Source organism: Bacillus sp. 0909A (assembly GCF_036765115.1).
GTDB classification, from domain to species: Bacteria; Bacillota; Bacilli; order Bacillales; family Bacillaceae; genus Bacillus; species Bacillus mojavensis.
This window is the reverse complement of sequence record NZ_JBAIZU010000006.1, coordinates 1-57,671: the sequence shown is the minus strand read 5'-3', so window position 1 is coordinate 57,671 and position 57,671 is coordinate 1. Positions and strand designations below refer to the sequence as shown.

The window sequence follows — 57,671 nt, the reverse complement described above, 5'->3', positions numbered from 1 at the left end:
GGATGATTAATGATGAATAAACATGTAAATAAAGTAGCTTTAATCGGAGCGGGTTTTGTTGGAAGCAGTTATGCATTTGCGTTAATTAACCAAGGGATCACAGATGAACTTGTGGTCATTGATTTAAATAAAGAAAAAGCAATGGGCGATGTAATGGATTTAAACCACGGAAAGGCGTTTGCGCCGCATCCGGTCAAAACATCTTTCGGAACATATGAAGACTGCAAGGATGCTGATATTGTCTGCATTTGCGCCGGAGCAAACCAAAAGCCTGGTGAGACACGCCTTGAATTAGTAGAAAAGAACTTAAAGATCTTCAAAGGAATCGTCAGTGAAGTCATGGCGAGCGGATTTGACGGCATTTTCTTAATCGCGACAAATCCGGTTGATATTCTGACTTATGCAACATGGAAATTCAGCGGCCTGCCAAAAGAGAGAGTGATCGGAAGCGGCACAACACTTGATTCTGCGAGATTCCGTTACATGCTGAGCGAATACTTTGGCGCAGCGCCTCAAAACGTGCACGCGCATATTATCGGTGAACACGGCGATACTGAGCTTCCTGTCTGGAGCCACGCAAATGTCGGCGGTGTGCCTGTCGGTGAACTCGTTGAGAAAAACGATGCGTACAAACAAGAGGAGCTAGACCAAATTGTAGATGACGTGAAAAACGCCGCTTACCATATCATTGAGAAAAAAGGTGCGACTTATTATGGTGTTGCGATAAGCCTTGCCCGCATTACAAAAGCCATTCTTCATAATGAAAACAGCATTTTAACTGTCAGCACCTATTTGGAGGGACAATACGGCGCAGATGACGTATACATCGGCGTTCCGGCTGTCGTAAACCACGGAGGTATCGCAGGCATCACTGAGCTGAACTTAAATGAGAAAGAAAAAGAACAGTTCCTTCACAGCGCAGGCGTCCTTAAAAATATTTTAAAGCCTCATTTTGCAGAACAAAAGGTCAACTAATCGCAACTATAGAGTAAAGGGCTGATTGTCAATGTGGGAGCAGTTGTATGATCCGTTTGGAAACGAGTATGTGAGCGCACTTGTGGCGCTCACTCCGATTCTCTTTTTTCTCTTAGCTTTAACCGTTTTTAAGATGAAAGGCATTCTTGCGGCATTTCTTACCCTAGCCGTCAGCTTTTTGGTTTCCGTTGTGGCATTTCATATGCCGGTTGAAAAAGCTGTTTCTTCTGTTATATTAGGCATCGGAAGCGGTTTATGGCCGATCGGCTACATCGTCCTGATGGCAGTGTGGCTCTATAAAATCGCTGTGAAAACCGGGAAGTTTACCATTATTCGTTCCAGCATTGCCGGCATTTCGCCTGACCAAAGATTACAGCTATTATTAATCGGTTTTTGTTTTAACGCATTTTTGGAAGGTGCGGCCGGCTTTGGTGTTCCGATTGCAATCAGTGCGGCGCTGCTCGTCGAACTTGGCTTTAAACCGTTAAAGGCGGCGGCACTCTGCTTAATTGCGAACGCTGCCTCTGGAGCCTTCGGCGCGATCGGGATACCCGTCATTACAGGCGCACAAATAGGAGACTTGTCTGCACTTGAGTTGTCACGGGCATTGATCTGGACACTGCCGATCATTACATTTCTGATTCCGTTTTTACTCGTGTTCATATTAGACCGGATGAAGGGAATCAAACAAACCTGGCCTGCCTTGCTGGTTGTCAGCGGAATGTATACAGCGGTTCAGACGCTGACAATGGCTGTGCTCGGACCGGAATTAGCTAACATTTTGGCGGCGCTGTTCAGTATGGGCGGGCTTGCGCTCTTCCTGCGTAAGTGGCAGCCGAAACAGATTTACCGTGAGCAGGGAGCCGGAGAAGCTAGTGAGAAAAAAAGATACAGCGCGGCAGACATTGCCAAGGCGTGGTCACCTTTCTACATTTTAACCGCGGCGATCACCATCTGGAGCCTTCCTGCCTTCAAAGCGCTTTTCCAAGAAGGCGGACTGTTATATCAAACAACGCTTCTTTTGAAAATGCCTTTTCTGCATCAGCAAATTATGAAGATGCCGCCAATTGCCCCATCTGCCATGCCGTTAGATGCAGTCTTTAAAGTCGATCTGCTGTCAGCGACCGGTACAGCGATTTTAGCGGCGGTCATTGTTACGGGACTGTTCAGCAAAAATTTCTCTTATCGGGATGGTTTCAGTTGCTTGAAGGAGACGGGGAAGGAACTGTGGATGCCGATTGTCACGATCTGCTTTGTGATGGCGTTTGCCAATCTGGCCAACTTCGCGGGGCTTAGCTCTTCCATCGGGCTGGCACTGGCGAAAACAGGCGATTTGTTCCCGTTTGTCAGTCCTGTTCTCGGCTGGATCGGCGTGTTCATCACTGGCTCAGTTGTCAGCAATAATGCGCTGTTCGGTCACTTGCAGGTCGTCACCGGTGCGCAGATTGGGGCCGGTTCTGATTTGCTGTTAGCCGCAAATACGGCGGGCGGGGTAATGGCGAAGCTCGTTTCTCCGCAATCTATCGCCATTGCCGCTGCCGCGGTCGGCCAGACAGGGAAGGAATCAAAGCTGTTTAAACGGACAGTAGCGTACAGCCTGATTCTGCTATTGATCATCTGCATATGGACATTTATTCTAGCAAGATTAGGTGTTTAATAGAAAAAAGCAGTACACCCCGGGGTGTACTGCTTTTTCATTAATTTGCTTTCTTCGTCATTTCCTCAGTTGTTTTGACTCTTGTTTTTCCCATAAACAAAACGGTAATCGCCGCGAGAACAATTGGAATCAAAGCAAGTAAAAAGACATATGTGATGCTTGAGGACATGGCGTCGATGATCCGGTTCAGAATCGCAGCAGGGATCTGTGATCGTGTGCCGGCTTGGAAAATCGCCTGCGGATCACCGATATTTTGTGGCGCGCCTGAGCCGGCGGAGCCTTTCATCCCGCTGAAGGCGTCGCTTAGCTGGTTTGTGAACACGTTTGTCTGAACCGTGCCGAAAATCGTGACACCGAGCGTCATGCCGAATGATCGTAAAAATGAATTGGTGGAGTTGGCCGTTCCCCGAAAACGAGGTTCTAAATCATTCATGGACGCTGCTGGGAGCAACGAGAAGTTAAAGCCTACGCCGAAGCCTGAAATCATCATAAAGACAGTCAGCCATACGCGCGCTGTGTCCGGCGTCATATTGGAAAGCAGCAGCATGCCGATAAAGAAAGATGTGACGGAAATCAGCATGAGATTGCGGAAGCTTGCCTTCGTTTGGAAGATTCCGCCGATCATACTTCCGATCACTGATCCGATCATCATCGGTGTCAGAATAAAGCCTGCGCTTGTCGCTGAGCTGCCGTATACTGCCTGTACGAAAATTGGAATAAACACTGCTAAAATAATGAATGTTCCGCCATAAAGAAAAGCGAGAATCTGCGCTGTGGCAAACAAGCGGTTTTTAAACATCCAGAAGGAGATAATCGGTTCTTCCGCTTTTCTCTCCACAATAAAAAAGGCAATAAAGAAAACCGCGAAAATGATAAACAGGCCAATGATTTGTATCGAATTCCAGTCGTATGTTTTGCCGCCGAGCTCAAGTGCGAACATCAGGCACACAATGGATACGACTAAAGTTATCGCGCCGCCCCAATCAATTTTCTGCTTTTTATGCTCCAGCGATTCTTTGTAATAGCGAATGATGAAAAACAATGACAGTGCGCCGATAGGGACGTTGATGTAAAACACCCAGTGCCAGCTGATAGCGTCTGTGATAATAGCGCCTAACAGTGGGCCGAGAACACTTGATAATCCAAATACAGCGCCGAACATGCCCGACATTTTTCCGCGCTTTTCCGGCGGAAATAAATCAAAGATGATCGTAAAGGCAATCGGCAGGAGCGCTCCGCCGCCAATCCCCTGAATGGCCCGGTAGATGATTAGCTGGTTCATGGTTTGTGCAATTCCGCATAATGCCGAACCGATTAAGAAAAAAATAAGTCCAAACAGGAAAAAACGTTTTCGGCCGTACATATCGGAAAGCTTGCCGTAAATCGGCATCCCAGCCATAACTGCCACCATATAGGATGCAGTCACCCAAGCGAATTTATCAAAGCTTCCAAGATCCGCTACAATGCTGCCCATCGCGCTGGCAACAATTGTATTGTCCATCGCGGACATTAAAATGCCCAGCAAAAGACCAAGAACCACAAATTTAGTGGAAGGATTTTTTGCGGCTGTTGTATCCATTTATTCTACCTCCTCTACCTTTTCTCAGTAAGGTTTGATATCATGATAATAGTTTGATTGTTAATTATCTCGATTATCAAGATAAATTTGATTTTATAGGGAGGACTGTCAGTTGTCAACAAGAAATTCCAGAAGTGAGTTGGAAAAGACCGCTATTCAGATTTTTCGGAAATTGGGCACTAGAACCATTCTGTTTCATCAGGCGGCTGCTCAAGCTCTCGGTCTGTTTCCTACCGATTTGAAATCAGCTGACATATTAAATGAAGCAGGACCAATGACGGCCGGTGAACTGGGGAAAAAAACGGGACTCAGCACCGGTTCCGTTACGGCGCTTGTTGACCGGCTGGAAAAAGCGGGGTATGTGGCTCGTGAAAGGGACCCGAACGACCGCAGAAGAGTGATTATCGTGCCTCTTACCGCTTCTAAACAGCATGTGAAGGATTTGTTCCGTTCACTGTCAGAGTCCACGATGGATCTGTGCCGCGAGTATACGGAGGAGGAATTGGAACTGATTTTCGGTTTTATCGGCAAAGCCTCCGATATTATGGAGGAAGAGCTTGACCGGTTGAAACAATAGGTGATTTTTGTGCATAGCTTGGCCCGTTCCCGAATAAATTGTACAAGTTGAGTAAGAGAGGGGAGTACGGGCCGGTGAACACTTTTTTGAGTTATATTGTGCTGGGGCTGTCCTTGTCTGCGCCTGTGGGACCTGTCAATGCGGCGCAAATCGATAAAGGCATTAAAAATGGATTTTGGCATGCGTGGATTTTTGGTTTAGGCGCCATGACTGCTGACGGACTGTATATGATTTTCATCTATTTCGGACTGTCACAGTTTCTGACCGCTCCATTCGTAAAAACGTTTTTGTGGCTCTTCGGCTTTTTTGTACTGACCTATACCGGTATTGAAACGCTGAAGAATATCAGGGAAGCGATGGATGTACGCAGCTCGAAGGGGAAGCCTTCCTACAGAAAAACATTTGCATCGGGTTTTCTCATTTCACTGTCCAATCCACTGAGTATCCTGTTTTGGCTTGGAATTTACGGGAGCATTCTTGCGAAAACGGCTGAGACTTACAATATGAATCAGCTACTCATTTATAGTTCCGGCATTATGATCGGTATCTTAATCTGGGATTTTTGCATGGCCATTGCAGCCAGCACTTTCAGAAACCTGCTTAATGAAAAGCTGTTAAGGGGCTTGACCGCAATCGCGGGCATATCTCTTCTTGTATTCGGGTTTTACTTCGGTTATCAGGGCATCAAAGAGTTATTGGGCTGATTCATGAAAGGACAGTCACCTGCCGCCTTCCATCTTAATATAGTATCCAGATGATACTGGAGGTGGATCAATGGTGAAAGGGATTTACACCAAAAGTTTTCTGGAACGGAATCAAGCTGAGTTCCCGGAATGGCAAAGAATCGCTTTTGAGCTATTAGCAGAAACTGTGGCGGATGACGCGGATACGTTTCCTTGTATTCCCGGCCGTCAGGCATTTCTGACTGATCAGCTTCGCATTGCCTTTGCCGGGGATCCACGGGAAAACGGTACGGTGGAGGAACTGGCGCTGTTGCTTGCGGAGTATGGGAATATATCGCGAGACACGGGGAAGTACACCTCACTGGTTGTGTTATTTGATACACCGGAGGATTTGGCTGAGCATTATTCCATTGAGGCGTATGAAGAGCTGTTTTGGAGCTTTTTAAATAGACTGAGCGAACAAGATGAAAAAGAGTGGCCGGCAGATATGCCGGCCGATCCAGAGCATTATAAGTGGGAGTTTTGTTTTAACGGCGAGCCGTATTTTATTCTGTGTGCAACGCCGGCTCATGATGCGAGGAGAAGCCGAAGCTTCCCTTATTTTATGATCACGTTTCAGCCAAGATGGGTGTTTGAAAATCTAAATGATTCAACCGCATTTGGCCGAAACATGAGCAGGCTGATCCGATCCCGTTTACAGGCTTACGATCGAGCTCCGATTCATCCGCATTTAGGCTGGTACGGAGGAAAGGATAATCGGGAATGGAAACAGTATTTTCTCCGGGATGATGAAAAACAGGTATCAAAATGCCCGTTTTCATATTTAAAGAACATGTTTAACAAAATGAAATAGTTCACGAGCTGGCAGGGCGGTCTTTGTGTCCCTGCTTTTTTTGATAAATCAAGGTGACAACGGCAATGACGGCTAGAAATCCCAAGCTGACAAAAAATCCGGGTCGGCTTGATTTTTCAAACAGCGTGCCGGACACAGCCGCTGCGATCAGAATTGTCGCCAAATAAATTTGCGTTTTCGCCATGGCTGCCGGATCGGTCAGCTTTTTGCTGGAGAACAGGATAAACAACCAAGTGTATAAAAGCATCAGCCCGGCCGCTGTTGTCATGTGCTCGTAAATATTTTTAGGCAGCACTAGAGACAGTACGATAGACACGATAAGCCCCGCAAATGTTAATCCGAGCGCGGGCCAGCATATTTTTTTGCCTTCTTTTAGAGTAAAGCATTTCGGCGCGTCGCCGTCATCGGCCATCGTACAAAGCAATGTTGTCACAGCAAAGAGTGAAGCGACAAGGGTCGAGAAGCCCGCGATAATAAAAATGCCGTTGAAAATATCAAGAATCACTTCGAGATGAAATCCTTTTAAAGACGTAATAAATGGGCTGTCCTGTTCTGTAAACTTGTGTAAAGGAACTAATAGCAAAGCGAGCCCGATTGAAATGATATAAATAATCGCCAGCGTTGCCAGCATCAGCTTGCCTGACTTTGAGGCTTCCTCCGGCTTCTTTAAATGAACCGTCATGAGCCCCATAACTTCAATTCCGCCAAACGCGTAAAATGCATAAATAAGGCCTGTCCACAGCCCCATAGCTCCGAATGGGAAAAATTCTTTCGTCTCATTCGGAATCTGCACCTCCGGCTTTCCGCCTGACAATATGCCGCACAAAGCCAGAATGGCAATAACGATAAACATGAAGATAGCGGCAGTTTTGATAACAGCCAGCACGTTTTCTGTTTTTTCAAAAACAGAAAGTCCGGTAAAAATAATGAGAAGCCCAAGTACAGCATAGATGGAGGCAAATACCCACAGCGGCACTTGGGGAAACCAATGCTTCGTAAATAACGAAATGGCTGTCAGCTGGCTTCCGGTAATCAGCATTTCAGATGACCAGTACACCCAGCCGTTGCTGAAGCCGGCCCACCTTCCGAATGCTTTTCTCGCATATGAACAGAACGAGCCCTTTTCAGGGTGTTTTGCCGAAAGTTTGGCAAGCTGTTCGAATACAAAATATGTGCCGATGGCCGCTATGAGAAATGATAATAAAACGGAAAATCCGCTTTTTACAATTGCGATGCTGGAACCGAGAAAAAATCCTGTTCCGATTGTGCATCCAATCCCGATTAATGAAAGCTGCCACCAAGCCAGATTTCCTTTTTCTTGGTCTTTTTTTGTTTGACTCATTTACATTCAACCCCTTTTATCTAAGGTTAGATTGCAACCCGCGCAAGGCTTATATGCATCAGATTTTTGCCTCTTTTTACATGGAGGCGATGGTAAACGTTCATACTAATAGAAAAAAGGAGCGAAGCGGATGACACAGCAATATGTTGTTCAGCCGAAGAAAGGGCTCGGCCTGAAGCTGAAAAAGGGCCAGATTTTGAAGGTGGTTGATGTAGAGGGGCAGCAGGTTGCTGATTTTGTGGCGTACCACGCAAAGGATTTTTATGAGCATCTTGATCAGGGAGCGACCATTGATGCCAATCAATCCATTCATGTGAAGGTCAACGATCATATTTACTCTAATTTGTATAAACCGATGCTGACGCTCATTGAGGATACGGTCGGCAAGCATGACCTGCTTCTGCCCGCCTGCCGTCCTGATATGAACAGGCTGTTATACGGAAAACAAAAGGACGAGTTCCAAGATACGTGTTATGACAATATGAACCGGGCACTTGAGCAGTTCGGCGTGCCGAAGCCGCATATGCATTATCCGTTTGCGATTTTTATGAATACCGTTCTGGATGAGAAAGGGAACCTGTCTGTGGAAACGCCGCTGTCAAATGCCGGGGATTACGTCAGACTCAGGGCGGAGATGGATTTGATTGTCGCGTTTTCTTCCTGTCCGATTGAAAAAGGGAAGTGCAACGGCGACAGTGTGACGTCCATACGGGTTGAAGTCAGCTGATCTCTCTTATTCACTATGAAATAAGACCTGTGCTATAGTTAATATGAATACATAACAGTCATGATTCATTTTCATCGATTTAGGGAAATGATTCAGTAAATAAGCAATAATGTACAGGAGGAATGATTGGGATGAGCATGCAGGAAAAGATTATGCGTGAATTACATGTGAAGCCCTCAATTGATCCAAAGCAAGAAATTGAGGACAGAGTCAATTTTCTAAAACAATATGTAAAGAAAACCGGCGCCAAAGGACTTGTGCTTGGCATCAGCGGCGGCCAGGATTCAACACTTGCGGGAAGACTTGCTCAGCTTGCAGTGGAAAGCATTCGCGAGGAGGGCGGAGACGCTCAATTTATTGCGGTCCGTCTTCCGCACGGCACACAGCAGGATGAAGATGATGCCCAGCTCGCTCTGAAGTTTATCAAGCCGGATAAATCATGGAAATTTGACATTCAATCAACAGTCAGCGCTTTTGCAGATCAATATCAGCAAGAGACAGGCGATAAGCTGACAGACTTTAATAAAGGAAACGTAAAAGCGAGAACGAGAATGATTGCTCAATACGCGATCGGCGGCCAAGAAGGCCTTCTTGTGATCGGAACAGACCATGCGGCCGAAGCCGTGACTGGTTTCTTTACGAAGTACGGTGACGGAGGCGCAGATCTTCTGCCGCTGACAGGCTTAACAAAGCGTCAGGGAAGAAGCCTGCTGAAAGAGCTGGGTGCACCCGAACGCTTATACCTAAAAGAACCGACTGCTGATCTGCTGGATGAAAAGCCGCAGCAGTCCGATGAAACTGAGCTTGGCATTTCCTATGATGAAATTGACGATTATCTCGAAGGAAAAGAAGTATCGGCGAAAGCGTCAGAAGCGCTGGAGAAACGCTACAGCATGACGGAGCATAAGCGCCAGGTCCCAGCTTCTATGTTTGATGACTGGTGGAAATAACATGATAAAAAGCCCACTCTCGGAGGGGGCTTTTTATTTATTGATTCCTTTACATGTATCAGGGACATATTTTCAAAAACGTCTTTTATTTGATGCGGATATGGTTCAGCTTCACCATTAATCTGTCAGTGAACCTTCGCAGGCTGCCTCTCGAATCAGGATCGAGCGGCAGATTTGCTTGGGCAGCGATCGCTTCTGCGACCTGCTGAATAGACATTTGGTCTGTATGGAGGTGTTCTGTGAAGAGGCTATCAGACAGGCTGTTGATGCAGCGGTCGATTTGCTTTGCGGCCCAGGAGTTTTTTCCTTCCGCTCTGGTGCGCAGGCGTTTCAGCAATGTTTCCTTTGAAGCCAGCAGGGTAAAGTGATGAATTGTCCGGCCGTCCTGTCTCAGCCTGCCAATAATGTCATCGAAGTATTGATCGTTCGTAATGGTCATAGGCACAATGATAATGCCCTGATATGTATCTGACAAATAGGAAAGCATGCTGTAATTGAATTCCCGCCACAGCCGGTAGCTTTGAAAGTCGTCTTCAGCGATATCCGGCGGTATCATTGAACGCATCGCGAACCCCATCTTTTCAGGATCATATACGTAAGACGGTTTCAGCCTTCTATGCAGTTCAAACGCCGTTTGTGTTTTTCCGGAACCGAACGCCCCGTTTATCCACACGATCATCGTGATTTCCCCCTTTTTGTTTATGATACATAAAAAGACCCTTCGATCGAAGAGTCAGCGGGAAAAAACAGCCGTATATTCGCGGAGCGATTCTTTTATATGCGTGAAGGCAGTTCTCCAAAATACTCAAGAGAAACAAAACCATCATATTGTCTGTTTATCAGTTCTTTTAAAAATGCTTTTTGATCAAGATCTCCTTGAAAAATCGGAGTGGGTTCGCTTAGATACCAGTTCTCAAAATTCCAGCGATAGTTTTTCAAATGGATATGGCTGATCGTATGAAAGGTTTTTCCTAAAGCCGGCAGCTGGTCAATTCGGTTCACGTGCAGATTTGACCCGTCAAAAATCGTTCGGAGCCTCGGATGGGCGACATCCTTCAAAAATGTTAAAGCAGCTTCAGGTGTATCGGCATACGTATCGTAATGAATTTCCAGACCGATATTTACCTCATAGCCGTCTGCCATTTGCGCAGCCTGCTGAAATTGCTCAACCGCACGCAGCCATTTTTCTGGCGACGTTCTGTTTGACGCCTGATTCCCGGCAAATACGCGAATGAGCGGGCTGTGAAGCTGTCTTGCCGCCCGAAGCCCTTTTCTCACTGCTTCTTTTGTCTCTTCTTCTCCTTGTGTCACAAAATCGGTGTATAAGCTGACCGCGGGCACCTTCAAATTATGTTGCTGCAGCAGAGTATAAAGGTCGTCCAGCGGCCCGACGTCCTGTTCATACTGTTCGATGTGGCCGTACCACAAATCAATCCCGTCAAAGGACTGCTCCTTCGCAAAGGAAATGACGTCTATTATATTTTGCTTTTTACATCCGGTTGTACAAAAGCTTAATTTCATCTCAATCCCTCCCGTCATCTTTTTCCCTGATGAAAAACGGATAAACGCAGATAGAGGAAGGGTGTTTTTAATCATTTAATGCTTTTTTGCGTCGAAGTATTAAATTATGTCTGAAAATGTTGTACAATGAATTTCATCCGACCAAGAAGGTTGAACGCAAAAAAGATACGGAGCCGGCTGCTCAAAAACGACGTTTCGTCATTTTCATCTTTTATTCTGCATCACGGAGGCCATTGCGTTTTTTTATGTTTTATTGTAAGAAAGCTTGAATAGATGACGATGAAATAGAAAGCCCGAGCCGGTACCTATATAAATATTCGCAAAATCAGCATATAATGAAGATAAACTTTCATTCCTTAGGAGGATTTCGCCGAAGATGAACGCTAAACGAGCCATCCCAGTAAGAGAAAGAAATATCGTCCTGATTGGATTCATGGGTGTAGGAAAAACGACAATCGGCCAATTGGTCGCTAAGAAATTATATAGAGATTTTATCGATATTGACCAAGAAATCGAAAAGGATTTCAACATGTCGATCCCTGAGATGTTTGAAAAAAAAGGTGAGGACTTTTTTCGGAAAACAGAAAAAGAATATATCCTGAATCTGTGCCATCATACAAGATTTAAAATTGTCTCACTTGGCGGAGGCTCTTTTAAACAAGAGGAAATCAGAAAGTGCTGTCTCGAACATTGTCTGGTGCTTCACCTCGATCTGTCTTGGGAGAACTGGAAGCAGCGCGCAAATTTGCTGATCGAAAGCCGTCCGGTGCTGCATAATCGGTCAATGGACGAAATGGAGCAGCTGTTTAACGAGAGAAAAGTCATTTATGATAAGCACAATTCAAAAGTGGAAACAGACAACCTTGCTCCTGAAGAGATTGCCGATTACATTGTGGAGACGCTAAAAATCGGCTGGGATCTTTATCAGCCAATGTAAAAGCCGTGCGGGATGCACGGCTTTTTTTTATCGCTTTACGCCTTGGATCAATATCGCTTTTAAGCAAAAGGATTCAGGCTTTCCGTTTTGATTTAATTCGAGGCAAAAGGTGTCGCGGGCTTCATCAGTCGCGTTGTTCAAGTGGCTGATGATCTGCTGTTCCCGATCGGCGGGGGTTCCGCCTCGTTTGATCCAGCTGTTGTATTCAATCGGCAAATTCCACTTTTGGATTTCTTCATAGCCGAGCTGGTTCACCGTAAACATTGACTGCCATTCTGATAATGAACTTTCGCGTACGTGAGAAGGGTCTCTGAGCCGGTTCAAATGATTGACAAACTCATCAAGATCAGGAGTTTCAGGCGCATAGTGATCGACCAGCAAAAACCGCCCGTTCTTTTTCAGCACGCGTGCAATTTCACTGACGGCTTGTTGAATATCTGAAAAGTGGTGTGCCGCATATCGGCAGGTGATGATATCAAATGAATCGTCAGGGAAAGGAAGCGCCTCTGCCGTCCCTTTCAGAAAGTGTACATTGACAGCGGCTTTTTCTTCCGCAAAAGATGAAGCAACGTCAACCATTTCCTGCGTCGCATCAATGCCGATGCATTCTTGGACATAAGGGGCAAATGCCAGCGCCGTATGGCCCGCTCCCGCTCCGACATCAAGCACTCGCTGCTCTGCACGGCATTCCGCAGTTTTGATCAGCAACGCTAAATCTTCACCCTCAGCAAATACCTTCTCATCACGATACATCTCAGCGTTTTTCGAAAACGGAGTTTCGTTTGGCAAATGAACCAGCTCCTTCTTTTTTGTTTGTTATGATATGGATGATGTTAGCAATTTCTGTTATGATTCGTCCAAGATATAAAAATGATGAAATCGATAGTTTCAACCTATGGAGGCTGAAATGGATATTAAAGTGATGGAATATGCTGCGGAAATCGCCCGCCGCCAAAGCTTTACGAAAGCGGCGGAGCACCTTCATATCGCCCAGCCTTCTCTCAGCCAGCAAATCAAAAAGCTGGAGACGGAGCTGGGGCTTACTCTTTTTCACAGGTCACACGGCTCTGTTACACTGACACCGCACGGCCGCCGTTTCATTGAAAAGGCTGAGGACATCATTCAATTAAGGGATGACTTGCTGATGGAGATGCAGGAGCGTTCTCAAGGACTGGGGCACAAGCTTTCGATCGGGATTCCCGCTGTAACAGGGAGATATATTTTTCCTTCGCTTCTGAAGCAGTTTTTGGCGCATTATCCCCATGTGGAGGTTCAGCTTATCGAAAAAGACCCGGCTGCCTTAGAGGAGATGACGGCAAAGGGAGAGGTTGATCTTTCTGTTTTATCCTTGCCGATTGAGGATGAGAGGCTCTCCATTGAACCTTTGCTGACGGAGCCGATCGTGCTTGCCGTACCAAAGGAAAAACAAAGGTGGATGCCGCCCGAAATGACTGCACTGATTGATAAAGCGCTGGAAGGACAGGGGAGCCGGAAGCCGTGCGTGCCGCTTGAGATGGCAGAGCACGTTCCTTTTATTTTGTTGAAGGAGGGCTACGGTTTTCGCCGGACGGTTCTTGACCTATGTGCGGAAAGCGGCTTTAAGCCACACGCGGCGTTTAAAACGAGCCACATCGAAACCGCACAATCCCTTGTCGCAAACGGTTTGGGGGTAACACTGGCGCCAAATATGGTCAAAAGGGACAAAGATCCGGGTGTCATCTATTTACCGCTTCAATCCGCGCCTTCACGCACTCTTGTTTTTGTATTTTTAAAGAACCGCTATGTCAGTCTGACCGCACAGGTCTTTATGGAACTGAGCCGGGAAGCGGTTAAACAAACGTTTGATCAAGAAGAATGAAGAGGGTGTACAAGGAACAGAAGTGTATTCATGCCAAGAACGAATTCACAGATTAAACAGAAATCAGATGTTAAAAAATTTCGAAAAAAGGCTCAAAACGTGATAGTATAGAATAAACCAAATCTTATTAAACAAAGGAGAATAATCGGAAATGCAACTATTCGATATGCCGCTCGACCAATTGCAAACGTATAAGCCTGACAAAACTGCCCAAAAAGATTTTTCTGAGTTTTGGAAGTCCTCTTTGAATGAGCTTGCCGAAGTTCAAGCAGTTCCTGACTTACAGCCGGTTGATTATCCTGCTGATGGAGTGAAGGTATACCGCCTTACCTATAAAAGTTTTGGAAATGCCAGCATTGCCGGATGGTATGCGGTGCCTGACAAAGAAGGCCCGCATCCGGCAATCGTCAAATATCACGGCTACAATGCAAGCTATGACGGAGACATTCATGAAATGGTCAATTGGGCGCTGCACGGATACGCTGCGTTCGGCATGCTTGTCCGCGGCCAGCAGGGCAGCGAGGACACCAGTATTTCTCCGCACGGCCACGCATTGGGCTGGATGACAAAAGGAATTCTTGATAAAGATACATACTACTACCGGGGAGTTTATTTGGACGCCGTCCGCGCGCTTGAAGTCATCAGCAGCTTTGATGAAGTCGACGAAACGAGAATCGGCGTGACAGGCGGAAGCCAGGGCGGAGGCATAACCATTGCGGCCGCTGCTCTGTCAGATATTCCGAAAGCCGCTGTTGCTGATTATCCTTATTTAAGCAATTTCGAGCGGGCCATCGATGTGGCGCTTGAACAGCCGTATCTCGAAATCAATTCCTTTTTCAGAAGAAATGGCAGCCCGGAAACAGAAGAGCGGGCCATGAATACACTAACGTATTTCGATATTATGAATCTGGCTGACAGGGTGAAGGTGCCTGTACTGATGTCGATCGGGCTGATTGACAAGATTACGCCGCCTTCTACTGTGTTTGCGGCCTATAACCATCTGGAGACAGAAAAAGAGCTGAAGGTGTACCGCTACTTTGGGCATGAGTATATCCCTGCCTTTCAGACGGAAAAGCTTGCCTTCTTTAAGCAGCATCTTAAAGGCTGACAGACGTGAAGAGCCGCCGCATCATCGGGCGGTTTTTTTCTGCAGACAGCCGGAATGATAAAAGACGGGAGACGAATATATATGAAACAAAGAATCATTGATGAACTAAAACGAATTGAGCAAGAGTACAGCGTTAAAATTGTGTATGCCGTTGAATCAGGAAGCCGTGCTTGGGGATTTCCATCGCAAGACAGCGATTATGATGTCCGCTTTATTTATGTGCCGAAGAAGGAATGGTATTTTTCAATCGAGCAGGAGAGGGATGTCATTGAAGAGCCGATTCACGATTTGTTGGACATCAGCGGCTGGGAACTGAGGAAAACGCTCCGTCTATTCAAAAAATCAAACCCTCCGCTGCTTGAGTGGCTGTCCTCAGACATTGTGTATTACGAAGCCTTTACGACCGCAGAGCAGCTGAGAAAGCTGCGAAGCACAGCGTTTAAGCCTGAAGCCAGTGTGTATCACTATATCAATATGGCAAAAAGAAACGTCAAGGATTACCTGCAAGGGCAAGAGGTGAAAATCAAAAAGTATTTTTACGTGCTGCGGCCGATACTGGCGTGTAAGTGGATTGAAAAGCACGGAACCATTCCGCCGATGGATTTTACTGTTTTGATGAATGAATTGATTACGGAACCCGAACTGAGAGCAGAGATGGAAACCTTGCTTGAGCGCAAAAGAAAAGGTGAAGAACTGGATCTTGAAGCAAGAATTCATGTAATTCACCAATTCATTGAAACAGAGATTGAAAGGATTATGGAGACGGCGAAAACGCTGAAAATCATCAAAAAAGATATCACGCCTGAGCTGAATCGGTTGCTTTTGAATACTGTTGAAGAAGTGTGGAATGATGGGGGAAGCTGATGTTTCATGTCGCTTCCTCTCTCCATATTTCGACAGGAAGTCCCCCGACTTTCTAACTATCTGATTGTGAGAAACCCACAAAAATAATCAGAATCTTTGTATTTTGAGAATATTGTGAACGGAGGTTTTGTCCATTTACAATAAACTCATACAAATACTTCTTAGATTGCGGGGTGTTGAGGTTGGAAGTGATCACAAGAGATTTTTTCTTATTTTTATCCAAAAGCGGCTTTCTCAATAAGATGGCGAGAAACTGGGGAAGCCGGGTGGCAGCGGGTAAAATTATCGGCGGGAATGATTTTAACAGTTCAATCCCGACAATTCGACAGCTTAACAGCCAAGGCTTGTCAGTTACTGTCGATCATTTAGGCGAGTTTGTGAACAGCGCCGAGGTCGCAAGAGAACGCACGGAAGAATGCATCCAAACCATTGAGACCATTGCGGATCAGCAGCTGAACTCACACGTTTCTTTAAAGATGACGTCTTTAGGTCTGGATATAGATATGGATCTGGTGTATGAAAATATGACGAAAATCGTCCAGACGGCCGAGAAGCATAAAGTCATGGTCACCATAGACATGGAAGACGAGGTCAGATGCCAGAAAACGCTTGATATTTTCAAGGATTTCAGAAGGAAATACGAGTATGTAAGCACGGTGTTGCAGGCCTATCTGTACCGCACGGAAAACGATATTGACGATTTGGATTCTTTGAAACCGTTCCTTCGTCTTGTAAAAGGAGCATATAAGGAATCAGAAAAAGTGGCTTTTCCGGAAAAAAGCGATGTCGATGAGAACTACAAAAAAATCATCCGAAAGCAGCTCTTAAATGGTCACTACACAGCGATTGCGACACATGACGATAAAATGATCGATTATACAAAGCAGCTTGCCAGGGAAAACGGCATTTCCAATGACATGTTTGAATTCCAGATGCTGTACGGCATGCGGTCGCAAACCCAGCTCAGCCTCGTAAAAGAAGGTTATAACATGAGAGTCTACCTGCCTTACGGAGAGGATTGGTACGGCTACTTTATGAGACGCTTGGCAGAACGTCCGTCAAATATTGCATTTGCTTTCAAAGGAATGACGAAGAAGTAAAAAAGGGGAGAGATTACAATGACAACACCTTACAAACATGAACCATTCACAAATTTCCAAGACGAAAACAACGTAGAAGCGTTTAAAAAAGCGCTTGCGACAGTAAACGAATATTTAGGAAAAGACTATCCGCTTATCATCAACGGTGAAAGAGTGGAAACAGAAGCGAAGATCGTTTCCATTAACCCGGCTAATAAAGAAGAGGTTGTCGGCAGAGTCTCAAAAGCTTCTCAAGAGCACGCTGAGCAAGCCATTGAAGCTGCAGCTAAAGCCTTTGAAGAGTGGAGATACACGTCTCCAGAAGAAAGAGCGGCTGTCCTGTTCCGCGCGGCTGCCAAAGTCCGCAACAGAAAGCATGAATTCTCCGCATTGCTCGTGAAAGAAGCAGGGAAGCCTTGGAACGAGGCAGATGCTGATACTGCTGAAGCGATTGACTTCATGGAATATTATGCGCGCCAAATGATTGAACTGGCAAAAGGCAAACCGGTCAACAGCCGTGAAGGCGAGAAAAACCAATATGTATACACGCCGACTGGCGTAACAGTCGTTATTCCGCCTTGGAACTTCTTGTTCGCGATTATGGCAGGAACAACAGTAGCGCCGATCGTTACCGGAAACACAGTTGTTCTTAAGCCTGCGAGCGCAACGCCTGTCATTGCTGCGAAATTCGTTGAGGTTCTTGAAGAATCCGGCCTGCCAAAAGGCGTTGTCAACTTTGTTCCTGGAAGCGGAGCGGAAGTCGGTGACTACCTTGTTGACCATCCAAAAACAAGCCTTATCACGTTTACGGGATCAAGAGAAGTCGGTACGAGAATCTTCGAACGCGCGGCAAAAGTTCAGCCAGGCCAGCAGCACTTAAAGCGTGTTATCGCTGAAATGGGCGGTAAGGATACGGTTGTTGTCGATGAGGATGCGGACATTGAATTGGCGGCTCAATCCATCTTTACATCTGCATTCGGCTTTGCGGGCCAAAAATGTTCTGCAGGTTCACGTGCTGTTGTCCATGAAAAAGTGTATGATCAAGTATTAGAGCGCGTTATTGAAATCACAGAGTCTAAAGTAACGGCAAGTCCTGACAGCGCAGATGTTTACATGGGACCTGTCATTGACCAGGGTTCTTATGATAAAATTATGAGCTATATCGAGATCGGAAAAGAGGAAGGCCGATTAGTAAGCGGCGGTACTGGTGACGATTCAAAAGGATTCTTCATCAAACCGACGATCTTCGCTGACCTTGATCCGAAAGCAAGACTCATGCAGGAAGAAATTTTCGGGCCTGTTGTCGCTTTCTCTAAAGTATCAAGCTTTGATGAAGCTTTAGAAGTGGCGAACAATACTGAGTACGGTTTAACGGGAGCGGTAATCACAAACAACCGCAAGCACATTGAGCGTGCAAAACAAGAATTCCATGTTGGAAATCTGTACTTTAACCGCAACTGTACAGGAGCCATCGTTGGCTACCATCCATTCGGCGGCTTCAAAATGTCCGGCACGGATTCAAAAGCCGGCGGTCCGGATTACCTGGCACTGCACATGCAGGCAAAAACAATCAGTGAAATGTTCTAAAGCGGGACTAAATGGGCATCCTCCCTGCGGGGGTGTCCATTTCATCCATATACTATAAAAAAGAGGAGGAAGTGCTATAGAAAACACACAGCTGATCATTTCGATTTGTATTTATATGGCGGGGATGCTGCTGATCGGCTACTTTGCCTACAAACGTACGTCAAACCTGACGGATTACATGCTGGGAGGACGTTCCTTAGGTCCGGCTGTAACCGCTCTCAGTGCGGGAGCTGCCGATATGAGCGGCTGGCTGCTGATGGGGCTTCCGGGCGCCATGTTTTCAACTGGGCTGAGCGGTATTTGGATTGTGTTCGGTCTTTGCCTTGGTGCATGGGCGAACTGGCTCTACGTCGCACCGCGGCTGAGAACATATACTGAAAAAGCGGGGAATTCAATTACGATTCCCGGATTCCTTGAGAATCGTTTCGGAGATCAAACAAAGCTCCTTAGATTGTTTTCGGGAATTGTCATTTTAGTCTTTTTCACATTTTATGTATCGTCCGGAATGGTGTCCGGCGGCGTCTTGTTCAACAGCATCCTGGGAATGAATTATCACACCGGCTTGTGGGTGGTGACAGGTGTTGTTGTGGCGTATACCCTGTTTGGCGGCTTTCTGGCTGTCAGCTGGACAGATTTTGTTCAAGGGATCATTATGTTTGCAGCGCTTATTCTCGTTCCTATCGTTGCGTTTTTCCACACCGGGGGAATAGGTGAAACAACTGCTGAGATCCGCTCTGTGGATCCTGATATGTTTAATATTTTTAAAGGAACCAGTGTTCTTGGCATCATTTCACTGTTTGCCTGGGGCTTGGGCTACTTTGGCCAGCCGCATATCATTGTGCGTTTTATGGCGATTACATCTGTCAAAGAGATAAAAAGAGCGCGCAGAATCGGAATGGGATGGATGATTCTTTCGGCAGTCGGCGCAGTGCTGACAGGCTTGGGCGGAATCGCTTATTACCATCAGCGGGGCATGTCATTGAAGGACCCGGAGACCATATTTATCCAATTGGGAAATATTTTATTCCACCCAATTATTACAGGCTTTCTAATTTCTGCGATTTTAGCGGCCATTATGAGTACAATTTCTTCCCAGCTGCTTGTTACGTCAAGCTCCTTGGTAGAGGATTTGTATAAGTCGATGTTCCGGCGCTCAGCTTCTGATAAAGAACTGGTGTTTTTGGGCCGTCTGGCTGTGCTGGCTGTTTCAATTGTCGCGTTAGTTCTGGCTTGGGAGAAAAACAATACCATCCTTGGGTTGGTCAGCTACGCGTGGGCGGGCTTCGGTGCATCATTCGGGCCGGTTGTACTGCTCAGTCTGTTTTGGAAACGAATGACCAAATGGGGGGCACTCGCCGGCATGATTGTGGGAGCAGCAACTGTAATCATTTGGGCGAATGCCGGTCTTTCGGACTTTCTGTATGAAATCATACCTGGTTTTGCTGCGAGTCTATTATCTGTCTATATCGTCAGTGTATTGACGCAGGCTCCGTCACAAGATGTTACAGACCAGTTTAAAGACTACCAAGATACGATGTCACAATAAAGATTGAAAGGAGGAGGAAGGGGATGTCCCTTTTTCCTCTTTTCTCCTTTTAAGACCGCTGTTTTTTCTTTTGGAAACAAACGTATTTTTTTCTATACAAAAAGACCCCGTATGGATATGATTAAAGTAAAAAAAGTATAGGAGAAAAAGGTATGGAAGAGCTTTTAGAGAGAGTTTTTTCATTTTCAGATGTTGATAAGCTGATTGACTTTATCAGCTATGAGCTGCAAAAACCAGTGATACTGGAAAGCGCGGATTTCTTTTTGTTAGCCTACAATTCTTACTATATTAACCATTTTGATTCTGCGAACCAGCAGACTATTTTTTCAAAAAAATGTCCGGTTCAGATTTTTGAGAGGTTTTTGAAGGACGGGATCATTGAAAAGCTGAAAACAGAACCTGAGCCTTTTCGCGTCAATAAAATTGAGAGCATTGGGTTAAATCAGAGGGTAGTCGTGAGTGCAAAGCATAAAGGGGAAGTCATGGGCTACATCTGGATTCAGGAACTGGATCGTGATCTGACAGACGAAGAGCTCGACTTTTTGTACGAGACCTCCTTCCATGTCGGAAAAATTATTTATAAAGCGAACAAGCTGAAACAGGAAAAGGAAGAAAGAGCTGAGGACCTCATCAAACGGGCTATCTATCAGCAATTTATTTCTGAAAAGGAGCTCAGGCGGGAAGCTGAGAGAATCAACACTGTGCTGCCTTCTGTGTTTTCAGTTGTCATCCTGCACGCCGCGAATGGGGATGGGGAAGCGGTGGAAGATTTAAAGGAAAATATCAGGTCTTACCTGAATTTGCGGGATAAAGTCAGTCATGTCTTAACGATAGAATCAAATATTGTCATCGTCGTAGCGAGTTTTTCCCAAAAAAGCTCCGCCTCCTCAGCAGCTGCTGAATTCATTAACAAGCTGTTAACACATTTTCACTTTCAAAAAATTCCTACCCCTATCTATATCGGTATCGGAAACGAATATGACCACATCTTAAAGCTCGGCAAAAGCTATACAGAAGCATTGGAAGTCATTAAAGCCGCAGAAATAACCGGCAACCAGGAAAACATTCCATATGAATATGAGAAGCTCGGTATTTATCGTTATTTAGAAAGCATTGAACAGAAAAATGACTTTTTGGAATACGAGAATAAGGATTTAGCTTTACTAAAAGCGAAAGACCAAGAAAGCAACACCGAGCTGCTGAAGACGCTGGAAATCTATCTCCTCAACAACTGCAAAACAAAACCAGCCGCAGAACAGCTGTTTATTCACCAAAACACATTAAATTACCGCATCAAGCAGATTCTTGAGATGACATCCATCGATTTAAGCGATTTCAGAACGCGATGCCAGCTCTATCTTGATTTGATGCTGATGAAAAAGAAATAAAAAAGAAACCAGTACTTGTACTGGTTTCGTCTTCAATTAAAATCCTCTGTAGACATACGGATCATCAGGTTTTTTAATGGTGTTCCAGTCCGTCACTTTCACGACAGGAAGGGTTGATTTGAATGGCTGATAATATTCTGAGGCAAGAGTGCCCTTAATTTGAATCCATTCATCATCCTTGATGTTTATGTCCTCCGGAAACTCCACAAGCATCCCGTACACGCCGGAATCAGCGATACAGTGAATGATGCCAAACCTCAATACGAACAGCTGGTTTTTGTTAATCGCGTTTCCTTTATACGCAAATCCATGAAATTCAATCGTCCGTCCGAGAAATTCACCTGGATAGTTATAAATGGTTTCCATACCTTTTAAGAAATCATCATCGGTCAAAGAAATCTCTTTTTTACCAGAATATTTTTTATACAGCTGTTTCATCTGCTTGTCATAGCTGTCTTGCGCATAATACAGGCTGGCATCAGGCCGCAAATACTGGGTTTGGGAGTAGTGGTCTCCGCTTTCCATGGCCTTAAACGAAAACCCTTTTGTTTTGACGATAGATGAGTCAAGCGTCGCAATCGGAAAAAAGATGCCTGACACCAAAGGAAAAAGAAAAACAAGATAAATAAAATACCGCTGATAAAATGGTTTGTTTTGTTCATGATCATGCTCATGATCATGGCCGCAGCCGCAATCATCGTCATGATGATGCCCGTCTTTTTCAGGCGATTTGACAAACAAATACGCTTGAACAGCTGTCAAAATGGCCAGCAGGAAGATTGCAATAAAGGACAGATAGGAATATTTCATATTGATATATTTTGTTAGATTTCCTGAGGTATGCAGATGATAAAAGAAAAATGTAAATCCCATCAGCACCAATAGACGAAACATCCAATCACCCCTTTACCAGTAGTGATCCCGCTAGGACGATCACGACAATATACGTAATCAGCAGGAAAACAAATCGTTTTTTGAAGGCCGCGAGCATCATCAAGAGATTCTTAATATCAACCATCGCACCGAAGACAAGAAAGGCGATGAGCGAGCCTAAAGAAAATGTGCTGCTGAAGGAAGACGCAATAAATGCATCCACTTCTGAACAAAGCGACAAAACAAACGCCAGGCCCATCATTACGAGGGAAGAAGATACATCATTCTGGCCGATCGCAAGCAGAGTGGATGTTTTGACGTACGTCTGCATCGCGGCTGCGATAAAGGCGCCGATAATTAAATATTTCCCCACAGAGAAAAATTCATCAATGGCGTGACGCAAGGTCCCTCCCAGCTTTTGAAGCAGGGTGTGGTGATGCTGATGGTGATGCCCGGCTTCATCGGGCTTTAAAAGCTGGTTATCCTTAAATTGATAGGATAAGATAATGCCAATAATCACCGAGACAGCCAGCGCCAGCCCGCCCCGGTAAAAGACAACACTCCATCTATTCCCGAACGCAATATACGTAGAAAACAAAACAATGGGATTGATGATAGGAGCGGTCAGCATAAAGGCAACGCCTGCATGAAGAGGAACCCCTTTTAGCAGAAGCCGCCTCGTAATCGGGATAATGCCGCATTCGCAGGCGGGAAATAAGATGCCGGCAAGCGCACCAAATAAGACTGCGAGAAACCGGTTTTTCGGCATGATCCTTGCAATCATTTCTTCAGAAACAAACATTTGAATGATTCCGGACAGAATGACGCCAATCAGAATAAACGGAATGGCTTCTATTAAAATACTGATAAAAATAGAATTCAGCTGAAGAAAAGACGATTGTGCTGTCACAATAAAACCTCCGCTCATGGTAAGCTGCCTCTGATTATATCACGAAAAAAGGCACTGATTGTTTGACGGAAGAGGAGGAAGGATCGTTTCACCTTGTTTAGGATTCTAAGAAATCCAGTGACGTGGTGAACTGGGGGAATTATTACTCAGGGCCGACGAAATGGTTGAACACGGACTCTAGAAATATGATATACTTTGTATTGATATTCATTCTCAATTAAACAATATAACGTTAATGATAGATTTGGAACGGGAGGCAGGACGGATGGCTGGAAATCAAGAGGTGTATGACGTCACGATTATAGGCGGGGGGCCGATCGGGCTGTTTACGGCTTTTTACTGTGGCATGCGGGAGCTGAAAACGAAAGTGATCGAGTTTTTGCCGCGGCTCGGGGGAAAGGTGTCTTTATTTTTCCCTGAGAAGATGATTCGCGATATTGGCGGGATACCGGGGATTGCCGGGGAGCAGCTGATCGAACAGCTGAAGGAGCAGGCGGCGACGTTTGACCCTGATATTGTGCTGAATCAGCGAGTGACCGGATTTGAGCGTCTGGATGACGGAACCATGGTGCTGACTAGCTCTGAGGGGGAGAAGCACTATACAAGAATCGTTATTTTGGCTGTCGGCATGGGCACGCTGGAGGTCAATGAGTTTGACAGCCAGGATGCAAGCCGGTATGCAGGAAAAAATCTTCATTATAAAGTGGAGAAGCTTGATGCGTTTAAAGGCAAACGGGTCGTGATTTCTGGCGGGGGAGATACTGCGGTCGATTGGGCTAATGAGCTGGAACCGATTGCGGCGTCTGTTACTGTCGTGCATCGCAGAGAGGAATTCGGCGGACTGGAAAGCAGCGTGACGAAAATGAAGCAGTCATCTGTGCGGGTGCTTACTCCTTATCGGCTTGAACATCTTAGCGGCACAGATGAACGCATCGAAAGCGTCACCGTTTGTCATGCGGCGTCTGGACATCCCGAGGAAATCGAGCTTGATGAGCTCATTATTAATCACGGGTTTAAAATTGATCTCGGCCCGATGAAGGATTGGGGCCTCGAGATTGAAGAAGGCCGGATTAAAGCTGACAGACATATGCGGACGAATCTTCCGGGCGTGTTTGTTGCGGGGGACGCGGCTTATTATGAAAGCAAGCTCAGATTGATTGCCGGCGGTTTTACAGAAGGCCCGACTGCCGTCAACAGTGCGAAATCTTATCTGGACCCTCAGGCGGAAAATATGGCGATGTATTCCACCCACCACAAAAAATTGGTTCATAAATAAAACAGCCCTTTGGAAAAGGGCTGTTCATCAGCTGTGGAGGAGCTTTTTCTCCACTTGCTCATTTTGTATAAACGCAAATAATTGCTCACGGTCTTGTACGGCAGTAAATCCGTATGCAGCGGCGGGCGTGTCATCGCCTATACAGATGACAGGGGGGCGGCTTGCGGACGGTTCTGTTGAAATGCCGATTTCTTCTCCTGTGCTGATCAATTGCTGAGCGGACTGCTTGCTGGGGCAAATGATCATATGCAGAGGAGACTCACTGATCGTACGCTCGGTCATGCGGGTGAATCGCTCATCAATGACATTTTCATGGGTGATATAGCACAAACAGGACTCTGATTTCAGCATTTCTTCTACTGAATGACGGCTGCCGACCATCAGCTTTTTAGGTGAATTATGATGGTGCTCGGATATGATGAAGCCGCGTTTTGTAAGCTCTGCCTTTCCTGCTTCTGACGCTGCACTCAGGCGTGCGGTCAGCTGGCGAATGTCGATTCGTTTGGATGCGAGGACTTGAAAAAATTCGCAAACCGCACGGCGTGATGTGAAGAAAATATCTTCGAAGGCGCTGATCTGTTCTAGAATATCCTCGTTGACAGGCATTTTTTCAGTTCGCCATTTCGGCCATTCGATGACATCGGCTCCATATTCGCGCAACTTGTCTGCCATTGTATGCTCATCTTCGTTATGTGTGACTACCATCATATGCTGCCCGATGAATGGTTTGCTCTCAAACCAGCTGTGTGTTTGAACGTTTACAATATCACCGATGACGATAATGGCGGGGTTTGTGATTTGCTGTTCCTGTATTTTTTGATGGATATCCTGCAGCGTTCCTTTTACGCTCCGCTGGCGGCCCCACGTTCCCCATTGAATCACGATGACAGGGACAGAAGGAGATTTTCCGTACGCGATGAGCTGCTGGCAAATAAATGACAGGTTTTTCACGCCCATGTAAAACACAAGCGTTTGAACGCTTCGGGCAAGCCCTTCCCAGTCAAGGTTCGGCGTGCCTTTTAAGGATTTATCATGTGCGGTAATCATGGCGAAGGACGAAGCGAAATCCCGATGCGTGACGGGGATTCCCGCATACAGCGGCGCGGCGATTCCCGAGGTGATGCCCGGCACCATTTCATAGCGGATGCCATGCTGGTGGAGAGCGTCTGCTTCCTCGCCGACTCTGCCAAACACACTGGGATCTCCGCCCTTCAAACGGACAACGGTTAATCCCTCCGACGCTTTTTCAATCAGCAGGGCATTGATCTCTGCCTGTTTCATAAAATGGCGGTCCGGCAGTTTTCCGCAATAAATGAACTGGCAGTCAGGTGATGCGTATTCGAGCAGCTTTGGGTTTGCGAGCCGGTCATACAAAATGACATCCGCTTCCTCCAGCGCTTGTTTTCCTTTTATGGTGATGAGCCCTGGATCTCCAGGTCCGGCGCCCACAAAATATACGATTCCGTTTTTCATGATCATGTCATCCTTCCGTCACTGTAAAAAATGAAGGATCACTTTGAAAGTGATCCGGTCTTTGATCAATATTGGAGATAAACGTATTCTCCTTCGATCAGCGTTTCGTATGTTTTGACACAGCCGTGATCCGGCTCTTGAACGATTCCGTCTTCCAAGGAGATTTTCCAGTCGTGCATCGGACAGAAGACATATTCGCCGCTGACGATACCTTCTGCAAGGACGCCGCCCTTATGGGGACAGCGGTTTTCAATGGCGCGGATGCTCCCGTTTGAAAGCTTAAAGACCGCAAGCTCCTTATCTTCAATATACACTGTTTTTCCTAATTGTTCAGGCAATTCTTCGATTTTTCCGATACATACTTTTGTGACGTCTTTGTTCACCATGTCCATTCCTCCTCAATGTTTGTTTCTGTCATTATGATGTGGTCACGACATTTTCAAATAATTCTTTAGAGGTTTGTTTATCTTCCAGAAAGTCCTTCCACGGATCTTTGTGGACAGAGAGCGTTTCATTCATTCGGTCGTTCAGCTCCTGCCGTTTTTCCGGATCGTTTAGAACATCTTGGACATGGGATAAACCGACACGCTCCAGCCATGCGGACGTGCGTTCTAAGTAGTTTGCCGTTTCCCGGTAGTATTGAAGGTAAGCGCCTGCGTATTCCAAGACTTCTTCATTTGTTTTCACCTTCATCAGCAAGTCGCCGGCACGCAAATGGGTTCCGCCGTTTCCGCCGACGTAAAGCTCCCAGCCACCGTCGATGCCGACCACGCCAAGGTCTTTAATGCCGGACTCCGCACAGTTCCGCGGGCAGGCAGATACGGCCATTTTCACTTTATGAGGCGTGTTGAGTCCTTCAAATGTTTTCTCAAGGTCGATGCCTAGGGCCATGGAGTCTTGTGTGCCAAAACGGCAGAATTGTTCGCCTACACATGTTTTTACCGTGCGGAGTGTTTTTCCGTACGCGTAGCCTGACGGCATATCAAGATCGGCCCATACCTTTGGCAGGTCTTCTTTTTTCACGCCGATCAAGTCAATTCGCTGGCCGCCTGTCATTTTGACGAGCGGGATCTCGTATTTATCGACGACATCAGCGATTTTGCGAAGATCTTGAGCGTTGGTTACACCGCCGTACATCCGCGGTACGACAGAGTAGGTACCGTCTTTTTGAATATTGGCGTGCATCCGTTCATTAACAAAGCGGGATGTTCTGTCATCCTCATATTTGGACGGATTGATCATGCCTAAGTAGTAGTTCAGAGCTGGACGGCATTTGGAACAGCCTTCTGGCGTTTTCCAGCCGAGCACATTCATGACTTCTCTTGTATGTGACAGCCCTTTGGCTTTAATTTCTTCGACTACCTCATCTCTCGACAATGAGGTGCAGCCGCAAATCGCTTCTTTTTGGGCTGATGCGTCAAAGTCTGATCCCAGCGTATACTGAAGGATATCTTCTACGAGCGGCTTACAGCCTCCACATGAGCGAGACGCGCCGGTGCAAGCTTTGATTTCATCTGTTGATGAACAGCCCTGTTCCTGAATGGCTTGAATAATTGCTCCTTTTGACACACCGTTACAGCCGCAGATGATTTCATCATTGCTCATGGCAGCGGTCAGACTTGTGCCCGCTTCTTGGTTGAGAGGTTGTAAAATTGAGATTTTAGAGGTTTCAGAGATATCTGCTTCTTTTTGAATCATCGAAAACAGGCGGTTGCCCTCACTGCTGTCGCCGAATAAAACAGCTCCGACGATCTGATTGCCTCGCAGCACGACTTTTTTATAAATGCCATCCTGTTCATCAAAGACCTTAATCGCTTTTTTCTCGTCTGATTCGTGAAAGTCACCGGCAGAAAAGACCTCGACTCCTGATACTTTCAGTTGCGTGGAGAGAACGGAGCCTTCATAAGGTTTCGTTTCAACACCGCAGATATGGTTAGCGAGCACTTTCGCCTGTTCATAGAGCGGCGCCACGAGTCCGTATGCGATTCCTCGGTGCTCGGCGCATTCACCGACCGCATAAATGTGCGGAATTTCGGTTTGCATATAATCATTGACAATGATGCCGCGGTTGACTGGAATGCCGCTTTCGGCCCCAAGCGCTGTATTCGGGCGGATGCCGACGGCCATGACGACTAAATCGGCTTCAACGCTTGTGCCGTCTTTGAATCTGACGCCCTCGACCCGGTCATCTCCGAGAATTTCTTCTGTTTGCTTTTCAAGCAGAAAGGTCATTCCTTGTTTTTCTAATTCGTTTTGCAGCAGGCGTCCGGCCGTTGCGTCAAGCTGGCGTTCCATCAGGAAGGGAGCGAGATGGATAACGGAGACCTCCATACCGAGATTCAGCAGGCCGCGCGCAGCTTCCAAGCCAAGCAAGCCCCCGCCGATGACGGCTGCTTTTTTATATTGTTTTGACGCGGCGAGCATCGTGTCTGTATCCTTTATGTCCCGGAAAGCTGTGACGCCTTTTTTGTCTGCGCCCGGAATCGGCAGGATAAAAGGGACAGAGCCTGTAGCCAGGATCAGTTCATCATAAGGCTGTATTCGGCCTGCATCGGTGATGACGGTTTTGCTTTCTATGTCCACTTTGATGACTGTTTCATTGGTATACAATTGTATATTGTTTTCTTCGTACCAGTTCCAATCGTTTAACGTAATATCTTTGATATCTGTATCGCCTTGCAGCACTTTTGACAAAAGGATTCGGTTGTAGTTGGGATGCGGTTCGGAACCAAAAATTGTGATTTGGAATTCGTCTTGTGAAACACTCAGTATTTCTTCAATGGCCCTTACCCCGGCCATTCCATTACCAACAAGAACTAGCTGTTTTTTCCCCATCAGATGATCCGCTCCTTATCAATGTTTTTTCCAGCGTAGCACAGCAAAAAGAAATATTTAAGATGCATGTTATAAAATGTAACAAAATATACGAAAATTTCTAAAATTTTTATGAAAAATTTAAATAGGTCTGACTCGGACGGCGCATACCTTAAAACCGGGCATTTTACACGCTGGATCTAGGCTGTCACCAATCAAGTCATTTACGTTTTGGGCATCCGCCCAGTGGATGGGAACAAATACTGTGTCTTTTCTGATGTGTTCTGACCATTTGCTGCGGACGGTGATGCTTCCGCGAGGAGATTCTATGTGCACGAGAACACGGTCCTCGATATTGTAGGCCGCTGCTGTTTTCGGATGGATTTCCATAAATGATTCAAAATCTCTTGCGGCCAAAGAGGCGCTTTTTCTCGTTTGGACACCTGTTAAATAATGAGACATGACCCTGCCGGTCGTTAAAAACAACGGATATTCGGCAGTCGGCTTTTCTTTAGGAACAACGGGTTCGTTTGAGATCACACTTAATGCTGCTTTTTGATCCGGATGTGCAAATGAGTCCTCAAACAAGCGCCCGGTTCCGGGATGAGCAGGCTCCGGACACGGCCAGTGAATGCCGCCTTCTTGTCTGAGCCTGTCGTATGTGATGCCGGAATAATTGGCAATTCCGCCGCGGCTTGCTTCTCTCAATTCGTTAAAGATGTCCTCCGCAGACGTGTAGGGAAAATAACGGCCTTTTCCGAGAGCGGACGCGATCTCGCAAATGATCTGCCAATCATGCTTTGCTTCCCCCGGGCAGGGGCGGCTCGCTTCCCTTAATGTCACGCGGCCTTCCACATTTGTCATCGTGCCTTCGTCTTCTAAGTAAGAGGATGCGGGCAAAATGACATCTGCAAATTTCGCTGTTTCAGATATAAACAAGTCGATTGCAACAAAGAATGTCAGTTTTGACAGCGCCTGTTTGACAAGGTTGGCATTTGGGCTGGAGACTGCTGGATTGGAACACATAAGAAACAGTCCTTTAATGTCTCCATCGTTGATTTTTTCCATCATTTCATAGGCTGAGACGCCTTTTCGCGGGAGCTCATCCGGATTGACTCCCCACACTTTTGCAATATAAGCCCGATGGTCTTCGTTTTCGATGGAACGGTAGCCGGGAAGCTGATCTGCTTTTTGGCCATGCTCTCGGGCGCCTTGCCCATTACCCTGTCCGGTGATCGCTCCGTAGCCCGAGTAAGGCTTGCCGATTTTTCCTGTGATCAGCACCACATTTAAGAAGCCTCTCACAGCCGCGGTACCATCGGTTTGCTGTTCAATGCCGCGGGCTGTAAACAGCATGCCGGACGTTTCCATGGCAAACTTCATAGCAGCCTTTCGCATTTGCTCTAAAGGAACACTTGTCTGCTCGGCGATGTCTTCCAGATTTAAAGCACCGATATGCTGTTTGAGCTCATCAAATCCGTTCGTGCGTGTCCGAATAAAGTCTTCGTTTATGAGCTGTTCGTCTATGATGATTTTGACTAAACCGTTGGCAAGGGCGGCGTCTGTCCCGGGTTTGATTTTCAGATGGAGGTCGGCTATTTTTGTCGTCGCTGTTTCCCGGGGGTCAATTGCAATGATATAAGCCCCATTTTCTTTCGCTTGTTCAAAATACGGCATGATGGTCGGCTGGCATTCCGCGATATTGGTGCCGGCCAAAATGATCACTCGGGTATGGGGGATTTCCGCTAATGGATTCGTTAAGCCTCTGTCTGCTCCGAATGTTTGGTTGGCTCCGGTTGCTGCGGCAGACATACAGAGCCGGCCGTTGTAATCGATGTATTTTGTCTGTAAGCCGACTCGTGCGAACTTCCCTAACAGATACGCCTCTTCATTCGTAATCGAGGCGCTTCCGTAGACAGCCATCGCATTATGGCCGTGTTTGGCTTGGATCAGGGTGACTTGTTCCTTTATATAGTTCAGCGCTTCAGCCCAGGAAACACGCACAAATTCACCGTTTTTTTTGAGCAGCGGCTGGGTGATGCGGGAGGCGTGCAGGGCATGCTGATGGGCATTCATCCCTTTCATGCATAAACGGCCTTGTGTCGTAGGATTGTGGATGCCGATGGCTGTATATCTTTTCCGTGTAACGACGGTTTGTTCCACAAGCTGCATTTTGCATTGCATACTGCAAAACGGACATTGGGTGTCGTATGTTTTTTCTGATTGGACGTCTTGCTGTTTTTCGCGGAAATATCTAAGCAGTCGTTCAGTCAAAATGCCTCATCCTTTCTTCATTGCGCCAGACTGTACAGGCTGATTTTGCAGCAATGACAGGTCTGTTTGGAGGTTTTCCAGCAGCTGTGTCCGCAAATCCTGTTCAAATAATACCTCTCTGATATGAATGATGCCGAGGCGGTCAATCCACTGATGAACCGCTTCTGCGTAGTGAGCCGTTTCGCGATAATATTGAAGAAGACCTTTCATCATAATGGCAGTGTTTTCTTCGCTATCTGTCACACAAAACAGCATTCCGGAACGGGCATGTGCTCCCCGGATGCCGCCAGTGTAAATGTCCCAGCCCTCTTGTGTTTGAATGGCGCCGATATCCTGTATAGCTGCCGTTGTGCAGTCTTTTTCACACGACAAGCTGATCGATATGTGATCGGGCATGGGAAGCATATCAGCATGTCTTTCGATATGGCTTGCCAGCTTTTGAATAGATTGATCTTCTCCGCACGTACATGCTAAGACACTTCGCAGCGTGCGGCGGTGCTGATGAGAGAAAGCCGGCATGTTCAGTTCTTTTTTGATGTTTGCAAGGTCATTTGGATGGAATCCGGAAAGCTTCAGCCTCTGGCCGTGAGTAATTGAAACATAGGGGATACCGTATGTCTCAATGATGTTTGCGATGTTTCTGAGGTCCTTCGCATTTGTCAGTCCGCCGTACATTTGCGGAATGAGGGTGCATGTATCCTGGGCCGATGCTTTAGGGGACTGGATATAGCCGGGCTGCAGCAATTCCATATAATAGTGAAGCGCCGGAATACAAACATTGCATCCGTTTTTCGTTTTCCAGTCAAGCTGATTCATTACCTCAGCAGGATCAGTGAAATGACAGAGGTGCAGTTCGGCGATGACTTCGTCTTCCGTCAAATCAGTGCAGCCGCAAAACGAAGGCTGGCCGGCGGGTTCTGTATATTCGCTGCTGGCCATGTATTCCAGAAGGTCTTCAACGAGCGGCTTGCAGCCTCCGCAAGAGCCGGATGCTTTTGTGCACTGCTTGACTTCTTCGACCGTTTTTAAGTCTTTCGTGTGCACCGCTTTTTCAATTAGACCTTTTGTCACTGAGTTGCATTGGCAAATGGGTTCAGTGGGAGGCATGGATGCAAATGAAATGCCGCTTTGTTCTGGTTCGATCAGCTGCTGTTTGACAATGGAAATGTCTCTTTGCTTGAGAAGGCTGTCGAGAAGCCGCTGTTTATCGCGTGTGTCTCCGAATAAAATAACGCCAGACAGTTTGTCGTTCTCAAAGAGCGCTTTTTTGTAGCAACCGGCATGTTCATCATGAAGCTTCATGCTCGTCGTGCCTGCGTCATCCTGCACCTTTCCTGCCGACCACACATCAATCCCCGCTATTTTTAAGGCTGCCGATTGGGCAGAGCCATGATATCCTTCACATGGGACGCCGCAGATGTGCTGTGCGAGGACTTTTCCTTGTTCATAAAGAGGCGCGACCAATCCGTATACCATGCCGTTATGCTCGGCGCATTCCCCGACGGCATACACATTCGGTTTGCTCGTCTGCATGAATTGATTGACGATGAAGCCGCGGTTTGCGGCGAGTCCGGCTGATGCAGCCAATTGGATATTGGGTCTTACACCAGCCGCCAATACAATCAAGTCTGCTTTTATCGAAGAACCGTCGCTGAACAGAATACCATCTGCCCGTGAGCCTCCTGTAATGGATGCTGTGTCTTTCTCTAAAAGAAAGGTTAAGCCTTTTCGTTCGAGCTCAGACCGCAGCAGATGAGACGCTGTTTGATCGAGCTGTTTTTGCATGATGTTGGGGGAGTGGTGAATGACGCTGACATCCATGCCCAGGTGCCGCAGGCCGACAGCCGCTTCAAGGCCTAATAAGCCGGCGCCGATGACCGCTGCCTTTTGATAACGTTCAGCCATGCTGATAATAGCTTGACAGTCTTCTATTGTCCGAAAGCCGTAAACACCCTCTTTGTCTGTCCCGGGTATGGGGAGAATATGAGGGGAGGAGCCTGTTGCTAGGATCAATTTGTCATAGGACAGGCTGCGTTTTTGATCTGTAGTGACTTGCTGCAAATCTGTGTTGATTTGCACGACCGTTTCTCCAGTGTAAAGTGTTATGCCTTGCTTGGCGTACCATTCATTGCTGTTCAGCACAATGTCATCGAGCGATGCCTCCCCCTGTAAAACGGAGGATAAGAGAATGCGATTATAGTTGGGATGCGGTTCGCTGCCGAAAATGACAATCTCAAACATGTGACGATGAAGCTTCAATATTTCTTCAATACAGCGAATTCCGGCCATTCCGTTCCCTGCTACGATTAATCTTTGTTTCTTCATTTGCCAGACCTCCTTTGCCTCAGCTTGTAAGTTTTTCTCCTACCAAAAATTATGGCACAATGCTCAGTTAACGCATTAAACGTGTCACATAAGCTTACACATGTCTTTTCCGAAAAAATAAGGTCATATATTCTTGATTCAGAAAATTGAAATTCTTAATGGGTCAAGAAAGGGGAATGTTATGAAGCTGTCGGAACTGAAAACAAGCGGTCACCCATCCACTTTGCTCTGCTCGTTTTTATACTTTGATGTAAGTTTTATGATATGGGTTATGCTCGGAGCGCTCGGTGTTTATATTTCTCAGGATTTTGGCCTGTCTCCCTTTGAAAAAGGACTTGTCGTAGCTGTGCCGATTTTATCGGGGTCTGTGTTTCGGATCATATTAGGCGTGTTAACGGACAGAATCGGTCCGAAAAAAACAGCTGTCATCGGGATGCTGGTGACAATGATCCCGTTGCTTTGGGGGACATTTGGAGGCCGGTCTCTGACTGAACTTTATGCGATCGGCATTCTGCTTGGCGTGGCAGGCGCGAGCTTTGCTGTTGCGCTTCCTATGGCAAGCCGGTGGTATCCGCCTCATTTGCAGGGACTTGCAATGGGGATAGCGGGTGCGGGTAATAGCGGCACCTTGTTTGCGACACTGTTTGGCCCTCGGCTTGCAGAGCAGTTCGGCTGGCACAGTGTGATGGGAATTGCGCTTCTTCCTCTGATCATCGTCTTTGTTCTATTTGTTTTCATGGCCAAGAATTCCCCTGAACAACCGGCACCGCAGCCGCTCAAAAACTATTTGCAGGTGTTCGGACAAAAGGAAACGTGGTTTTTCTGTCTGCTGTACAGCGTCACGTTTGGAGGTTTTGTGGGGCTGTCCAGCTTTTTGGCGATATTCTTCGTCGATCAATATCAGCTGTCAAAAATTCATGCAGGAGATTTCGTCACATTATGTGTAGCAGCCGGCAGTTTTTTCCGGCCTGTAGGGGGCTGGATTTCAGATCGTGTCGGGGGCACGAAGGTTCTTTCTGTGTTGTTTGTTATTGTGGCCCTTTGCATGGCCGGAGTCAGCAGTCTGCCGTCTCTTTCAATGGTTATCATCCTTTTATTTGTCGGAATGATGGGACTCGGAATGGGCAACGGAGCAGTGTTTCAGCTCGTCCCGCAGCGCTTCCGGAAAGAAATTGGAATGGTGACGGGTATCGTCGGCGCAGCAGGAGGCATCGGAGGTTTCTTTCTGCCAAACATTTTAGGGTCATTAAAACAGATGACAGGCACATATGCCATCGGATTTATCACATTTTCCTGTATCGCATTGCTGGCGTTTGTGCTTGTGATTGCCGCAGGATATTACTGGAGAAAAAGCTGGGGCGCGGAAAGCAGCCCGGTGGATGTTTGATGTTTGAATGGGAGACACGCGATTGTGCGTGTCTTTTTTTTTGCTGTTTTCAACTTTCCCTTGATTTTACCTCGTGAACCGATCAGAATAAATAGTAATTATTACGATTTAAATTGGAAGGAGTTTTCTGATTGGAACAGCACATTCTGCTCCCGGGAAAAACGGAGCGTCTTCACTATTTTGGGTCGGTCAGTCCCATGAAAGGGCAAAAGCCTGTGGAAAAGGAGAACATGAAGGATCTTCAGAATATTAGAAAAGACTATTTTTTTGATATTCAGCAAGTAGGTGTCACCAATGTGTCTCACCCGGTTACTGTTGTCTCAGCGATGAAGCCTTTTCAGCAAACGACAGCAGCGAACTTTACCATGACCGCCAGCCTGCAGCGGAATCAGAAGGGCATCAATATGAGCAGGTTAACAGAGCAGCTTCAACGCTATCATCAAAACGGCTGGGTTCTCTCTTTTTCTTCCCTTCAGCAATTTACGAAAGAGCTTGCAGAAAACATGGATCAAATCTCGGCTTGCGTCGAAGTGCGGTTTCCGTGGTATTTCGAAAGAAAGAGTCCAATGCTTGAGAAAGCGGGGCTGATGCATGCTGAGATGTTGATGTCTGTTGCCTATCACGAAGATCAGCCGTTTAAACAGCGGGCTGGTATCTCAGCGAAAGTAACGACTCTTTGTCCTTGCTCTAAGGAAATCAGTGAATACAGTGCCCACAATCAGAGAGGAACGGTCAGCATTTTGGCCGATATTCATCCGGCGGCACTGCTCCCAGTCGATGTCAAAGCCGATTTGCTTCACGTTGCAGAATCAAATGCAAGCGCGAGACTGCACCCGGTGCTAAAGCGTCCGGATGAAAAGGCCGTAACGGAAACCGCATATGAAAATCCCAGATTTGTTGAGGATCTAGCCCGTCTCATTGCCGCAGACTTGTATGAGCTTGAATGGGTGTCGGCCTTTGATATTGAATGCCGCAACGAAGAATCAATTCATCTGCACGATGCCTATGCGAAGCTTAGGTTTTCAAAACAGGAGGAATGACTATGAAACTTTCATTCTTATTTATTGCTGTTTTTGCGCCGGCAATTCTGATGTCAGCTTGTTCTCTCATGCGGAAGAGAAAGCGGGATCTCAAATGAAGAAAACAGACAAACATATAACGGTTGCGCCAAATAGGGAGAAACCAAGCATTGATTGGACTAAGCCTTCCGGCGGTGAATCCCCCGATATCAAGCAGCTGAAAGATGTCTGGATTGATGTGGACGTGAAACTGCAGAAGGCTTACATAAAAGCCGTGAACAAAACTTTCTATACCATGATCATTTCATCAGGACTTGATCAAACCAATGATGCCACACCGAAAGGCACATTTCATATCAAGCCTGAACGGGGAGAATGGTTTTTCTCCGAAGGATATCAGGAAGGAGCGGAATACTGGGTCTCATGGAAAAACATGGAGAATTTCTTTTTCGCAGCGTACCCATGAGAAAGGACAAGAAAGTTATTGAAAAGGAAGCAAAAAAATTAGGGACAAAAGCATCCCATGGATGTATCAGACTTGCCATTCCAGATGCGAAATGGATATACAAAAATATACCTGAATACACAAAAGTTGTGATCAACTGATAGAAAGCAGTTGACAAAAAGGAAAAAAGAACATACGATTTAAATCGTAATAATTACGTTTTGTGCAGAAAGGAGTTACTCCTATGTATAAATGGCTTATCATTGGCGGCGGAATCCAAGGCTCGACCTTGGCTGTGCATCTAGTGAAAAGCGGAAAGGTGTCTATACAGGATCTTGCGGTCATTGATCCTCATGAACAGCCTCTTGAGTGCTGGAAACGAAATACGGGCCGCATTCAGATGAACTATTTACGCTCTCCATCGGTTCATCACATGGATACCGAGCCGTTCAGCCTGCAAACGTATGCGGATAAAAGCCAGTGGCCGGAGGTATTCTTCGGAAGGTATAAGCGCCCCTCTTTATCGCTTTTTAATCAGCATTGTGAAACGGTATTGGATGAGATACATATTGATCAGGCGTGGAAGAGAGGTATGGTGACAGACTTGAGAAGGAGAAACGGATTGTGGGAAGTGAGGACAGATGCCTCCGAAACAATCATGAGCGAAAGAGTTGTACTAGCTATGAGTTTTTCACAACAGCCTTGCTGGCCGGAGTGGGCAAAGCCATTTCAGAATGAAGGTATTTACCATGTGTTTGACAGGAATGTGGAAGGGTTAAGACAGGAAGGTGGTAAAGCGGCAGTTGTGGGCGGAGGGATCACGGCGGCTCATTATGCCATCAAGCTCTCAGATGACGGGTACGACGTGACGATGTTCGTGAGGCATCCATTTCGCACCTATGATTTTGACAGTGATCCGGGTTGGCTTGGCCCGAAATATATGAAAAGATTCAGCAAAACGTCAGACTACCAAAAGAGAAGACAATGGATCACAAACGCCAGACATCGCGGCTCCTTCCCGAAGGACATCTCAAGAAAACTTGCTGTTTATAGAGAAGAGGGCAGGATAAAGGTCATTCAGGATGAAGTGATATCATGTCAAAAAACAGCTTACGGCCGGCTGTACATACAGCTGAAGAAAAATGAATCGTCATACACATTCGAACATATCGTGCTGGCAACAGGCTTTGCCTCTGACATCAGCCGATTCGAGTGGGTTCAAAAAGCAGCGCAATCAGAGCAATTGCCTATTGCCGGCAAGGGTTTGCAATGGGGGAACGGGTTATACGTGATGGGTGCCTTTGCGGAACTTGAAATCGGGCCGACAGCGAGAAATATTTCCGGGGCGCGAAAAGCAGCATTCACCATTGCACAAACGGTGAAGTAAATGGTTTAAATCGTAATGATTCTATTTTGAGAGGATGAGATCACATGAAAAAAATTCCGGTTACAGTACTAAGCGGCTATCTTGGCGCGGGAAAAACAACACTGCTCAATAACATTTTGCAAAATCGCGAAGGCTTAAAAATAGCCGTTATTGTAAATGACATGAGCGAGGTAAACATTGACGCTGGGTTGGTCAAACAGGAAGGCGGGCTTTCCAGAACAGATGAAAAGCTAGTGGAAATGTCAAACGGCTGCATTTGCTGCACACTTCGCGAGGATTTGTTAGTCGAAGTGGAGAAGCTGGCAAAAGAGGGACGGTTTGATTATATCGTAATCGAATCGACGGGAATCAGCGAACCGATCCCGGTGGCCCAGACATTTTCTTATATTGACGAAGAGCTGGGAATCGATCTCACAAAGTTTTGTGAGTTAGATACGATGGTGACAGTGGTCGATGCGAATCGTTTTTGGCATGACTATCAGTCGGGTGACAGCCTTCTGGACCGCAAAGAAGCACTCGGGGAAGAGGATGAAAGAGAAATTGCCGACCTTTTAATCGATCAAATTGAGTTTTGCGATGTTCTGATCTTAAATAAATGTGATTTAGTCAGCGAGCAAGAGCTTGAACAGCTTGAGAAAGTCCTTCGCACTCTGCAGCCAAGGGCTACATTCATTCGCGCTGTCAAAGGGGACGTCAAGCCGCAGGAGATTTTACATACAGGGCTATTTAACTTCGAGGAAGCGAGCGGATCTGCCGGCTGGATAAGAGAGCTGACGGCAGGCCATGCAGCCCATACTCCGGAAACCGAGGAATATGGCATTTCTTCATTTGTTTATAAAAGACGACTGCCGTTTCATTCAACGCGCTTTTATCACTGGATGGATCAAATGCCTAAAAATGTTGTCCGCGCCAAAGGCATCGTCTGGTGCGCATCGCATAACAGCCTCGCTCTTCTGATGTCACAAGCCGGCCCGTCCGTAACGATTGAGCCGGTATCCTATTGGGTGGCGGCGATGCCGAAGCTTGAACAGGAGCAAATCAAACAGCAGGAGCCGGAAATATTAGAGGATTGGGACCCAGAGTTTGGCGACCGTCTGACGCAGCTGGTGTTTATCGGAACAGACTTGGACGAAGAAGCCATTACAAATGAGCTTGATCAATGTTTGCTGACTGAATATGAGTTTGATTCCGATTGGTCGCTGTTTGAAGATCCATTTAAATGGAAGCTGAATCAATAGGAAAAAGCCGTCTCCTGCGGAGCGGCTTTTTTTAATGAAACGTTTGTTTAAAGATAATGCGCGTATTTCTTCTCAAGGATATTCTGAAACGCCGCCGCAACGGAGCAGATGGCCCAATAAATGAGTGCGGTCAGAATATACATCGTCATGTAATCAAACTCTCGGCCCCCGATAATTTTCGCATGCTGGAGCAATTCCGGCACCGTAATCATCGCGGCAAGCGAGGATGCCTTAATCAAATCGAGCAAAACATTGGCGAGCGGAGGCAGCGCAATGCGGATCGATTGCGGCAAAATAATCCCCCTCATCGTCTGCCAATATGAAAGACCGAGCGAGGATGCAGCTTCCCACTGTCCTTTTTCAACGGATGAAATGGCTGAACGGTTAATTTCCGCAATATAAGCAGCGCTGTTAAGGCTAAAGCCGATCAAGGCGGCCGTAACGGCAGAAAATTCAATGCCGATATAAGGGAAACCAAAATAAAGAATAAACAGGATTACCAAAATCGGAACGCCGCGCATAAAAGAAATGTAGAGACGCGCCGGCCATCTCAGCAGGGCAATCTTAGACATTCTGGCGAGCGATATAAACAGTCCGATCACCGTTCCGGCAAACATGCTGACAAAAGAAATAAGCAACGTGTATCCAATACCCTTTATAACATAAGGAAACGATTCTATCGCCAGCTGCGTGTTGAAAATATATTCCCACTGAATGCTGTATATCATGGCGTCTGATTAAAGGTCAACGTCTTGAACGTCGACATCCAGTTTCTTTGATACATCCGCTTTATTGAAGAATTGTTTCGACAGCTTGGTCAAAGTGCCGTCATTGCTCATCTTTTTCAGCGTCTCGTTCATTTGTTTCTGAAACTCAGTATTGCTTTTTTTCATGACAAGCGCCTGTTTATTCGGCATGTACTTGATGTCAGGATGGATCGTGATGTTAAGATTCGGAAATGCCGCCAGTGCGAGTGTCTGCAGGTAATAGTCGTTTAAGATGACATCAGTGCGGCCGTTGGCAACATCTTTTAAATACTGCTCGTTGGTCGCGTTATCATAAATAACTTCTTGGGCGCCGTATTTTCTGGCAACGTCCATATAGACAGTTGTCGCTGCGCCAGCCGCTTTTTTCCCTTTTAAATCTTTCAGCGTTTTTATCCCTGATAAATCATCTTTTCGGACAATGGCTGTGCCGTATGAATATTTATAAGGAGAAGAAAACGCGAACTTCTTCTCGCGGTCCTTTGTCACATCTATATCATTGGCGGCAGCGTCAACCTGGCCGCTGTTCACCGCTGTCAGCATCCCGTCGATGCCCATTTCCTTGAACTCGACTTTCAGCCCGAGACGCTTAGCCGCTTCTCGAACAACTTCAACCTCATAGCCTGTCAGTTGATCCTTACCTGAATCGGTATCATGATAGGACGTAGGATAAAGTGTGCCGGACGTAGCAACGACGATTTTTCCTTTTTCTTTGATCTGCTCCCAGCCTGTATTCTTGGAACCGGCTTCATCTTTGCCGGAACAGGCTGCCAATATAAGAAAGAAAGCCATTGTTAAGCTAAAGATAACGGCTTTTGATTGCTTAAATGATTTCACCTATGTTTCCCCCAATCTGTTAATCAACTAAAAAGATAGCATTGAACATAGGGGGTTGCAATATGTTGATGGCGTTTTCAAAAAGTTCGAATTGTGTATACAAATGAGACTGTGAGTTTAAAAGCAGCAAAGAGGTTGAAGCTCCTCGGATTCAGGAAGCAAGAGATGCTGTTATCAGAATTACGGCAACAGGTATTTGCGGCTCTGATCTTCATCTGGATAAAACGGGATTCCGGCTGCGCCTGATATCATTACGCACAAATTAAGTCTTGCTGATTCCCCTAGAGCATATGATATATTCGATAAGAAAGAAGACAGCAACATCAAAGTCAAATTGAAACCATAATGGGGGAGTTACATGAACATCTATAAACCGGCCGGATTTTGGATCAGACTAGGAGCTTCATTACTGGATTACATTATTGTCTCGGTGCCCCTTTTGCTGATTTATTGGCTGATCACAGGAAAAGACCCGAACGACAGCATGATCATCAGCCTGGTCATTTTGCTGTACTCTATTTTGCTGCCGGTATTTTGGCAAGGGTATCTCATCGGAAAAAGGATTTGCGGAATCAGAATCGTAAAAAAAGACGGGTCACAGGTAGGCCTGGTAACCATGATTATGCGAGTCATCATTGCCGCCCTGGTTTACGGCATAACCTTCGGGCTCGGTTTAATTGTCAGCCTGTTTATGATCGGGCTGAGAGAAGACAAACGGACGCTGCATGATTTTATCGCAGGAACATACGTTACTTACGCAGCACCGGGAGAAGAAGAACTTTATACAGACGAACAGATCAGAAAGAGCGAATAATGGTTCGCTCTTTTTATTTTGTATACATAAAAAACAGAATGAAGCAAAATATATGAAAAAAGATAGGAGGAATAAACTGGATGAAAAAAGTGAAAGTCAATATCATCGGAATGCTCATTGCCGCGGCTGTTATTTCTTTAACTGGCACAGCTGAAGCGGCGGAAAAACAAAAGCAACAGCCGCCTGCAAACGTTACACTGACTGAACAGCAAAAGAAAGAAATTGAACAGCTGGAAGCAGACATATTAAAAAAACGCAAGGATGTCATCTCAAAGTATGTAGAATACGGCGTTCTGCCTAAAGAAAAAGGAGATCACATCAAAAATCACATGGTCCAACACTTTGAAATGATGAAACAAAACGGCTTTGTTCCGAAACGCCATTCTCATCAGCATAAATTTGAAAAGAGACATTAGGCTTTAAGCATCCAATTGAGATTGGATGCTTTTTTGATTAAAGGTATTATCCATTATGATATTGAAGTTTTTTTATAAAATTATATCGTTCAAAAAGAATATATCGTAATATAAGATATAAAGAGGGGTGTGAATAATGGAACTGGATTTCATAAATAAATTAAATCAGCAATGGACCGACATCTACTATTCATTACACTACAAGCAAAAAGATAACATTTCTCATCAGGCGATACGACTCATGCAGCATATTGAAAAGCAAGGTGAGGCAACAATAGGAGCTTTAGCAGAGTATTTATCTGTCTCTCATAATACAGCATCTGAACATACAAAACGGTTGATTCAAAAGGGATTGGCAGCTAAACGTCGAAGTCAGCAAGACGAACGTAAGGTTTTGGTAGTTTTAACAAAGGAAGGACGCTCTGTTCTTGAACAGCATACTCAGCTGGACAAAGAGAAATTAAAAGAAATAATCGAACGAATAAGCTCATCGGAAAAGGAATTGATTCAACAAGCATTTGAAATTTTAAGCAAGGAAGCTAAACAATGGCGGTAATCAGTAAAGTAATCATCTCAGCACTGATTATTGGATTCGTTACTGAAATATCAAAAAGACATCCAACCTATGGAGGGATTATTGCAGCTTTGCCCTTAGTCAGCTTGTTAAGCCTGTTTTGGATGAAAGTGCAGGGCGAAAATACAGCACAATTGAGTCAATTTGCGTCTGGTGTGCTTAAGGGCATACCTGCTACGGTTTGTTTGCTCGCGGTAATGGCGTACTTATTGAAAACGAATGTTCCATTCTGGTTAGCGCTATGCTTTGGAGTCCTAGGATGGATCGCTTTTTTGCTACTGCAAAAGATTTTTTTGAATATATTCATTTAACGCGAGAGGAGAAGCTATGTATTTAAAAAAGGTCACACTCCTTAGAGAAAAGATCCCGTCCTTTGACAGATACCCATTCACTATCCCTGCTGTAAGTCAATTACACGAAATTTCATTTACCAAAGAAGTGACTTTTTTTGTCGGAGAAAACGGCTCGGGGAAATCAACTTTACTTGAAGCAATTGCGGATAAGTGTGAATTTAATACAGCGGGCGGCAGCCGTCATAATATCTATGAATTGCAGGAGTCAGACTCTCATTTGGGAGATTACATACGTTTATCATGGCTTCCTAAGATCACAAATGGTTTTTTCTTAAGAGCAGAATCGTTTTATCAGCTTTCTCTTCATCTTGATGAAGTGGAACGAGATGCTCCACAGCCATATCTCTCCTATGGCGGGAGGCCGCTGCACAAGCAATCACATGGTGAGTCTTTTATGTCGCTGTTCCATCATCGTTTTAAAGGAAAAGCCATTTATCTTTTAGATGAGCCTGAAGCTGCTCTTTCTCCCTCACGGCAGTTAGCTTTTTTGAGAGTCATACACGATTTAGTGAAAGGCGGAAATGTACAGTTCATCATTGCCACTCACTCTCCAATTTTGCTGGGTTATCCGAATGCTGACATTTTCAGCTTTGACGGGGGCAGTATTCATCATACAGAATACGAAAGCACTGAACACGTCCAGTTAACCAGGTATTTTCTTGAACAAAGAGAGAAAATATTAGCTGAGCTGTTCCGGGATTAACATCGTGTTGCTATGAAACGCGTTTCATAGCCTATGATAGGTTTATCAAATACTTCAGGAGTGATTAACACAATGATCCATCAACATCCAGAATCTTTTCCGAAACATTTTTTATGGGGCTCGGCTTCAGCAGCTTACCAGGTTGAAGGAGCATGGAACGAAGATGGCAAAGGCCCTTCTGTATGGGACGTGTTTACGAAAATCCCCGGCAAAACGTTTAAGGGCACCAATGGTGATGTTGCAGTTGACCATTATCACCGTTATAAGGAAGATGTCGCTCTGATGGCTGAGATGGGGCTGAAGGCATATCGATTCTCTGTCAGCTGGCCGCGTATTTTTCCAAAAGGAAAAGGAGAAATCAATGAAGCCGGTCTGGCATTTTACGATAACCTGATTGATGAATTGCTTTCTCATAACATTGAACCGGTTTTGACTTTATATCACTGGGATTTGCCTCAGGCGCTTATGGACGAGTATGGCGGTTTTGAGTCGAGAAACATCATAGAGGATTTTCATCATTACTGCATGACTCTTTATAAACGCTTTGGGCAGAAAGTGAAATATTGGGTAACGTTAAATGAACAAAACTACAATTTTAATCACGGCTTTCTTACAGCCATGCATCCGCCTGGCGTGAAGGACAGAAAACGATTTTACGAAGCAAATCATATTGCGTTTCTGGCAAATGCGAAAGCCATTGAGTCCTTCAGAAAATATGTGCCCGAAGGCAAAATAGGACCAAGCTTTGCTTATTCTCCCGCATACCCTTTAACCAGTCACCCTGAGGATATCACAGCTTTTGAAAATGCTGAAGAATTTATGAATAATTGGTGGCTGGACATGTACTGCTGGGGAACCTACCCGCAAATTCCTTTACGCTATTTGGAAAAACAGGGATGGGCGCCGACAATCGAACCGGGTGATATGGAGCTGCTTGCCAAAGGGAAGCCGGATTTTGTAGGTGTCAACTATTATCAAACGATTACTTACGAACGAAATCCGCTCGACGGCGTTTCAGAAGGGAAAATGAATACGACGGGCCAAAAAGGGACCAATCAGGAAACAGGGATGCCGGGACTATTTAAAACTAAGAAAAACCCGAACCTCACAACGAGCAACTGGGATTGGACGATTGATCCGGTAGGATTGCGTATCGGGCTTCGCCGTATTACGACACGTTATCAGCTTCCTGTGTTTATTACAGAAAACGGTTTGGGAGAATTCGATAAAGTTGAAAACGGCACTATACATGATGATTATAGAATTGATTATTTGCGATCGCATCTTGAGCAATGCAGACAGGCCATTAGTGATGGAGTCGATTTGATCGGATATTGCAGCTGGTCATTTACTGATCTGTTAAGCTGGCTGAACGGTTATCAAAAAAGATACGGCTTTGTTTATGTGAATCGTGACGAAGAGAATGAATATGACTTAAAACGATTGAAGAAAAAAAGCTTTTATTGGTATCAGGACGTTATTAAGAAAAATGGAGAAAATATATAAAGAGTCCCTGAGAGTATTCCTCTCAGGGCTTTTCATTAGACGGAAACAGCATCAATGATGTAAGTGTCAGCATGCAGATCTGACAGCTCAGCCGGTACAGTGTAGCATGTGAATTGATAGTTCCCATTAGGCAGGTCAAAGGAGAGCCTTTTGGACATGATGCTTTCAATTTCAATTCCGTCTTTTGTGACGTGAAAAGGAACAGTCACTTTTTTTTCATAGGATGCTACTGTTTCTGAACTGTTAAGGCGTAAAAGAATATATACCTTTGAATTTCGCTGTGCCTCAAACGAAATGGCTTCGTCCGCTTCCGCATATCCTTTTTCAATCGCTTCATCTGTCCAATCGATGACAGGCGGTGCGGAACCCTTTTGAAATACAGTAAATTGATGATATGAAATCGTCAGTTCTTGCGGCTTCCATGATTTGATCAATGTGCTGTTCCTCCTCTTTTAACTGTTTACTGAATCGTAAATAAAACCTTTGTGCCATCAGGGTAATCGGTCAGCTGATGCCCGACCCAGGAGCCTGCGCCGCGATTGTCAGCGGGAGAAATATATTCTACAGAAGCCCCTTCACCGCCTTCTTTGCACATGGCCATTGGCCATTCATCTCGGTCATACCCTGTTTTGGTAGGTACGTCTTTCAATGATTGTTCGCGGCGTTCCTCAGCTCCGTCTCTATCTACAGTGCACACATCTGAATGCCCCTCACTTATTGCATCCTTGATATGATTTGCTGTCTCAGGATAACGCTCAGAAGGGAAGGCTATTGTTTCGTCATATTCTTCTGTTTGAGACGTTTTTTGTTCGTCTGAGAAAAAGTCTCCCTTAATCAGGCCAACAGCTGCAGCTGCTATGACAACTATTACGAGAAGTAAAGTTTTTATATTGTCCATTCGTGATGATCACCTCCCGCGTCAGCAACTTTTAAAACTGCTCCAAGAGTAATGCAGAAAGGGCTTGGTGTAAAGATTAACATTTTTTGTTTTGCCTTAGGTTTATTGCAGGAATCGTCATTTTAGCAGATCGAAATATTCATTTTTAAAAAAATAACGTTATCAAATTGAAATATTAATACGAGATTATAAGCTGTTTTCAGGTTGATTAATCATTTTAAATTGGCTTATGATACCGGTAAGCTCTTCAGCTAAATGGGATAACGTTTCCGAGGCCGCAGTAATCTCTTCCATTGCAGCAAATTGCTCTTCTGTTAAAGCTGCTGCCTGCCGGGTATTTTCTGTTGATTCTTTAATGTCTGTTGTGTTGGCGGCAAAGGATTCATTTATTTTTTGCGTACTTGCTGAAATGTTGGTAACAGATGCTGATAAATCGCTGATTTCCGCAGTGATTTCATCTGTTGCGGCTGCAATTTCTTTAAAGGCGTCTCTGGTGCGGTGGATCATGTTTACACCTTCAGCAGCTTCTGTTTTCACATGTTCAACAGACTGCGCAGATACAGTCATATCATTTTTTATCTCAGCGATTAATTTGGAAATCTGTCCGACAGACCGTTGAGATTCTTCTGCTAATTTGCGAACTTCATCAGCAACAACGGCAAAGCCTTTGCCGTGTTCTCCGGCTCGGGCAGCTTCAATTGCCGCATTAAGGGCAAGCAGGTTTGTCTGGTCGGCAATTTGGGTGATGACAGATAAGATTTGTTCAATTTGTTTAGAGAGGCCGTCCAGCTGCTGAATGATCTCACCGCTTTTTTCAATCGAATGGTGAATGGTATCCATTTGTGCCTGAACATTTGAAATTTCTTTTTGGCCAATGTCTGCTTTAGATTGCGCAAGCTGTCCTTTCTCAGCAATGGCAACAGTATTTGAAGAAATTTGCCGTATGTCAGCCGTTGTTTGCTCTAGTGATTTTTCACTGTTTTCAATTCGTGTGATTTGATGCTTGGCTCCGTTTGCAATATGCTGAACAGCTTCTGTGATTTTTTCTGAAGCTTGATTTGTTTCTTCTGCTCCGGCTGAAAGCTGCTGAGAGGCTGATGCAAGCTGAAGGGCCGATTGCTGTACGGTTTGGATTGTCTGATTCAGCTTCATTCTCATCTTATTATAGTAGACACTCAGTTCTGCTAACTCATCAGCGGACTTGTCTGAAACTTCTATTGTCATATCTCCGTTTCCGGCGCTTTCAAAGGCGTATTTTAACACGTTTAGCCGCCGATTGATTCTTCTGGTGAAAAGCAGAACAAGGATGACAGATATAATAATAACTACAGCGAGAACGATAGCGAATTGAGTGAACAGCGATTGGGTAAGCGATGCTAAAATGCTTTGATTGGCTCCTGTATACAGCATACCGATAATGTTGCCTTCCTTATCTTTTAAGGGCATATATGCTGTTTGATAAGAGGAGCCGGCCACATCTGCTTGTCCGTAGAATTGCTTCCCGTTTTTTAAAACAGCGTCAGTGACTTCAGCAGAAGCTTGAGTGCCGACAGCTCTTTCGCCGTCTTTCATTACGTTGGTTGCCACCCGTGTATCTCCTTGAAAAATCGTTACGGTGTCACCTGTTTTTTTGCCAAGCAGATCAACAATGTCTTCATTTCCGTTTATTTGTGTCTCGCCTTTATACAGCTTATCGTTTTTTACCTCCCAGTTCCCTAAAATCACGTCGTCAATATACGTGCTGCTTAAAGCAAGATCACCTTTCGCCTTGTCAGTGGCCATTTTTTTCATGCTGCTTGTAATGTCTTTAAGCATCACGGCGCCGACTGATAGAGAAAACAATAGAATAACCGCGAAGACCAAGCCGAGAATTTTAGTTCCAAGCTTCAGCTTTATTTGCTTTTTCAATATAATTCCTCCCTTTGTATATTTGTAGGTCATATTACTTATCGGGTTTTTGGGTTTAAAGTTTTATTTTAGAGGAATATCAAAAACCGGCCTGATCTCCAGGCCGGTTATGTGACGCTATTCAAGGTTTGCGTGGTAAGTGAACATGGTTTCAGAATCGAGTCCTTTTTTCTCCATGAGTTTTAAAATGACTGCATCATAGAATAGCAGCAATGTTTGCTCAAATAATGATCCCATTGGCTGTATGGTTTGATAGCTTCCGTTTGACCGGTCTTTAGGAGAACCGGGCATTTTGACGATGAGATCCGATTGTTTTCCGATGCTCGAATCCGGATTGATGGTTAGAGCGGCAACAATTCCATGTAAGCTTTTTGCTTTAGCTGCTGTGTTGATCAGGCTCTTTGTCTCGCCTGATCCTGAGCCGATAATGACGAGATCTCCTTTGCGGAGCGGCGGAGTGAGAACCTCACCGACAATATGAGCGTTGAAGCCCATGTGCATCAGTCTCATTGCGAAGGATTTTGCCATCATGCCAGAACGGCCCGCGCCCGCAGTGAAAATTTGATTGGACGAAAGAATGTGATCGGCAAGCTGATCAGCTTCTTCATTAGAAATATAAGCCGCTGAACGGTGTAACTCATTGAGAATTTCCGTTACGTATTCAGTCGTTTTCATATGAATTATCCTTGGGATATAAGCTGTTTCATTTTAGAAGCTGTCTCTGCTTTATCGGCTGCGCTTGTAATTCCGCCCCCAACAATGACAAGGTCGGGGTTTTGTTTGATCACTTCTGGCAGTGTATCAAGTTTGATGCCGCCCGCAATTGCGGTTTTTGCGTTTTTTACTGTATTTTTGATTGTCGTTAATTCTTCGAAAGAGTTTTTGCCCTCTGCTTGAAGATCATATCCAGTGTGGACGCAGATGTAATCAACACCGAGTGCGTCAATTTCTTTCGCGCGGGATTCAATATCTTTCACGTTAATCATGTCCACTAAGATTTTCTTCTTCTGTTTTTTGGCTTCTTCTACTGCACCTTTAATCGTTGCATCGTCTGTAGCCCCTAACACGGTGATGATGTCAGCTCCCGCTTCCGACGCTTTCATAATTTCGTATCCGCCGGCATCCATGATTTTCAGGTCTGCCAGGACCTTCAATTGCGGAAATGTTTCTTTTATTTCTTTAACGGCTCTGAGGCCTTCATTAATGACAACCGGTGTTCCGATCTCAACTACGTCGATGTATTGTTCCACTTCTTTGACAAGCTCGATGGCTTCCGGGATATTTACCAGGTCTAATGCCAGCTGTAATTCCATTGTTGATCCACTCCCTTATTCGAATTATTTCTCATTCTATAGGTTCCCTCTTTTGATGAGAAGTAGGCACTTTGAAGTCAACTAGTTACTTGGAGGATACTGTGAGAAGAGGCAATCAGATTTCTTTCGCTTGGTTTTGTGAGTGAGTATAATAAAAAGAGCCTGCTAAAAAGTAAGTAAGTGATGATACGTATCTAACATATGAAAAGTATACTAAGGGGGGATTTCTTTTGAGCCGGATGGACGACAAAAGGTTTAATTGTGAGAAGGAATTGACGCTAGCGGTGATCGGCGGTAAATGGAAAATGCTTATTTTGTGGCATTTAGGAAAAGAAGGCACAAAACGTTTTAATGAATTAAAAGCCTTGATTCCTGATATTACGCAGAAGATCCTCGTGAATCAGCTGAGAGAGCTTGAGCAGGATATGATTGTTCACAGGGAAGTGTATCCGGTTGTCCCGCCGAAGGTTGAATATTCCTTGACCCCGCAAGGAGAAAGCCTGATGCCTATTCTTGATGCCATGTATGAGTGGGGGAAAGGCTATATGGAATTGATTGATATCGACAAAAATGTCATTAAGGAATCGTTGTAAGGCGCTCTTGGTTAAGGGTGTCTTTTTTTTGCCTGATTTTGGTTTTTGGGCGGTAAACAAATGGGATGTAAAGATTGTAAATGGCTTCCAACAGTAAATGGGTTGTAGCGGAGTGGCTCAATTTAAAAATTTTTATTTTTCTGTAAATAATGTTTAATGGAAATTTTTGCGGTATCCCGCAAAAATACCCCTGTAAAAGAACTGGAATCTTTTCGGTATCCCGCATGGAACTTTTCACCCATTTTTCGGTGATAAAAACAATTTTTTCATTTAAAGTGAACGTTAGAAAGGTTAAAAATATTGAAAACAATGAAGAATTAGGCAAAAATGTTTCTCTTTGGTGAAAAAGAAATTGCAGTCTTTTTCTGCCTGTGTCGGCCGCCCGCAATAAAGGCTTACGGCACCCATTTTTAAGGTCCGTAGGTGTTTTTTGTTTGAATGCAACGCTTTTGAGAAGTAGTACTTTCGGCTTTTTGATCAGTTAGTTCATTAGGTTCAAAAGCTGTCAAGGGATACGAAAGAGAAATCAACCTGCACATGTTGCAGATTAATGAAAATTAGGGGAGGTAAGATAATATGGAAATAACTTTTTATCCTTTAACTGATGCACAAAAACGAATTTGGTATACAGAAAAATTTTATCCTCACACGAGTATTTCAAATCTTGCGGGTATTGGTAAGCTGGTTTCAACTGAAAAAATTGACTGGAAGCTTGTGGAGCAAGCGATCCAAGAGTTTGTCCGCAGAAATGACGCAATGCGTCTTCGTTTGCGTCTCGATGAAAACGGAGAGCCCGTTCAATATATAAGCGAGTATAAGCCTGTTGATATAAAACATACTGACACCTCTGGAGATCAGCATGCGATAGAATCCATTTCACAATGGGGCCGGGAGGAAACGAAAAAACCTCTGCCTCTGTACGATTGTAATTTATTCCGGTTTTCCTTGTTTACCATCAAAGAAAATGAAGTATGGTTTTATGCAAATGTTCATCATGTGATTTCTGACGGGATCTCCATGAACATTCTCGGAAACGCCATTATGCATATTTACTTGGAATTAGCAGGCGGCTCAGAAACAAAAAGAGGAATCTCGCATTCATTTATCGATCATGTTTTGTCTGAACAGGACTATGCTCAATCAAAGCGGTTTGAAAAAGATAAAGCGTTCTGGAACAAGCAATTCGAGACAGTGCCTGAACTCGTTTCCCTGAAACGGAATGCACCTGCAGGCGGCAGTTTAGATGCTGAGAGATTTTCTAAAGATGTGCCTGAGGCGCTGCATCAGCAGATTTTATCCTTTTGTGAGGAGCACAAGGTCAGCGTTTTATCGGTATTTCAATCGGTGCTTGCCGCCTACTTGTACAGAGTCAGCGGGCAGAATGATGTGGTAACTGGTACATTTATGGGCAACCGGACAAATGCGAAAGAGAAGCAGATGCTCGGCATGTTTGTTTCTACGGTTCCGCTTCGGGCAAACATTGACGGCGGACAGGCGTTTTTTGATTTTGTTAAAGACCGGATGAAGGATTTAATGAAGACTCTTCGGCATCAAAAGTACCCATATAATCTTCTCATCAATGATCTCCGTGAAACAAAAAGCTCTGTGACAAAGCTGTTTACCGTTTCTCTTGAATATCAGGTGATGCAGTGGCAGAAAGAAGAGAATCTTGCCTTTTTGACTGAGCCCATTTTCAGCGGAAGCGGATTAAATGATGTTTCGATTCATGTGAAGGATCGATGGGATACTGGGAAACTTACAATTGACTTTGACTACCGTACTGATTTCATGACGTGTGAAGAAATTAAAATTGTTTGTGAACGCATGATGACATTGCTTGAGAACGCACTTACGCACCCGAATCATACGATTGATGAATTGACGCTGATTTCTGAGGCGGAGAAAGAGCGGCTGCTATTGCGGGCTGGCGGTGAACCGGTCAATTACCGCAAGAACATGACGATTCCGGCGCTGTTTCAAGAAAAGGCTGAATCGCTTGCTGATCAGCCTGCGGTTGTGTTTGAACATCGAGCATTGTCCTATCGAACGTTACATGAACAATCATCACGCATTGCCAGTGTGCTGAAAGAGAAGGGTGTTCGTGCAGACAGCCCGGTTGCCGTTTTGCTCGAACGCTCTGAACGGATGATTACGGCTATCATGGGGATTTTAAAAGCCGGCGGAGCCTATGTGCCGATTGACCCCGAGTTTCCGGCAGAGCGCATCCAATTTATTTTGGAGGACTGCGGTGCGGACTTCGTCTTGACTGAATCGAAGGTTGCGTCCCCTGATGCATCTGCTGAGCTTATTGACTTTGATCAGGCGATTGCAAGCGGTGCTGATGCTATTTTGGATGTCAATGTGAATGCTGGTGATCTTGCCTACATTATTTATACGTCGGGAACAACCGGACGTCCAAAAGGAGTGATGATCGAGCATCGCCAGGTTCATCATTTGGTTGAATCTCTGCAGCAGACCATTTATCAGAGTGAGAGCCAGACCCTGCGGATGGCATTGCTTGCGCCGTTCCACTTTGATGCGTCAGTGAAACAGATTTTCGCGTCGCTTCTTTTGGGACAGACTCTTTATATTGTACCGAAGAAAACGGTGACGAATGGCGCTGCTCTTGCGGAGTATTACCGCAGACACGGAATTGAGGCGACGGACGGAACACCGGCCCATCTGCAAATGCTGATAGCTGCGGGAGATTTGACTGGTCTTAAGCTCAAACACCTGCTGATTGGCGGGGAAGGTCTTTCTTCTGTTGTGGCGGACAAGCTTCTGACATTGTTTCAAGAAGCGGGTGCCGTTCCTCGTTTGACCAATGTGTACGGGCCGACTGAAACGTGTGTGGATGCATCTGTTCATCCGGTTCATCCGGACAATTCAGTTCAATCAGCGTATGTGCCAATCGGGAAAGCACTTGGGAATAACCGCTTGTATATTTTGGATCAAAAAGGCCGTCTGCAGCCGGAAGGCGTGGCGGGTGAGCTTTATATCGCGGGTGACGGTGTTGGACGAGGCTATTTAAACCTCCCGGAATTGACAGCTGAGAAATTTTCACAAGACCCGTTTGTGCCTGGTGACAGCATGTATCGTACCGGAGATGTGGTGCGCTGGCTTCCGGATGGAACGATCGAATATTTAGGAAGAGAAGATGATCAGGTCAAAGTTCGCGGATACCGCATTGAGCTTGGAGAAATTGAAACCGTGCTTCAGCAGGCGCCTGATGTTGCCAAAGCTGTCGTCTTGGCAAAGCCTGATGCCCAAGGGAATCTTGAGGTTTGTGCGTATGTTGTGCAAAAAGCGGAAAGCGAATTTGCTCCTGCGCTTTTGCGGGAACACGCGGCAAAACACCTTCCTGACTACATGGTGCCGAACTACATCACAGAAATCACAGAAATTCCGCTCACGCCAAGCGGAAAAGTTGACCGCCGCAAGCTGTTTGCGCTTGAGGTAAAAGCGGTAAGGGGAACAGCGTATACCGCACCTCGAAATGAAATGGAAAAAACAATCGCCGAGATTTGGCAGGACGTGCTGAGCGTTGAGAAAGCGGGGGTCTTTGACAATTTCTTTGAAACGGGCGGTCATTCATTGAAGGCAATGACGCTTTTAACAAAGATTCATAAGGAAACGGGCGCTGACATCCCGCTGCAATATGTGTTTGAGCATCCGACCATCGCCGCTCTTGCTGAGGCGGCCGAGCGTAAAGAAGGCCAGACGTTTGCGGCGATTGAGCCAGCTGAAAAACAGGAACATTACCCGCTTTCTCTGGCGCAGCAGCGGACGTATATTGTCAGCCAATTCGAGGATGCGGGAGTCGGATATAACATGCCGGCGGCAGCTATTTTAGAGGGACCTTTAAACATTCAAAAACTGGAACACGCATTTGGCGGGTTAATCAGCCGCCACGAGTCGCTGAGGACATCATTTGTGCTTGAAGGCAGCATACCGAGACAAAAAATTCATGACAGCGTCCAGTTCAACATCGAGATGATTGAAAGAAGCGGCCGTTCAAATGAGGAGGTTATGACTTCTTTTGTCCGCCGGTTTGACTTATCGAAAGCGCCGCTGTTGAGAGTCGGATTGATGGAGCTTGAAGAAAACCGTCATATGCTTCTGTTTGATATGCACCATTTGATTTCTGACGGTGTTTCCATCGGCATTATTTTGGAGGAACTGGCACAGATTTACCGCGGTGAACAGCTTCCTGAGCTTCGTCTTCAGTATAAAGATTACGCCGTCTGGCAAAGCGCGCAGGCTGCTGAAGGCTACCAAAAGGATCGGGCGTATTGGAAGGAAGCCTTTGCGGGTGAGCTTCCTGTGCTTCAGCTTCTATCCGATTATCCGAGACCGCCTGTCCAAAGCTTTGAAGGAGACCGGGTTTCCATCAAGCTGGATGCAGAGTTAAAGAATCGCCTGAATCGTTTAGCTGAAAAAAATGGCGCCACACTTTATATGGTCATGCTGTCAGCCTACTATACGCTCCTGTCTAAATATACGGGGCAGGATGACATCATTGTCGGCACTCCGTCAGCGGGCAGACATCATTCTGATACAGAGGGCATTGTCGGAATGTTCGTTAATACGCTCGCTATTCGCAGTGAAGTGAAGCAGGATGAGACATTTAACAGCCTGCTCACACGTGTGCGCCAGCAGGTTCTGGATGCCTTTTCTCATCAGGATTATCCATTTGAATGGCTTGTTGAAGACCTGAACATCCCGCGTGATGTAAGCAGACATCCGTTGTTTGACACGATGTTCAGTCTCCAAAACGCGGTGGCGGGCATTCCGGCTGTCGGTGATTTGACATTGTCGATTCATGAAACCAACTTCAACATTGCCAAATTTGATGTAACGGTTCAGGCAAGAGAAACGGACCGAGGCATTGATCTTGATTTAGACTACAGCACAAAACTGTTTAAACGAAGCACGGCAGACAGGCTGCTCACGCATTTTGCGCGCCTGCTTGAAGATGTAGTTGCTGAGCCTGAGAAACAGATTTCTGAGTACAACCTTCTTTCTGAAGAGGAAGCCGCTTCACAAGTTCAGCAGTTTAACCCGGAAAGAACGCCTTATCCGAAAGACAAAACGATTGTTCAGCTGTTTGAGGAGCAGGCTGCCAAAACGCCGGATCGCCCGGCACTTCAATATGAAGGGCAATCGCTCACATATCGAGAGCTGAATGAACGGGCCAACCGTTTAGCGCGCGGCATTCTTTCAATGGGAGCAGGCGAAAGCAGGACAGCGGCCGTCCTATGTGAACGGTCAATGGACATGATTGTGTCCATCCTGGCGGTATTAAAATCCGGTTCGGCTTATGTACCGATTGATCCGGAACACCCGATTCAGCGGATGCAGCATTTCTTCCAAGACAGCGGAGCGAAAGTGCTTCTCACCCAGTCGAAATTAAAGGCGTTAGCAGAAAAAGCTGAATTCAAGGGTGTCATCGTGCTCGCTGATGAGGATGAAAGCTATCACGGCGATGCGCAAAATCTCGCTCTGCCGTTTGATTCTGCGGCCATGGCCAACCTGACGTATACATCCGGAACCACAGGAACGCCAAAGGGGAATATCGTGACACATGCCAATATTCTGCGCACGGTTAAGCAGACGAATTATCTCAGCATCACGGAACAGGATACGATACTCGGACTCTCAAATTATGTATTTGACGCATTTATGTTTGATGTGTTCGGTTCTCTTTTAAACGGCGCGAAGCTTGTGCTTGTTCCGAAAGAAACAGTTCTGGACATGGCTCGTCTTTCTCGCGTCATTGAGCGGGAGAACATCAGCATTCTCATGATCACGACAGCTCTGTTCCACCTTCTTGTGGACTTGAATCCGACATGCTTGTCGACTTTGCGCAAGATTATGTTCGGGGGAGAACGGGCTTCTGTAGATCATGTAAAAAAAGCGCTGCAGACCGTCGGAAAAGGCAAGCTGCTGCACATGTACGGCCCATCTGAAAGCACGGTTTTTGCGACATATCATCCGGTTGATGAATTGGATGAGCATACGATGTCCGTTCCGATTGGAAGACCGGTCAGCAATACGGAAGTGTACATTCTTGACCGCGCAGGACATGTTCAGCCTGCCGGCATCGCGGGAGAACTGTGTGTCAGCGGGGAAGGCCTCGTAGAAGGTTATTACAACCGCCCTGAACTGACTGAGGAGAAATTTGTGCCGCATCCGTTTAAAAAAGGCGAACGGATGTATAAAACGGGTGACTTGGCAAGATGGCTGCCGAATGGCGATATCGAATTTATCGGACGGATCGACCACCAGGTGAAAATCCGTGGACAGCGCATTGAGCTCGGAGAAATTGAACACCAGCTGCAAAGCCACGATCGTGTGCAGGAGAGCGTTGTGCTTGCCGTCGATCAAGGTGCGGGTGACAAACTGCTTTGCGCGTACTTTGTCGGGCAGGGTGAAATTACAGCGCAAGAGCTGAGAGAGCATTCGGCAAAGGATCTGCCGGCGTACATGATTCCTGCGGTATTTATCCAAATGGACGAGCTGCCTCTGACCGGTAACGGAAAAATCGACCGGCGGGCGCTTCCGCTTCCTGACGGCAACATCTCAAATGGTGTTTCATATATTGCGCCGCGCAATGAAATAGAACAAAAAGTTGCAGACATTTGGGCACAGGTGCTTCAAGTTGAAAAGATCGGCATCTATGACCAATTCTTTGAAATCGGCGGACACTCGTTAGCGGGGATGAAGATGCTTGCCTTGATTCATCAGGAACTGGGCGCTGAGCTTTCTCTCAAGGATCTTTTCCAATCACCGACCGTTGAAAGCTTAGCACAAGTTATTGCCGCCGCAGAAAAAGGAACAGCGGTCAGCATAAGACCGGCAAAGACACAAGAGACGTATCCAGTTTCTTCTCCGCAAAAACGGATGTACGTGCTTCAGCAGCTTGAAGGAGCGAACACAAGCTACAACATGCCATCGGTTCTGCGCCTGAAGGGTCATCTGGATGTTGAAAGGCTCAAATGTGTAATGAATCAGTTAATGGAGCGTCATGAAGCCTTCAGAACAACCTTTGAAATAAAAGACGGAGAAACGGTGCAGCGAATCTGGGATGAAGTGGCGTTTGATATGGCATATTTCGAAGCGCCAGAAGAAGAGACCGAGCGGATCGTTTCTGAGTTTATCCGTCCGTTCACACTTGACCGGCTGCCGCTGTTCAGAATGGGGCTGATCAAGCTGTCAGAAGCTGAGCATCTGCTGATGTTTGACATGCACCATATTATTTCTGACGGAGCGTCTGTCGGCGTGCTGATTGATGAACTCTCAAAGCTGTACGACGGAGAAACCCTTGAGCCGCTTCATATTCAATATAAGGATTATGCCGTGTGGCAGCAGCAGTTTATTCAGTCCGAGCTGTACCGGAAGCAAGAGGAGCATTGGCTGAAGGAGCTTGACGGAGAGCTGCCTGTGCTGACTCTTCGGACTGATTACAGCCGTCCTGCGGTTCAAACGTTTGAAGGTGACCGGATTGCGTTTGCATTGGACGCAGGAAAAGCGGATGCTCTTCGCAAGCTTGCAAAGGAAACGGATTCCACTCTGTATATGGTTCTTCTGGCGTCTTACAGCGCGTTTTTATCAAAATTGAGCGGCCAAAACGATATCATTGTGGGTTCGCCGGTAGCCGGACGTTCTCAAGCGGACATCAGCCGCGTCATCGGTATGTTTGTCAATACACTGGCGATGCGCACGTATCCGAAGGGCGATAAGACGTTTGCGGATTATCTTGGTGAAGTGAAAGAAACGGCACTTAGCGCATTTGAAGCGCAGGATTACCCGCTTGAGGACCTGATCGGAAAAGTTCAGGTTCACCGTGACACAAGCAGAAATCCTTTATTTGATGCAGTATTTTCTATGCAAAATGCGAGCATCACAGATTTAACAATGAAAGGAGTCGAGCTTGAACCGCATCCGTTTGAACGGAAAACGGCCAAGTTTGATATCACGCTGACAGCTGACGAAACCGGCGGAGGGCTCACATTTGTTCTTGAATACAATACGGCGCTGTTTACACCGGAAACGATTGAACGATGGAAGCAATACTGGATTCAGCTTTTAGGAGCAGTAACAGAAAATCCAAACCAGCCGCTTTCCAGCCTGTCGCTCGTCAACGAGACAGAAAAACAAACGCTCTTGGAGGCATGGAAAGGAAAAACACTGCCTGTGCCGACAGACAAAACGGTTCATCAGCTGTTTGAAGAAACCGTTCAGCGCCACAAGGATCGCCCGGCTGTCACGTATAACGGGCAGTCATGGACGTACGGCGAGCTGAATGCGAAGGCGAACCGTCTGGCGCGGATTTTGATT

General features: G+C 45.8%; 46 protein-coding genes and 4 pseudogenes. 31 read left to right on the top strand and 19 right to left on the bottom strand.

Annotated elements, in window-relative coordinates; genetic code table 11:
* Window positions 1–9: 9 nt before the first annotated feature.
* Both V6D42_RS17830 and V6D42_RS17825 read left to right on the top strand, forming a co-directional pair.
* Window positions 10–975: an L-lactate dehydrogenase gene (locus V6D42_RS17830; RefSeq protein WP_333514125.1), complete on the top strand. Its 966-nt coding sequence runs from the start codon at window positions 10–12 to the stop codon at window positions 973–975.
* Between the two features lie 31 nt (window positions 976–1,006).
* Entirely contained in the window at window positions 1,007–2,632 is a 1,626-nt protein-coding gene (locus V6D42_RS17825; protein WP_333514124.1) for an L-lactate permease, read from the top strand.
* Between the two features lie 40 nt (window positions 2,633–2,672).
* On the opposite strand, the gene bmr3 is transcribed toward V6D42_RS17825, so the two are convergent.
* Window positions 2,673–4,211, bottom strand: a complete 1,539-nt coding sequence (gene bmr3, locus V6D42_RS17820; protein WP_333514123.1) for a multidrug efflux MFS transporter Bmr3 — start codon at window positions 4,209–4,211, stop codon at window positions 2,673–2,675.
* Window positions 4,212–4,323: 112 nt separating this feature from the next.
* On the opposite strand from bmr3, the gene V6D42_RS17815 reads away from it, so the two are divergent.
* The 3 genes from V6D42_RS17815 (at window position 4,324) to V6D42_RS17805 (ending at window position 6,324) form a co-directional block, all read left to right on the top strand.
* Window positions 4,324–4,788 (top strand): MarR family transcriptional regulator, encoded by a 465-nt coding sequence (locus V6D42_RS17815; protein ID WP_268444227.1) that lies wholly within the window; start codon window positions 4,324–4,326, stop codon window positions 4,786–4,788.
* 74 nt (window positions 4,789–4,862) lie between these two features.
* Window positions 4,863–5,492: a LysE family translocator gene (locus V6D42_RS17810; RefSeq protein ID WP_229149688.1), complete on the top strand. Its 630-nt coding sequence runs from the start codon at window positions 4,863–4,865 to the stop codon at window positions 5,490–5,492.
* 70 nt (window positions 5,493–5,562) lie between these two features.
* Window positions 5,563–6,324, top strand: coding sequence for a YqcI/YcgG family protein (locus V6D42_RS17805; protein ID WP_333514122.1), 762 nt, complete (start codon window positions 5,563–5,565; stop codon window positions 6,322–6,324).
* A gap of 1 nt (window position 6,325) precedes the next feature.
* On the opposite strand, the gene V6D42_RS17800 is transcribed toward V6D42_RS17805, so the two are convergent.
* Window positions 6,326–7,666 carry an amino acid permease gene (locus tag V6D42_RS17800; RefSeq protein ID WP_326196126.1) on the bottom strand — a complete coding sequence of 447 codons (1,341 nt, stop codon included), beginning with the start codon at window positions 7,664–7,666 and terminating at the stop codon, window positions 6,326–6,328.
* Between the two features lie 130 nt (window positions 7,667–7,796).
* Here V6D42_RS17800 and V6D42_RS17795 point away from each other — a divergent pair, with 130 nt between their 5' ends.
* Together V6D42_RS17795 and nadE are read left to right on the top strand one after the other, a co-directional pair.
* Window positions 7,797–8,393 carry a DUF1989 domain-containing protein gene (locus tag V6D42_RS17795; protein WP_333514121.1) on the top strand — a complete coding sequence of 199 codons (597 nt, stop codon included), beginning with the start codon at window positions 7,797–7,799 and terminating at the stop codon, window positions 8,391–8,393.
* A gap of 131 nt (window positions 8,394–8,524) precedes the next feature.
* A complete protein-coding gene (gene nadE, locus V6D42_RS17790; protein WP_010332951.1) occupies window positions 8,525–9,343 on the top strand; it encodes an ammonia-dependent NAD(+) synthetase in 819 nt (272 codons plus the stop codon).
* Window positions 9,344–9,428: 85 nt separating this feature from the next.
* On the opposite strand, the gene tmrB is transcribed toward nadE, so the two are convergent.
* Both tmrB and V6D42_RS17780 read right to left on the bottom strand, forming a co-directional pair.
* Window positions 9,429–10,022, bottom strand: coding sequence for a tunicamycin resistance ATP-binding TmrB (tmrB, locus tag V6D42_RS17785; protein WP_333514120.1), 594 nt, complete (start codon window positions 10,020–10,022; stop codon window positions 9,429–9,431).
* Between the two features lie 54 nt (window positions 10,023–10,076).
* Window positions 10,077–10,864 (bottom strand): annotated as a pseudogene (locus V6D42_RS17780) (sugar phosphate isomerase/epimerase family protein).
* Window positions 10,865–11,240: 376 nt separating this feature from the next.
* On the opposite strand from V6D42_RS17780, the gene V6D42_RS17775 reads away from it, so the two are divergent.
* Entirely contained in the window at window positions 11,241–11,801 is a 561-nt protein-coding gene (locus tag V6D42_RS17775; protein WP_127696038.1) for a shikimate kinase, read from the top strand.
* A gap of 27 nt (window positions 11,802–11,828) precedes the next feature.
* Here V6D42_RS17775 and V6D42_RS17770 read toward each other — a convergent pair whose 3' ends face one another.
* Entirely contained in the window at window positions 11,829–12,590 is a 762-nt protein-coding gene (locus V6D42_RS17770) for a class I SAM-dependent methyltransferase (RefSeq protein ID WP_333514119.1), read from the bottom strand.
* 118 nt (window positions 12,591–12,708) lie between these two features.
* On the opposite strand from V6D42_RS17770, the gene V6D42_RS17765 reads away from it, so the two are divergent.
* The 7 genes from V6D42_RS17765 to putR all read left to right on the top strand — a co-directional run bounded on the left by V6D42_RS17765 (window position 12,709) and on the right by putR (window position 21,231).
* A complete protein-coding gene (locus V6D42_RS17765; RefSeq protein ID WP_333514118.1) occupies window positions 12,709–13,659 on the top strand; it encodes a LysR family transcriptional regulator in 951 nt (316 codons plus the stop codon).
* A gap of 151 nt (window positions 13,660–13,810) precedes the next feature.
* Window positions 13,811–14,767: a cephalosporin C deacetylase gene (cah, locus tag V6D42_RS17760; RefSeq protein WP_010332956.1), complete on the top strand. Its 957-nt coding sequence runs from the start codon at window positions 13,811–13,813 to the stop codon at window positions 14,765–14,767.
* Window positions 14,768–14,848: 81 nt separating this feature from the next.
* Complete coding sequence (locus V6D42_RS17755) at window positions 14,849–15,631, top strand: nucleotidyltransferase domain-containing protein (protein ID WP_333514117.1); 783 nt, start codon at window positions 14,849–14,851, stop codon at window positions 15,629–15,631.
* A 188-nt stretch (window positions 15,632–15,819) separates the two neighbouring features.
* A complete protein-coding gene (gene putB, locus V6D42_RS17750; RefSeq protein WP_081638229.1) occupies window positions 15,820–16,731 on the top strand; it encodes a proline dehydrogenase PutB in 912 nt (303 codons plus the stop codon).
* An 18-nt stretch (window positions 16,732–16,749) separates the two neighbouring features.
* On the top strand, window positions 16,750–18,297 hold the full coding sequence (pruA, locus tag V6D42_RS17745) for an L-glutamate gamma-semialdehyde dehydrogenase (RefSeq protein ID WP_010332959.1): 1,548 nt from the start codon (window positions 16,750–16,752) through the stop codon (window positions 18,295–18,297).
* A gap of 91 nt (window positions 18,298–18,388) precedes the next feature.
* Window positions 18,389–19,843, top strand: coding sequence for a sodium/proline symporter PutP (gene putP / locus V6D42_RS17740; RefSeq protein ID WP_411803890.1), 1,455 nt, complete (start codon window positions 18,389–18,391; stop codon window positions 19,841–19,843).
* A 152-nt stretch (window positions 19,844–19,995) separates the two neighbouring features.
* The gene (gene putR / locus V6D42_RS17735) at window positions 19,996–21,231 is read left to right on the top strand and encodes a proline utilization transcriptional regulator PutR (RefSeq protein ID WP_333514116.1); all 1,236 of its coding nucleotides are present in this window, start codon (window positions 19,996–19,998) and stop codon (window positions 21,229–21,231) included.
* 36 nt (window positions 21,232–21,267) lie between these two features.
* Here the strand turns inward: putR and V6D42_RS17730 are convergent, their stop codons facing one another.
* Window positions 21,268–22,125, bottom strand: a complete 858-nt coding sequence (locus V6D42_RS17730; RefSeq protein ID WP_333514115.1) for a TIGR03943 family putative permease subunit — start codon at window positions 22,123–22,125, stop codon at window positions 21,268–21,270.
* A gap of 4 nt (window positions 22,126–22,129) precedes the next feature.
* On the bottom strand, window positions 22,130–23,014 hold the full coding sequence (locus V6D42_RS17725) for a permease (protein ID WP_326223590.1): 885 nt from the start codon (window positions 23,012–23,014) through the stop codon (window positions 22,130–22,132).
* Between the two features lie 265 nt (window positions 23,015–23,279).
* Here V6D42_RS17725 and V6D42_RS17720 point away from each other — a divergent pair, with 265 nt between their 5' ends.
* Window positions 23,280–24,290: an NAD(P)/FAD-dependent oxidoreductase gene (locus V6D42_RS17720; RefSeq protein ID WP_333514114.1), complete on the top strand. Its 1,011-nt coding sequence runs from the start codon at window positions 23,280–23,282 to the stop codon at window positions 24,288–24,290.
* Window positions 24,291–24,317: 27 nt separating this feature from the next.
* On the opposite strand, the gene cobA is transcribed toward V6D42_RS17720, so the two are convergent.
* The 5 genes from cobA to nirB all read right to left on the bottom strand — a co-directional run bounded on the left by cobA (window position 24,318) and on the right by nirB (window position 33,176).
* Entirely contained in the window at window positions 24,318–25,769 is a 1,452-nt protein-coding gene (cobA, locus tag V6D42_RS17715) for a uroporphyrinogen-III C-methyltransferase (protein WP_333514113.1), read from the bottom strand.
* 59 nt (window positions 25,770–25,828) lie between these two features.
* Complete coding sequence (gene nirD / locus V6D42_RS17710) at window positions 25,829–26,149, bottom strand: nitrite reductase small subunit NirD (protein WP_286059074.1); 321 nt, start codon at window positions 26,147–26,149, stop codon at window positions 25,829–25,831.
* 31 nt (window positions 26,150–26,180) lie between these two features.
* Window positions 26,181–28,598, bottom strand: a complete 2,418-nt coding sequence (nasD, locus tag V6D42_RS17705) for an NADPH-nitrite reductase (protein ID WP_333514112.1) — start codon at window positions 28,596–28,598, stop codon at window positions 26,181–26,183.
* A gap of 120 nt (window positions 28,599–28,718) precedes the next feature.
* Window positions 28,719–30,851, bottom strand: a complete 2,133-nt coding sequence (gene nasC / locus V6D42_RS17700; protein WP_333514111.1) for an assimilatory nitrate reductase catalytic subunit NasC — start codon at window positions 30,849–30,851, stop codon at window positions 28,719–28,721.
* Between the two features lie 6 nt (window positions 30,852–30,857).
* Window positions 30,858–33,176 carry a nitrite reductase large subunit NirB gene (nirB, locus tag V6D42_RS17695; protein WP_333514110.1) on the bottom strand — a complete coding sequence of 773 codons (2,319 nt, stop codon included), beginning with the start codon at window positions 33,174–33,176 and terminating at the stop codon, window positions 30,858–30,860.
* Between the two features lie 181 nt (window positions 33,177–33,357).
* Here nirB and V6D42_RS17690 point away from each other — a divergent pair, with 181 nt between their 5' ends.
* The 5 genes and pseudogenes from V6D42_RS17690 (at window position 33,358) to zinU (ending at window position 38,652) form a co-directional block, all read left to right on the top strand.
* The gene (locus V6D42_RS17690; protein ID WP_333514109.1) at window positions 33,358–34,563 is read left to right on the top strand and encodes an MFS transporter; all 1,206 of its coding nucleotides are present in this window, start codon (window positions 33,358–33,360) and stop codon (window positions 34,561–34,563) included.
* Between the two features lie 131 nt (window positions 34,564–34,694).
* Window positions 34,695–35,603: a GTP cyclohydrolase FolE2 gene (folE2, locus tag V6D42_RS17685; RefSeq protein WP_326196135.1), complete on the top strand. Its 909-nt coding sequence runs from the start codon at window positions 34,695–34,697 to the stop codon at window positions 35,601–35,603.
* Window positions 35,604–35,605: 2 nt separating this feature from the next.
* A pseudogene (locus V6D42_RS17680) lies at window positions 35,606–36,188 on the top strand (L,D-transpeptidase).
* 83 nt (window positions 36,189–36,271) lie between these two features.
* Complete coding sequence (locus V6D42_RS17675) at window positions 36,272–37,414, top strand: FAD/NAD(P)-binding protein (RefSeq protein WP_333514108.1); 1,143 nt, start codon at window positions 36,272–36,274, stop codon at window positions 37,412–37,414.
* A 44-nt stretch (window positions 37,415–37,458) separates the two neighbouring features.
* Window positions 37,459–38,652, top strand: a complete 1,194-nt coding sequence (zinU, locus tag V6D42_RS17670) for a zinc metallochaperone ZinU (RefSeq protein ID WP_333514107.1) — start codon at window positions 37,459–37,461, stop codon at window positions 38,650–38,652.
* Between the two features lie 47 nt (window positions 38,653–38,699).
* Here zinU and V6D42_RS17665 read toward each other — a convergent pair whose 3' ends face one another.
* Both V6D42_RS17665 and V6D42_RS17660 read right to left on the bottom strand, forming a co-directional pair.
* Window positions 38,700–39,380: an amino acid ABC transporter permease gene (locus V6D42_RS17665; RefSeq protein WP_168746901.1), complete on the bottom strand. Its 681-nt coding sequence runs from the start codon at window positions 39,378–39,380 to the stop codon at window positions 38,700–38,702.
* 9 nt (window positions 39,381–39,389) lie between these two features.
* Window positions 39,390–40,253 carry a transporter substrate-binding domain-containing protein gene (locus V6D42_RS17660; protein ID WP_333514106.1) on the bottom strand — a complete coding sequence of 288 codons (864 nt, stop codon included), beginning with the start codon at window positions 40,251–40,253 and terminating at the stop codon, window positions 39,390–39,392.
* 113 nt (window positions 40,254–40,366) lie between these two features.
* On the opposite strand from V6D42_RS17660, the pseudogene V6D42_RS20375 reads away from it, so the two are divergent.
* From V6D42_RS20375 to V6D42_RS17625, 8 genes and pseudogenes are all read left to right on the top strand, one after another.
* A pseudogene (locus V6D42_RS20375) lies at window positions 40,367–40,483 on the top strand (glutathione-dependent formaldehyde dehydrogenase); the annotation flags it as partial.
* Between the two features lie 14 nt (window positions 40,484–40,497).
* Window positions 40,498–40,599: pseudogene (locus tag V6D42_RS17655) on the top strand (formaldehyde dehydrogenase); the annotation flags it as partial.
* Window positions 40,600–40,611: 12 nt separating this feature from the next.
* Window positions 40,612–41,067 (top strand): RDD family protein, encoded by a 456-nt coding sequence (locus V6D42_RS17650; RefSeq protein ID WP_326204061.1) that lies wholly within the window; start codon window positions 40,612–40,614, stop codon window positions 41,065–41,067.
* An 80-nt stretch (window positions 41,068–41,147) separates the two neighbouring features.
* Complete coding sequence (locus V6D42_RS17645; RefSeq protein WP_333514105.1) at window positions 41,148–41,483, top strand: YckD family protein; 336 nt, start codon at window positions 41,148–41,150, stop codon at window positions 41,481–41,483.
* 136 nt (window positions 41,484–41,619) lie between these two features.
* Complete coding sequence (locus tag V6D42_RS17640; protein ID WP_024120173.1) at window positions 41,620–42,039, top strand: MarR family winged helix-turn-helix transcriptional regulator; 420 nt, start codon at window positions 41,620–41,622, stop codon at window positions 42,037–42,039.
* The gene (locus V6D42_RS17635; protein WP_333514104.1) at window positions 42,030–42,368 is read left to right on the top strand and encodes a DUF3147 family protein; all 339 of its coding nucleotides are present in this window, start codon (window positions 42,030–42,032) and stop codon (window positions 42,366–42,368) included. Before V6D42_RS17640 ends, V6D42_RS17635 begins: the two co-directional genes overlap by 10 nt.
* Before the next feature lie 16 nt (window positions 42,369–42,384).
* Window positions 42,385–43,113 (top strand): AAA family ATPase, encoded by a 729-nt coding sequence (locus V6D42_RS17630; protein ID WP_333514103.1) that lies wholly within the window; start codon window positions 42,385–42,387, stop codon window positions 43,111–43,113.
* Window positions 43,114–43,185: 72 nt separating this feature from the next.
* Entirely contained in the window at window positions 43,186–44,619 is a 1,434-nt protein-coding gene (locus tag V6D42_RS17625) for a glycoside hydrolase family 1 protein (RefSeq protein WP_333514102.1), read from the top strand.
* A gap of 35 nt (window positions 44,620–44,654) precedes the next feature.
* On the opposite strand, the gene V6D42_RS17620 is transcribed toward V6D42_RS17625, so the two are convergent.
* From V6D42_RS17620 to hxlA, 5 genes are all read right to left on the bottom strand, one after another.
* Complete coding sequence (locus V6D42_RS17620; protein WP_010332984.1) at window positions 44,655–45,053, bottom strand: competence protein ComJ; 399 nt, start codon at window positions 45,051–45,053, stop codon at window positions 44,655–44,657.
* Between the two features lie 26 nt (window positions 45,054–45,079).
* Window positions 45,080–45,517 carry a DNA-entry nuclease gene (gene nucA, locus V6D42_RS17615; RefSeq protein WP_268444264.1) on the bottom strand — a complete coding sequence of 146 codons (438 nt, stop codon included), beginning with the start codon at window positions 45,515–45,517 and terminating at the stop codon, window positions 45,080–45,082.
* Window positions 45,518–45,703: 186 nt separating this feature from the next.
* The gene (tlpC, locus tag V6D42_RS17610) at window positions 45,704–47,428 is read right to left on the bottom strand and encodes a methyl-accepting chemotaxis protein TlpC (RefSeq protein WP_333514217.1); all 1,725 of its coding nucleotides are present in this window, start codon (window positions 47,426–47,428) and stop codon (window positions 45,704–45,706) included.
* Window positions 47,429–47,542: 114 nt separating this feature from the next.
* Window positions 47,543–48,100, bottom strand: a complete 558-nt coding sequence (gene hxlB / locus V6D42_RS17605; protein WP_333514101.1) for a 6-phospho-3-hexuloisomerase — start codon at window positions 48,098–48,100, stop codon at window positions 47,543–47,545.
* Between the two features lie 5 nt (window positions 48,101–48,105).
* On the bottom strand, window positions 48,106–48,738 hold the full coding sequence (gene hxlA / locus V6D42_RS17600; protein ID WP_010332988.1) for a 3-hexulose-6-phosphate synthase: 633 nt from the start codon (window positions 48,736–48,738) through the stop codon (window positions 48,106–48,108).
* A 230-nt stretch (window positions 48,739–48,968) separates the two neighbouring features.
* Here hxlA and hxlR point away from each other — a divergent pair, with 230 nt between their 5' ends.
* Both hxlR and srfAA read left to right on the top strand, forming a co-directional pair.
* On the top strand, window positions 48,969–49,331 hold the full coding sequence (gene hxlR / locus V6D42_RS17595) for a transcriptional activator HxlR (protein ID WP_003241118.1): 363 nt from the start codon (window positions 48,969–48,971) through the stop codon (window positions 49,329–49,331).
* A 576-nt stretch (window positions 49,332–49,907) separates the two neighbouring features.
* Window positions 49,908–57,671, top strand: a 7,764-nt coding sequence (gene srfAA / locus V6D42_RS17590; protein WP_333514100.1) for a surfactin non-ribosomal peptide synthetase SrfAA, incomplete at its 3' end; no start/stop codon positions are given.

Coding starts and splice junctions, on each gene's coding strand:
- V6D42_RS17830 (WP_333514125.1), top strand. CDS start 10: ATGATGAATAAACATGTAAATAAAGTAGCTTTAATCGGAGCGGGTTTT.
- V6D42_RS17825 (WP_333514124.1), top strand. CDS start 1,007: ATGTGGGAGCAGTTGTATGATCCGTTTGGAAACGAGTATGTGAGCGCA.
- bmr3 (WP_333514123.1), bottom strand. CDS start 4,211: ATGGATACAACAGCCGCAAAAAATCCTTCCACTAAATTTGTGGTTCTT.
- V6D42_RS17805 (WP_333514122.1), top strand. CDS start 5,563: ATGGTGAAAGGGATTTACACCAAAAGTTTTCTGGAACGGAATCAAGCT.
- V6D42_RS17800 (WP_326196126.1), bottom strand. CDS start 7,666: ATGAGTCAAACAAAAAAAGACCAAGAAAAAGGAAATCTGGCTTGGTGG.
- V6D42_RS17795 (WP_333514121.1), top strand. CDS start 7,797: ATGACACAGCAATATGTTGTTCAGCCGAAGAAAGGGCTCGGCCTGAAG.
- nadE (WP_010332951.1), top strand. CDS start 8,525: ATGAGCATGCAGGAAAAGATTATGCGTGAATTACATGTGAAGCCCTCA.
- tmrB (WP_333514120.1), bottom strand. CDS start 10,022: ATGATCGTGTGGATAAACGGGGCGTTCGGTTCCGGAAAAACACAAACG.
- V6D42_RS17775 (WP_127696038.1), top strand. CDS start 11,241: ATGAACGCTAAACGAGCCATCCCAGTAAGAGAAAGAAATATCGTCCTG.
- V6D42_RS17765 (WP_333514118.1), top strand. CDS start 12,709: ATGGATATTAAAGTGATGGAATATGCTGCGGAAATCGCCCGCCGCCAA.
- cah (WP_010332956.1), top strand. CDS start 13,811: ATGCAACTATTCGATATGCCGCTCGACCAATTGCAAACGTATAAGCCT.
- V6D42_RS17755 (WP_333514117.1), top strand. CDS start 14,849: ATGAAACAAAGAATCATTGATGAACTAAAACGAATTGAGCAAGAGTAC.
- pruA (WP_010332959.1), top strand. CDS start 16,750: ATGACAACACCTTACAAACATGAACCATTCACAAATTTCCAAGACGAA.
- putR (WP_333514116.1), top strand. CDS start 19,996: ATGGAAGAGCTTTTAGAGAGAGTTTTTTCATTTTCAGATGTTGATAAG.
- V6D42_RS17730 (WP_333514115.1), bottom strand. CDS start 22,125: ATGTTTCGTCTATTGGTGCTGATGGGATTTACATTTTTCTTTTATCAT.
- V6D42_RS17720 (WP_333514114.1), top strand. CDS start 23,280: ATGGCTGGAAATCAAGAGGTGTATGACGTCACGATTATAGGCGGGGGG.
- cobA (WP_333514113.1), bottom strand. CDS start 25,769: ATGATCATGAAAAACGGAATCGTATATTTTGTGGGCGCCGGACCTGGA.
- nirD (WP_286059074.1), bottom strand. CDS start 26,149: ATGGTGAACAAAGACGTCACAAAAGTATGTATCGGAAAAATCGAAGAA.
- nasD (WP_333514112.1), bottom strand. CDS start 28,598: ATGGGGAAAAAACAGCTAGTTCTTGTTGGTAATGGAATGGCCGGGGTA.
- nirB (WP_333514110.1), bottom strand. CDS start 33,176: ATGAAGAAACAAAGATTAATCGTAGCAGGGAACGGAATGGCCGGAATT.
- V6D42_RS17690 (WP_333514109.1), top strand. CDS start 33,358: ATGAAGCTGTCGGAACTGAAAACAAGCGGTCACCCATCCACTTTGCTC.
- V6D42_RS17675 (WP_333514108.1), top strand. CDS start 36,272: ATGTATAAATGGCTTATCATTGGCGGCGGAATCCAAGGCTCGACCTTG.
- zinU (WP_333514107.1), top strand. CDS start 37,459: ATGAAAAAAATTCCGGTTACAGTACTAAGCGGCTATCTTGGCGCGGGA.
- V6D42_RS17665 (WP_168746901.1), bottom strand. CDS start 39,380: ATGATATACAGCATTCAGTGGGAATATATTTTCAACACGCAGCTGGCG.
- V6D42_RS17650 (WP_326204061.1), top strand. CDS start 40,612: ATGAACATCTATAAACCGGCCGGATTTTGGATCAGACTAGGAGCTTCA.
- V6D42_RS17645 (WP_333514105.1), top strand. CDS start 41,148: ATGAAAAAAGTGAAAGTCAATATCATCGGAATGCTCATTGCCGCGGCT.
- V6D42_RS17640 (WP_024120173.1), top strand. CDS start 41,620: ATGGAACTGGATTTCATAAATAAATTAAATCAGCAATGGACCGACATC.
- V6D42_RS17635 (WP_333514104.1), top strand. CDS start 42,030: ATGGCGGTAATCAGTAAAGTAATCATCTCAGCACTGATTATTGGATTC.
- V6D42_RS17630 (WP_333514103.1), top strand. CDS start 42,385: ATGTATTTAAAAAAGGTCACACTCCTTAGAGAAAAGATCCCGTCCTTT.
- V6D42_RS17625 (WP_333514102.1), top strand. CDS start 43,186: ATGATCCATCAACATCCAGAATCTTTTCCGAAACATTTTTTATGGGGC.
- nucA (WP_268444264.1), bottom strand. CDS start 45,517: ATGGACAATATAAAAACTTTACTTCTCGTAATAGTTGTCATAGCAGCT.
- hxlB (WP_333514101.1), bottom strand. CDS start 48,100: ATGAAAACGACTGAATACGTAACGGAAATTCTCAATGAGTTACACCGT.
- hxlA (WP_010332988.1), bottom strand. CDS start 48,738: ATGGAATTACAGCTGGCATTAGACCTGGTAAATATCCCGGAAGCCATC.